Genomic DNA, 57,671 nt, shown 5'->3' with positions numbered 1-57,671 from the left:
CCGTGGCCCGTCGACGAGCGCTGGTGGGACGCCGACCGCGCGCGCCGCCGCGCCCGCTTCCAGGTCACCACCGACGACGGCGCCGCCTACCTGCTCGCCGTCGAGGGCGGGCGCTGGCACGTCGAGGCCGTCTATGACTAGGGCCGTCCATGACTAGGGGGCGTCCATGACCGGCTGGCACAACCCGCCGATCCCGTGGCGGGAGTTCGAGGAGCGGCTGTCGTGGCGGCCGTCCGGCCGGGCGCCGGACGAGCCGGAGCCGCCCGACGCCCGGCCCCGCCCCGAGCCGCCCGACGAGGACGTTCCGTGGGCGGAGCTGCACGTCCACTCCTCGTTCAGCTTCCTGGACGGCGCCAGCGACCCGGCCTCGCTCGTCGCGGAGGCCGCGCGGCTCGGCGTCCGGACGATGGCGATCACCGACCACGACGGCATGTACGGCGCGGTCCAGTTCGCGCAGGCGGCGGGCGACGCGGGCATCGGGACGGTCTTCGGCTCGGAGCTGAGCCTCGGCCTGCCCGGACCGCAGACCGGCGAGCCCGACCCGGCCGGGCGCCACCTGCTCGTCCTCGCGCGCGGCGCGCCCGGCTACGCGCGGCTCTGCTCGGCGATCACGGCGGCGCAGCTCGCGGGCGGGCGCAAGGGCCGCCCCGTCTACGACCTCGACGCGCTGGCGGGCGCGCACGGCGGGCACTGGGCGGTGCTGACCGGCTGCCGGAAGGGCCCCGTCCCCGCCGCGCTGGAGGCGGACGGCCCCGGCGCCGCCGAACGCGAGCTGCGGAACCTGATCGCCATGTTCGGCCGCGGCAACGTGTTCGTCGAGCTGGTCGACCACGACCAGCCGGACGACGACCACCGCAACGACGTCCTGTTCGAGCTGGCGCGCCGGGTCGGCGTGGACGCGGTGGCGTCCAACAACGTCCACTTCGCCGCCCCCGGCCCGGACGCGCGGCTGGCGCAGGCGCTGGCGGCCGTCCGCGCCCGCCGGGGCCTCGACGACATGGTCGGCTGGCTCCCGGCGGGCGGCACCGCGCACGTCCGCAGCGGCGCGGAGATGGCGCGGCGCCTCGCCCGGTTCCCCGGCGTCCTGGAGCGGACGGTGGCGCTGGCGCGCGAGTGCCTGTTCGACTTCGACGTCGTCGCGCCCCGCCTGCCCGACTGGCCCGTCCCGGACGGGCACACCGAGGCGACCTGGCTGCGCCACCTGGTCGCGGAGGGCGCGCTGAAGCGGTACGGGCCGCCGGAGCGGGAGCGGGTGTCCGGGGCGTACGAGCAGATCGCCAAGGAGCTGGACGTCATCGAGCAGCTCCGCTTCCCCGGGTACTTCCTGATCGTCCACGACATCGTCGAGTTCTGCCGGAGCAAGGGCATCCTGTGCCAGGGGCGCGGCTCGGCGGCCAACTCGGCGGTCTGCTACGCGCTCGGCATCACCGGCGTGGACGCCGTCCGGCACGGCCTGCTGTTCGAGCGGTTCCTGTCCCCCGGCCGCGACGGCCCGCCCGACATCGACCTCGACATCGAGCACCGCCGCCGCGAGGAGGCCATCCAGTACGTCTACGACAAGTACGGCCGCGAGTGCACCGCGCAGGTCGCGAACGTGATCAGCTACCGGCCGCGGATGGCCGTCCGGGACGCGGCCCGCGCGCTCGGTTTCTCCCCCGGCCAGCAGGACGCCTGGTCCAAGGGCATCGACCCGCGCGACCCGGTCGGCTCGGAGGCCGACGTCCCCGGCCCGGTCATGGAGCTGGCGGACCGGATGCTGCGGCTCCCCCGGCACCTCGGCATCCACTCCGGCGGCATGGTCATCGCGGACCGCCCGGTCGGCGAGATCTGCCCGATCGAGTGGGCGACGATGCCGAACCGCAGCGTCCTGCAGTGGGACAAGGACGACTGCGCGGCGGCCGGGCTCGTGAAGTTCGACCTGCTCGGCCTCGGCATGCTCGCCGCCCTGCACGACTGCTTCGACCTGGTGGCCGGGCACCACGGCCGCCGCCACGACCTCCAGTCGATCCCGCCGGACGACCCGCTCGTCTACGACATGCTGTGCGACGCCGACACGGTCGGGGTGTTCCAGGTCGAGTCGCGGGCGCAGATGGCGACGCTGCCCCGGCTGCGCCCCCGCGAGTTCTACGACCTGGTGGTGGAGGTGGCGCTGATCCGGCCGGGCCCGATCCAGGGCGGGTCGGTGCACCCGTACCTGCGGCGCCGCAAGGGGCTCGAACCGGCCGACTGCCCGCACCCGCTGATGGAGCCCGCGCTGTCGCGGACGCTCGGCGTCCCGCTGTTCCAGGAGCAGATGATGCAGCTCGCCGTCGACTGCGCCGGGTTCACGCCCGCCGAGTCCGACGCGCTCCGGCAGGCGATGGGCGCGAAGCGGGCGCCCGAGCGGGTGGAGCGGCTCCGCCGCCGCCTGCTGGACGGGATGGCCGAGCGCGGCATCCCCCCGGACGTCGCCGAGAGCGTGTACGAGAAGATCCTCGGCTTCACCGGGTTCGGGTTCCCCGAGTCGCACGCGCAGAGCTTCGCGCACCTGGTGTACGCGAGCGCCTGGCTGAAGCGGCACTTCCCGGCCGCGTTCACGGCCGCGCTGGTGCGCAACCAGCCGATGGGCTTCTACAGCCCGCAGAGCCTCCTCAACGACGCGCGGCGGCACGGCGTCGTCGTCCGGGGCGTGGACGTCAACGCCAGCGGCGTCCACCCGACGCTGGAGGAGGCGGTCGAGGTCGTCTCCGACCATCCGCACGCGCCCGCCGAGCCGCAGCCCGCGATCCGGCTCGGGCTGTCCGGCATCCGCAACCTGGGCGACGACACGGCGGAGGCGATCGCCGCCGGACGCCCCTACGCGAGCATGGAGGACCTGGCCCGGCGCGTCCCGCTGTCGGCGGGCGCGCTGGAGGCGCTCGCCACGGCGGGCGCGTTCGACGCGTTCGGGCTCACCCGGCGGGAGGCGCTGTGGGCGGCGGGCGCGCTGGCCGGTTCCGGCCCGGGACGGCTGGAGGGCGTGACGCCCGGCGCCGCCGCGCCCGCGCTGCCCGCGATGACGCCGATCGAGGAGACGCTCGCCGACCTGTGGGCGACCGGGGTGTCGAGCACGCATCCGGTCGCGCACGTCCGGGACGCGCTGGACGAACTCGGCGCGCTGTCGTCCACCCGGCTGGCCGCGACGCCCGGCGAGACGAACGTCGTCGTCGCGGGCCTGGTCACGCACCGGCAGCGGCCGCCGACCGCGGGCGGCATCGTGTTCATGACGCTGGAGGACGAGACCGGCATCGTCAACGTGGTGTGCCCGCCGCAGGTGTTCGAGCGGCACCGCGGCCTCGCCGTCGACGCGCAGGCGCTGCTGGTCAGCGGGCGGCTGGAGCGCGCCGACGGGGTCGCGAACGTCCGCGCGACCCGGCTGCGGCGGCTGCCCGTCCCCGGCCGGGTGCGGGCCCGCAACTTCCATTGATCGCGGGACGTCCCGCGTCCGCTAGAACCTCGTGGCCTCCTCTGCCATCGTATGGAGGACGGTTGGGGCCGCGTGCCGCTCGCGTGGGCGGCCGCCAAGACGCGGCTCGCGGGCGGAGAGGTGAACTCCATGGACGGGCCGCGAGCCTCGCTGAGCGAACTGCGCCCGGACGAGCCCACGCGGATCGGCCGGTACCGGATCGAGGCCAAGGTCGGCGAGGGCGGGATGGGCGCGGTCTACCTCGGCCGCGGCCCGGACGGCCGGGCCGTCGCGGTGAAGGTCGTGCGGTCCGCGCTCGCGGGCGACCAGACGTTCCTCGCCCGGTTCCACGACGAGGCGGCCAACGCCCAGCGCGTCGCGTCGTTCTGCACGGCGCAGGTGCTGGAGCACGGCGAGGACCAGGGCCTCGCCTACATGGTCACCGAGTACATCGACGGGCCGTCCCTGCTCGACCACGTCAGCGAGAACGGCGCGCTGTCGCCGGGGATGCTGCACGGCGTGGCGGTCGGGGTGGCCGCCGCGCTCGTCGCCATCCACAGCGCGGGACTCGTGCACCGCGACCTGAAGCCGAGCAACGTGCTGCTGTCCATCTCCGGCCCCCGCGTGATCGACTTCGGCATCGCCCGCGCGCTGGACATGGCGTCCGCGCACACCCGGACCGGCGTGGTCGTCGGCACCCCCGGCTGGATCGCGCCCGAGCAGATCATGACGCAGCAGGTCACCCCGGCCGTGGACGTGTTCGCCTGGGGCTGCCTCGTGGCGTACGCGGCGAGCGGCCGCAACCCGTTCGGGCAGGGCTCGTTCCAGGTGATGGCGGCGCGGGCGGTGCACGCCGAGCCCGAGATCGGGGACCTGCCGTCCCCGCTCGCGGGGATCGTCCGGGCGGCGCTGCGCAAGGACCCGCTGCAGCGGCCGAGCGCCCGCGACCTGCTGCTCTCCCTGGTCGGCGGCGCCGGGGAGGCGGCCGTCACCTCCGAGCTCGGCGAGATGTGGACGGCCCCGCCCGCCGAGACCCGCGTCGCCGATCCCGTTGTCGCCGCCCCGGTCGCGCCGCCCGTCGAGACGCCCACGGCGCCGCCCGCCGGGACGCCGAGCACCCCGCCGGGCGGGGATCCGACCGTCACCCACCGGGACGTGACCGCGCCCGCCCCCATGCCGATGCCCGCGCCCGCCCCGCCCGGCCCGCCCGCGCCGGGCCCCGTCACCCAGATGGCGGCGGACTGGCAGCGCGAGCAGGTCGGCCAGGCCCCGACCATGGCGCCGGGCGGACCGTCCCGCCGCAGGACGTTCGTCCTGTCGTCGGTCGCGGGCGTCGTCGTCGCCGCGCTCGTGGCCGCGGGCGTCTACTACTACCTCGACCACGCGTCCGAACCGCGGAGCGGGGGCAGCGCCACCGGCGACGGCGCGGTGGCGGGGTTCCCGGCGGGGTCGATGCTCGTCCGGATCGACACCGCGTCCGGCTGGCCGAAGTCGTGCCACGCCGACATCGGCCGGTACGACCTGGCGGAGCGGAAGCTGACGACGCTCTACCGCGGGCGGCCGTGCGCCATCCTGCCCGAGCCGTCCCCCGACCACCGCCGCATCGCGTTCACGCGGCGGCTGGACGGCGGCGGGAACGAGGCGTGGGTGATGAACGCCGACGGGTCCGGCGCCCGGAAGGTCACCGACATCGCGGGCGGGCGCGTCGCCTGGTCGCCGAACGGCACGCGCCTCGCCTACATGGGCCGCAAGAACGGCGTCCGGCAGATCTTCACGGTCACCCTCGACGGGAGCGGGGTCGAGCAGCTCACCGACGACGCCTCGGACAAGGACGACCCGATGTGGGCGCCCTCGGACAGGATCGTCTTCTGGAGCAAGCGGGACGGCCCCGAGCAGATCTACAGCCTCGACCCGACCGACCCCGGCACCTGGCGGAGGCTGACCAGGGACGGCGTCCGCTCGGTCGACCCGGAATGGTCGCCCGGCGGGGCCAGGGTCGCCTACACGCGGGGCGGCCCGGACGGCAGCGAGATCTGGATGGTGGACTCCACCGGAGGGCAGGTGCCCCTGCGCTTGACCACGGGCGGGGACGACATGGACCCGGCGTGGTCCGCCGACGGCCGCTGGATCTGCTACGTGCGCGGCGCGGTCGGGTCGCCGGTGGTCCGCGCCGTCCGCGCGGACGGCACCGGCGACCAGGTCGTCACCCCGGCCGGCCGCACGTTCGGCCACCCGAGCTGGAGCTAGTCCCCCCGCCCCGCCGGTCCCCGCCCCGCTAGTCGCGGCTGCCCGCCGGTTCGGGCTCCTCCGGCGCGGCGGCGGCGGGCGCGGGCTCGGCGCGGCTCAGCGCGCTCGGCCACCACATGCGCCGTCCGACGTCCAGGTTCAGGGCGGTGACCAGCACCGACCGGACGACGAACGTGTCCAGCAGCACCCCGAACGCGACCGTGAAGCCGAGCTCGGCGACGAACACGAGCGGCAGCGAGCCGAGCGCGGCGAACGTCCCGGCGAGCACCGCGCCCGCCGAGGTGATCACGCCGCCGGTCGCGGCGAGCCCGACCAGCGCGCCGCGCCGCATCCCGACGCGCTTCGACTCCTCGTGCACGCGGGTCATGAGGAAGATGTTGTAGTCGGTGCCGAGCGCCACGAGGAACACGAACGACCACAGCGGGAACGACGGGTCGGCCGCCGCGAACCCGAACACGTGGTGGAACATCAGCGCGCTGACGCCGAGCGCCGCCGCGTACGACAGCACGACGGTCGCGACGAGGACCACCGGGGCGACGACGGCGCGCAGCAGCAGCGCGAGGATGATCAGCACGACGACCAGCACGATCGGGATCACGACGTTCTGGTCCCGGTGGGAGGCGTGGTTGATGTCGAGCGTGACCGCCGTCCCGCCGCCGACCTCCGCGTCCGCGCCGGGGACGGCGTGCACGGCGTCGCGGGCCCGCTGGACGGCGGTGAACCCGCGGTCGCTGTCGGGCGGCGCGGTGAGCGTCCCCTCCAGGTAGACGAGCCCGCCGGACGGCTGCCCCGGGTTCCTGCCCGCGAGCTTGACGTCGGAGATGTCCGGGACGCGGGCGAGCGCGGCGGCGACGGCGTCCTGCGTCCCCGCCTTCGCGACGACCTGGACGGGCGACCCGCTGCCCGCCGGGAAGTGCTTGCCGAGCACCTCCTCGCCGGTGACCGAGTCGGGCTTGCCGGTGCTGAAGGCGTCCTTGTTGGGCAGCGAGCCGGTCTTCAGCCCGAACAGCCCGGCGGCGAGCGCGCCGAGGACGACGGCCGTGACCAGCCAGGTCACCCGCGGGCGCACGGCGACGACCCCGCCGACCCGCGCCCACACGCCGCGCTCGGTCGGCTCGTCCGTCCCGAATTTCGGACGGCGCGGCCAGAACATCCAGCGGCCGCAGATCACGAGCAGCGCGGGCAGCAGGGTCACCATCGCGAGCAGCGCGACGGCGACGCCGATCGCCATGACCGGGCCCATGCTCTTGGTCGAGTTGAGGGTGGCGACGAGCAGGCACAGCATGCTGAGCGCGACCGTCGAGCCGCTGGCGACGATCGCGGGGCCCGCGCGGTGCAGCGCGACCGCCATCGCCTCGTGCCGGTCCTCGTGGCGCCGCAGTTCCTCCCGATATCGGGCGATGAGCAGCAGCGCGTAGTCGGTGCCCGCGCCGAACACGAGCACCGTGAGGATGAACGCGGCCTGCCCGTTCACGGTCAGCCCGGCGTGCTCGGCCAGCAGGTAGATCACCGCCTCGGCCGCCATCAGCGCGAACCCGACGCAGAGCAGCGGCGCGAGCCACAGGATCGGGCTGCGGTAGGTGAGCAGCAGGATCCCGATGACGATGGCGGCGGTGACGTACAGCAGCGTCGCGTCGAAGCCGGAGAACACGTTGCTGAAGTCGCCGCCGTACCCGGCGGGGCCGGTGACGTGCGCGTCCAGGCCGGGGGCGCCCTTCTGGACGATGTCGCGGTAGTCGTCGACGGCGGGTCCGAGCAGGTCCCAGCCGTCGTTGCCGACGCGGATGTTGACGATCGTCTCCAGGGCGGTGCCGTCCTTCGCGGGGATCGGCCCCTGCACGCTGACGGCGAGCCGCCGGGGCGGCGCCGAGCCCTTCGGGTCGCCCGTGACGGCCTGCAGGCGCGGCACGTCGGCGGCGGCCTTGGCCCGGTCGGCGGCGGTGAGCGGGCCCCCGTCGCGGTGGTAGACGACGACGGCGGGGAACGTGTCGGACGGCACGAACCGCTCGGACGCGTCCACCACCCGGGTCGACTCGGCGTCCTTCGGCAGCCACGCCGACGCCTCGTTGGTCTGCGCGCCGGTGAGCTTCCCGGCGAGCGGCACGGAGATGCCGAGGACGACGATCCACAGCACCAGCACGACCCATTTGCCCCAGCGTCCGCAGGGCAGGGACGCGAATCTGTACGCGCGCGACATCAGGACCCCCAGTGATGAGACCGCCCGATGTTCGCTTCTACGCCGCCGAATCCGGCTCGGCAAGACATATCGCGTCTTGCAGGCCAGATCCGGTCACTCCATGACAGTTGTCATCGAGCGAAGTCCGGCGCCCGCCGGTCGGTGATCATGTCGAGGCGGCGCAGGATGACGCCCTCGCGCAGCGCCCAGGGGCACACTTCCAGCTCGGTCAGCTCGAACAGGTCCATGGCGGCGTCCGCGACGATCGCGCCCGCGAGCAGCTGCGGGGCGCGCCGCTCGGACACGCCGGGCAGCTCGGCCCGCCCGGCCGACGGCATGGCGGCGAGCTTGTCGGCCCACTCGGTCAGCGCGGCGCTCGCCAGGATCCGCCGTTGGTACGGTCCATCCGTCGAGGGCGCCGCGCCGCCGATGCGGGCGAGCTGTTTGAACGTCTTGGACGTGGCGACCGCGTGGTCGGGCGGCCCGTAGCGGGCGACGTCCCCGACCCGGCGGGCGATCTCCGCCCGGACGTGCCGGCGCAGCCTGCGGACCTCGTCCGGGGGCGGCGGGTCGGCGCTGAACCAGTCGCGGGTGAGGCGGCCCGCGCCGAGCGGCAGCGAGAACGCCACGTCCGGCTCCTCGTCCAGGCCGGAGGCGATCTCCAGCGAGCCGCCGCCGATGTCCACCACGAGCAGCCGCCCGGACGACCAGCCGAACCAGCGCCGCACCGCGAGGAACGTCAGCCGCGCCTCCTCCTCGCCGGACAGCGCGCGGATGTCGATCGCCTTGTCGCTCCGGATCCGGGCGAGGATCGCCTCGCCGTTGGAGGCGTCCCGGACGGCGGACGTGGCGAACGCGACGAGGTCCTCGACGCCCTTGTCCTCGGCGATCTGGAGCGCGTCGTCGACGAAGTCGCGCAGCAGCGCCTCGCCCTCCTCCGACAGCCGGTCGCCCTCCTCCAGGTGGGCGGCGAGCCGCATGTCTGCCTTGTGGGAGTACGCCGGAAGCGGCCTCGCCCCCTCGTGGGCGTCCACCACCAGAAGGTGAACGGTGTTCGATCCCACGTCCAGCACGCCGAGTCGCATATCGACGACGCTATCGGACGTATCACCGGCCCGGGCAGTCACCGCTGCGGCTACGGTGTCGGCATGAGGGGGGAGACGGACATGGACGGGCAGCGGGGACGGCGCTGGCGGGTGCCGCCCGGCCACGTGGCGGTGAAGTGCGCCGGGGCGGCGGCCGTGACGGCGCTGATCGTCCTGTACAGCCACGACCCGCAGTTCCTCTTCCTGGCGGTCGCCGCCGCGGTCGGGCTGAACGCGCTCGCCCTGCGCGACCTGGTCGCACCGGTGCGGCTCGCCGCCGACCCCGCGGGCGTCACGGTCGTGACCGGCTACGCGGGGCGCCGCCGCGTCCCGTGGGACGAGGTGTCGGCCATCCGGGTGGACGAGCGCCGCCGCCTCCTGCTGCACACCCGGATGCTGGAGATCGAGACGACCGACGACCTGCACCTGCTCAGCGCGTTCGACCTGGGCGAGGACGTCCACGACGTGGCCGACGAGCTGTACCGGATCCGCTCCCGCACCCGGGGCTAGGGGCCGGGGAGCTCGTCCGGCGTGGGGAAGGAGCCCTGCGCGCCCGGCGCGCGGACGGCGGCGGCGCCCGCGCGGGCCGCGTAGCGGGCGGCGTCCGGGAGATCGTCGCCGCGGGCGAGGCGCAGGCAGAGCGCGGCGGTGAACGCGTCGCCCGCGCCCGTGGTGTCGACGGCCGCCACCTCCGGGGACGGCACGCGCACCCGCTCCGTCCCGGCGGAGACGAGGGCCCCGTCCGCGCCGAGCGTGACGACGACCGAGCGGGGGCCGCGCCGCCGGAGGGCCTCGGCCATGCCCGCCGGGTCGCCGGGGCCGTCCCGGCCCAGCAGGAACGCGGCCTCGTGCTCGTTGACGACGAGCGGGTCGCAGTGGGCGAGGAGGCCGGCCGGGACGGGCGCGGGCGGCGACAGGTTCAGCACGAACCGCGCCCCCGCCGCCGCGCAGGCCCGGGCGGCGGCCTCCACGGCGGGCAGCGGCACCTCGAGCTGGCACGACACGACGGCCGCGGCGGCGATCGCGGCGCGGGCGGCGGCGACGTCGGCCGGGCCGACCCGGGCGTTCGCGCCGGGCGAGACGATGATGCTGTTGTCGCCGTCCGGCCCGACGGTGATCAGCGCGACGCCGGTCGGCGCGCCGGGCGCGGTGGCGAGGTGGGCGAGGTCGACGCCGGCGGCGGCGAGGGCGGCGCGGAGCAGCCCGCCGTGGCCGTCGTCGCCGACGCGTCCGACGAGCGCGGCGCGGGCGCCGAGCCGGGCCGCCGCGACCGCCTGGTTCGCGCCCTTCCCGCCGGGGTGCGTGGCGAGGTCGGAGCCGAGCACGGTCTCCCCCGGCCCGGGCCGCCGCTCGACGCCGACCACGAGGTCGGCGTTGACCGATCCGACGACGACCACGTCGTGGCCGCGCGGGCGTCCGCTGCCGCTGGTCCGCACGGTTCAACCGACTACACGCGGCGGGCCGTCCGCGCAACCCCCGTCACCGGGCGCGCAGCTCGGCCAGGTCGACCACGTCGGACAGGTCGGCCACGGACAGGTAGTACCCGCGGCCGACGAACGCCCCGTGCCGCGTCACGAGGAAGGCGCTCTCGCCGCGCACTCCGGCGAACTCGGCCCACACCCGGTGCGCCCCGCTGAGGCGTACGGCCGTCACGCGCAGGCCGTCCGGCCCGCTCCAGCTCTCTTGATCGTCCCCCATGCACGGAACGTTATGCTTCGTGACTCTCCGCGCATGCGGGCGGGGTCGCCGGTCAGGCCGTCTCGAAGACGGCCGGGTCGGGGCCGAAGCGGGTGCCCTGGTCGAGCTCCCCGATCGCCTTCATGTCGTCCGGGGACAGCTCGAAGCCGAACACGTCGATGTTCTCGGCGATCCTGGACGGCGTCACCGACTTCGGGATGACCACGTTCCCGATCTGGAGGTGCCACCGCAGGACGACCTGCGCCGGGGTGCGGCCGTGGCTCCGGCCGATGCGGTCGAGTGCCGGGTCGTCCAGCAGCCCGTGGCCCTGGCCGAGCGGCGCCCACGCCTCGGTACGGATCCCGTGGTCCCGGTGGAAGGCGCGCAGGCCGTCCTGCTGGAAGTAGGGGTGCAGCTCGATCTGGTTGACGGCCGGGACGACGTCCGCCTCCTCGATGATCCGGCTCAGCGTCTCCACGGTGAAGTTGGAGACGCCGATCGCGCGGACGCGGCCGTCCCGCTTGAGGTCTTCGAGCGCCCGCCAGGTGTCGAGATAGGCGCCGCGGCTCGGCATCGGCCAGTGGATCAGGTAGAGGTCCAGGTAGTCGAGGCCGAGCCGGGACAGGCTCGCGTCGCACGCCCGCAGCGCGTTGTCGTACCCCTGTTCGTCGTTCCAGAGCTTGGTGGTGACGAACACCTCCTCGCGCGGGACGCCGGAGGCGCGCAGGGCGCGCCCGACGCCCTCCTCGTTGCCGTAGGCGGACGCGGTGTCGACGCTGCGGTACCCCTGCTCAAGCGCGGTCCGCACCGCCCGCTCCGCCTCCTCGTCCGACGCCTGGAAGACCCCGAAGCCGAGCTGCGGCATCGCGGTCCCGTCGATGAGATCAACGTCCGGTACGCTCACGTGTCCCCCTTCCGCTCGCTCCATCCGGGCGATCGTGCCCGGGAAACCAGCACCGGAACATCGCGGGCCGCCGCGGGCCGCCGCGCGGGCGCCGTTGATCATAGGCTCGTCTTCGAACCCGACCCCCGTTGGAGGAGCGATGCACATCCGCCGCACCAGCGTGCACAACACCTGGGACAACGCGATCCCGCCCATCGCGACCATCGCCCCCGGCGACGAGCTCACCGTGGAGACCGCCGACGCGAGCGGCGGGCAGCTCGGCCCGGACGCGGGCACGGCCGCGGTCGCCGCCCTCGACTTCGGCCGCGTCAACCCGGTGACCGGCCCCTTCCGGGTGGACGGCGCGGAGCCCGGCGACGCGCTCGTCGTCGACGTCCTCGGCATGGAGACCGGCGAGTGGGGGTGGACGGCCGCCATCCCCGGCTTCGGGCTGCTCGCCGACGACTTCCCCGACCCGCACCTGCGGATCTCGAAGATCTCCGGCGGGACGGCCGAGCTGCTGCCCGGGCTCGCCGTGCCGGTGCTGCCGATGATCGGGACGATCGGGGTCGCGCCCCCCGAGCCGGGCGAGCACTCGATCGTCCCGCCGCGCCGCTGGGGCGGGAACATGGACGTCCGGCACATCGGGCCCGGCGCGCGGCTCGTCCTGCCGGTCGGCGTGGACGGCGCGCTCCTGTCCCTCGGCGACGCGCACGCCGCGATGGGCGACGGCGAGGTGTGCGGCACCGGCATCGAGACCGAGGCGACCGTCCGGCTCCGGGTGGACGTCCGGCGCGGCGGCGCCCCGGTCACGCCGATCATCGAGACGGCCCCGGCCGCGCAGCGCACCGGCGCGGCGCTCGCCACCACCGGCATCGGCCCGGACCTCATGGAGGCGGCGAAGGACGCGACGCGCGCCCTCGTCACCGAGGTCGCCGTGCGGACCGGGATCGCGCCCGCCGACGCCTACCTGCTCGCCAGCGTCGCCGCCGACCTGAAGATCTCCGAGGTCGTGGACGTCCCCAACTGGATCGTCTCCGCCCACCTCTCCCTCGACCTCCTCTCGTGACGCCCGCCGAGCCGCGCGGCGACCTCGGCCCGCCCGGCCTGAACGCGGGCGAGCGCGCGACGCTGCTGACGTTCCTCGGCTACCTGCGGGACGCGGTGGTCGCCAAGGCGTCCGGCGTCCCCGAGGAGGCCGCCCGCGCGCCGGGCGTCGCGTCGGGGACGAGCCTGCTCGGCCTGGTCAAGCACCTCACGCGCACCGAGCTGAACTGGTTCGTGTGGGCGTACGAGGGCGCCGACGTGCCGCGCTTGGACGACGCGGAGCCGCCCCTCGGCCACGAGACCGCGGCCGGCCTGGTCGCCGCCTACCGGGAGGCGTGCGCCCGCAGCGACGCGGTCGTCGCGGCCTGCCCCGACCTGGACCGGACGGGCGTCCGGTCGCTGCGGGACGCGCCGCCGCCGTCGATGCGCTGGCTGCTGGTCCACATGGTCGAGGAGACGGCCCGGCACGCCGGGCACGCCGACATCCTGCGCGAGCGGATCGACGGAGCGGTGGGCCGCTGAGGGGTCCTCGCGCGGCCCACCGGGACCGCCGCCGTCAGGACGCGGTGTTCTCGAACGTCCAGTCGCCGGAGCCGATCTCGAAGAGGGCGCGTCCGTCCTTCACGCCCAGCCGCCGGGCGTCGGAGGGGGCGTTCGGCCCCGAGTTCCCGCCGAGGAGCGGGAACTCCACGCGGGCCTTCGCGCCGGGCGGGACGGTCACGTCCAGCCGCAGCCTCCGGCCGGTGCGCCGCCACGCGGACGCGGCGCGGCCGCGCGGCGTCTCGTAGGTCGCGGCGGCGCGGGTGACGTCGCCGACGACGGCCGGGCGGACGAGCAGCGTCTCGAACCCGACCGAGTCGTCGGTCTGCCCGAGGCCCGCGAGCCCGGCGTGGAACCACTCGTCGATCGCGCCGAGCATGAAGTGGTTCTGCGACAGGCCGGAGGTGGGCCCGTCCCAGTTCTCGGTCAGCGACGTCGCGCCGTGGACGACCTGGTACCCGTAGCTGGGGTTGCCGGTCTGCGTGGCGAAGGCGTGGACGACGTCGTCGCGTCCCGCCGCCGACAGCACGTGGAACACCGACGGCAGCGCGATCTCGCCGACGGTGAGGTGGTAGCCCTTCGCCTTGATCGAGTCGACGAGGTGGGCGAGGACGGCGTCCCGCTTCGCCGCCGGGACGACGCCCATGTCCAGCGCGAACGCGTCGCACGCCTGGCTGCCCGACCCGTAGGTGTCGCCGGTGGCGTACTTCGCGTTGAACGCGTCGCCGATGTCCGCGGCGAGCGCCTCGTACTTCGCGGCGTCCGCGTCCCGGCCGATGACCTCCGCGATGCGGGCGAGGGCGGAGACGGCCCGGTGGTAGCCGAAGGTCGCGGTGACGCCGGTCGGGGTGCTCGTGTCGAACGCGATCCAGTCGCCGAGGCCGTAGTCGAGCAGGTGCCCGCTCGCCTTGCGGGTCAGGTGGTCCACGTAGCGGACCATGTTGGGGTAGTAGGCGCGCAGCGTCGCGGTGTCGCCGTAGGCGCGGTACATCTGCCAGGGCGCGAACACGATGACGTTGCCCCAGTTGGGGTCGTCCCTGAAACCGCCGGAGAAGACGGTGAACTCGGGCGCGATGTCGGGGACGAGCCCGTCCTCGGTCTGGGCTTCGGCGATGTTCCGGACGATGTCGCCGTAGTAGGCGGCCACGTCGTAGTTGCGCGCGACGGCCGGGAACACGAGGTTGGCCTGCTCCAGCCAGCCGAGCTTCTCCCGGTGCGGGCAGTCGGTCAGGACGGAGTACATGTTGCTCTGCACGGCCCGGTCGATGATCTTGTGGATGTCGTTGAGCAGGCCGTGCGAGCTGGTGAACGTGCCCGCCGCCTCGTTCGCGGCGCGCAGCACGATCCCGGTGACCGTGCCGTCGTCCGGCGCGGCCGGCAGCCCTTCGAGCTGCAGGTAGCGGAAGCCGTGGTAGACGAACCGGGGATGCCACGTCTCCGTGCCGCGCCCGGACAGGGTGTAGGTGTCCCAGATCGGCGAGCCGGTGGTGTGCTGGCTGACGGTGCCGTCCGCGGCGAGCAGCTCGCCGGGGCGCATCGTGACCGTCGTCCCGGCGGGGCCGCTGACGCGCAGCTTCGGCCATCCGGCGAAGTTCACGCCGAGGTCGACGACGTACACGCCGTCCTTCGGCTGCGTGATCTTCCGGGTGCGCAGCACGGCGACCGGCTCGATCGGCGGGGACGTGCGGGCGGCGAGGCTCGCGGTCGGCGACGCGACCTCGATCGCATCCGTCCAGTCGCCGTCCCCGATGACGCGGCGGGCGTCGTGGTCCTCGCCGCCGTACCAGTTGGCGAAGGTCGTCGCGCCGAGCGCGGCGCGCCAGGACGGGTCCGACGCCACGGTCTCGCGCGTGCCGTCGGTGTAGGTGATGTCGAGCTGGGCGAGGAAGGCGGGCTTGCCGTCCGAGCGGGTCAGCTTCTCGTAGCGCCCGGGGGTCGGCGGGACGTGCGCCATCCCCGGGCCCAGCTCGACCCGCACCGTGTTGCCGCCCCGGTGCAGCAGCTTGGTGACGTCGTAGGTGGAGTAGACGAGCCGCTTCTTGTACGTGCTGTACGGCGGTTCCAGGACGGCGTCGCTGACCGGCCGCCCGTTCACGGTGACGTCCAGGACGCCGAGCGCGGTCGCGTAGAGGCGGGCCGTCCGCACCCGCTTGCCCAGCCTGAAGCCGCGCTCGAAGACCGGCAGCGCCGCGGGCCCGCGGTGCAGCGGCGGCGGCGCCTCCTGCCCCTTGACCGTGGCCGCCGTGTCGAAGGCCGTGCCGTCGTCGGACGTCTCGACCGTGAAGTCCTCGGGGAAGTTCGGGGTCTTCTCGTCGTCGGTCATGGCGTCGGTGCGCGGGTACAGCACCACGCGGTCGAACCGCCGCTCCTCCCCGAGGTCGATCCGGAGCCAGACGGGGCTCGCGAGATCCTGGTCCCGGCGCTCCAGGCTCGTGTAGCCGAACGGGGCGTCGTCGCTGGTCAGCGAGCCGTCCGTGACGGCCTTCGGCTCCCACTGGCCGCCGACGGTGTAGCTCTCGGACGCGGTCACCCGGGCCCTCAGCGCCACGTTCGGGCCGGACGCGCCGTCCCGGACCTCCACCTCGGCGAGCTGGAGCCGCGACACCTTGTACGGCCAGCCCTCCTTGATCGGCAGGCCGAGCCGGGTCACGTTCAGCCGGACGTACCGCGCCGTCCGCGCCGGGAACGCGACCGTCGCGGGCCGCGGCCGCGGCTCGCCCGACCACGCCGGGTGGCCGATCCAGCGGGCCGTCCAGTCGGCGGCGGCGAGCAGGCCCGTCTCGAAGTGGGACGGCTCGCTCCACGCGGACGCGCGGCCCTGCCCGTCCCACACCCTGACCTGCCACGACGCCCGTTCGCGCGACCGGAGCGCGCGTCCGGCGTAGACGGCGGACACGGCGCCGCCCGCGACCTTGCCGGAGTCCCACAGGTCGGGGCGGGCGAGCCGGTCGTCCGCGCTCGCCACCCGCACCTGGAAGGCCGTCTGCACCGCGTCGCGCGGCCCGGCGGCGAAGCGCCAGCTCAGCGTCGGCCGCGCCGCGTCGATGCCGAGCGGCGACCGCAGGTGGTCGACGCGCGGGTCGACGGGGCGCGGCGTCCGCGCCGCCGGTCCGCCGGGGGCGGCCGAGGCGGGCGCGGCGAGCGCGCCGCCCGCCGTGACCGCCGCCGCGGCGACCCCGCCCGCCTGGACGAACCTTCTCCTGGACAACTCGCTCATGGACGTGCTCCTCAGCGCTGGTTGGAACGAAGGTCGGGAGGTGGGAGCGGGAACGGAGCGGGATGTCCGTCAGGGGTTCACGTGGACGAGGTCGATCTCCAGGAGGTCGGCGACGGCCTTGAGGTCGGCGACCATGTGCCCGGTGCCGAGGGCCCAGTGGTGCGAGATCCCGGTGGCGCTCCAGGCGTCGGTCCATTCGCCGGGGTCGCAGCCGAAGTCGACGCGGGACGTGGTGTTGCCGATCCGCAGCAGCGGGCCGTCCACGGTCTCGCCCTCGGACGCGGCGAACGCGAACGTCCCGTCCCGGCGCTGGATGATCCCGAACGCGGTGACCGGGCCGTGCCGCACGTCGAACTCGACGGACACGCCGTAGCCGCGCTTGCCGTGGTAGACGCCGAGCCCGCGGAGCAGCGGCCGCCTCGCGCTGATCGCCAGGTGGGCGGGCCCGTCGTGCCCCATCTCGACGTGGCCGCGGGTGAAGTCGAGGGCCTGCAGCTCGGTGAACGAGCCGCCCGCGCCGAGCCGGTCGGCGACCAGCATGGCGAGGGACGTGCGCAGCTCGTACTCCCCCGCCGCCGGGACGCCGCGCGCGGTGAGCAGCGACGCGCCGAGGATCATCCCGGCGCCGAGCCGCTCGTGGACCTCGCCGTCCAGGCCGCGGTGGTAGTAGGCGAGGCTGTCGAGCCCGAAGTCGGCGACGAGCCGGTCGAGGCCGACGGACACGCGGGCCGCCCAGGCCAGGTCGTCGTCGTTCACGGACGCGTCCAGCTCGAAGATCGACTCCGCCTCCGCCTTCTTCGCGGCGGCCTCCGCGTCCGTGACCTTCTCCACCCGGACGCGCAGGTCGTCGAACTCCAGCACCTCGACGTGGCCGCCGAAGTTGGCGCTGACCAGGGTGAGGTCGGTGGAGACGTCGAGCATGCCGGGGTAGAGGTGGCCCATCAGGCCGTGCCGTCCGCGGCGGAGCGCGGCCCGCACCCCGGCGGCGCGGACCCAGCGGGCGATCCGCGTCCAGGCGCGCTCGTCCTCCAGGTGGCCGGAGACGGAGCGGAACGGGACGCCGCAGCGCGCGAACGCGTTCGCCATCTCCGGCAGCGGGCACGCGCCGCAGTAGGCGAGCCACTGGCCGGTGTCGAACGTCGCGTGGTCCATCGACTCGGTCGGCTGGAGGTTGATCAGCAGGACCGGCGCGTCCGCGCGCTGCGCGACGGGGACGAGCATCGTCGCGGTCATGTAGGTGGTGAGGAAGCCGACGATGAGGTCGCAGCCCGCCGCGCGGAGCCGTTCGGCGGCCTCCGCGCCCTCCCGCGCGTCGGAGACGAACCCGGCGTCCACCACCTCGGCGCCGAGCCCCCGCATCCGCTCCGCGACGCGCTCGGCCGACCGTTTCAGTTGCGGCAGCAGTTCCGGGAACTGCGGCCAGTACGCGCCGAGGCCCCCTGCCACCAGGCCGACCTTCACCGGCGGCCGGGTCGTGTTGTCCGGCATGTCCTCTCCTCGTCGTCATTCGCGGACAGGTCGTCGAAATGGGGGAAACTTCTGGACCCGGCCCTTCGTTCTCGTGTCGGGTTCCTTTTGGTCGAGCGGGCCCTTCAGGGACGGCCGGCGGCCCGGGTGGGGACGGCGCGGACGCGGCGATGTGAGCGCCGCGGCCTCGCGGTCCGGGCCGCCGACCGGTCTCCCTCCGCCGACCGGTCCGCGTCCCGCGCGGTCAGCGCAGGAACGCGGCGGCGACGCCCGCGTCCACGGGCACGTGCAGGCCGGTCGTGTGCGTCAGGTCCCCGCAGGTGAGCGCGGCGACGGCGGCCGCGACATGCTCGGGCAGCACCTCGCGTTTCAGCAGCGTCCGCTGCGCGTAGAACTCGCCGAGCCGCTCCTCCGCCACCCCGTACACGGCGGCGCGCTCGGCGCCCCAGCCGCCCGCGAAGATCCCGGAGCCGCGGACGACGCCGTCCGGGTTGACGCCGTTGACGCGGATCCCGTGCTCGCCGAGCTCGGCGGCGAGCAGCCGCACCTGGTGCGCCTGGTCGGCCTTGGCCGCGCCGTAGGCGATGTTGTTCGGCCCGGCGAACACGCCGTTCTTCGACGCGATGTAGACGATGTCGCCGCCCGCCGCCTGCTCGACCATGACGCGGGCGGTCTCGCGGGAGACGAGGAACGAGCCGCGCGCCATGACGTCGTGCTGGACGTCCCAGTCGCGCGCGCTCGTCTCCAGCAGCGGCCGGGAGATCGACAGCCCGGCGTTGTTGACGACGAGGTCGACCCCGCCGAACGCGAGGACGGCGGCCCGGACGGCGGCGGCGACCTCGTCCTCGGACGTCACGTCGGCGGCGACCGCCACGGCCGCGTCGGCGGGCCGCGGCGCGGACGCGCCGATCTCCGCCGCGACCTTCTCCGCGGCGGCGGCGTCCCGGTCGGCGACGACGACGCAGGCGCCCTCGGCGGCGAGGCGGCGGGCGGTGGCCGCGCCGATCCCGGACCCGCCGCCGGTGACCAGCGCGACCCGCGCCGCCAGCGGCCGCGGCGCCGGCCGGCGGCGGAGCTTGGCCTCCTCCAGCTCCCAGTACTCGATGCGGAACCGCTCCGCCTCCGGGATCGGCGCGTACGACGACAGCGCCTCCGCGCCGCGCATCACGTTGATCGCGTTGACGTAGAACTCGCCCGCGACGCGCGCGGTCTGCTTGTCGGCGCCGAAGGAGAACATGCCGACGCCGGGGACGAGCACGATCGCCGGGTCCGCGCCCCGCATCGGCGGCGAGTCCGCGGTGGCGTGCCGCGCGTAGTACGCGGCGTACTCCGCGCGGTAGGCGGCGTGCAGGTCGCGGAGGCGGGCCTTGGCGTCGTCGAGCGGGGCGTCCGGCGGCAGGTCGAGGACCATCGGCGCGACCTTGGTGCGCAGGAAGTGGTCCGGGCAGGACGTGCCGAGCGCGGCGAGCCGCGGATGCTCGGCGCGGGAGACGAAGTCGAGCACGGCGGCCGAGTCGGTGAAGTGCCCGACCTGCCGCCGGTCGGTGGAGGCCAGCCCGCGCAGCAGCGGGAACAGCGCCGCCGCCCGCGCCCGCCGCTCGTCGTCCGGGAGCGCCGGGTGGACCACCTCGCCGAACGGGTCGGCCCGGCCGTGCTCGGCGATGTAGGCCTCGGCGGTGCGGATGATGTCGAGCGAGTTCGCCTCGCACTCCTCGCTCGTGGCGCCCCACGCGGTGATGCCGTGCCCGCCGAGGATCACGCCGATCGCGTCCGGGTTCGCCGCCTTGATCGCGGCGATGTCCAGGCCGAGCTGGAAACCGGGGCGCCGCCACGGCACCCACGCCACCCGGCCGCCGAAGACGCGCCGGGTCAGCTCCTCGCCGTCCGCCGCCGTCGCGATCGCGATGCCGGAGTCGGGGTGCAGGTGGTCGACGTGCGCGGCGTCCACGAGGCCGTGCATGGCGGTGTCGATGGACGGCGCCGCCCCGCCCTTCCCGTGCAGGCAGTAGTCGAACGCGGCGACCATCTCGTCCTCGCGCTCGACGCCCGGGTAGACGTCGGCGAGGGCGCGCAGCCGGTCGAGCCGCAGCACGGCGAGGCCGCCCTCGGTCAGCGTACCGAGGTCGCCGCCGGAGCCCTTCACCCACATCAGCTCGACCGGCGACGCGGTCACCGGGTCCTCCACCACCGCCTTGGCCGACGCGTTCCCCCCGGCGTAGTTGGTGTTGCGCGGGTCGGAGCCGAGCGCGTGCGCGCGTTCGATCAGCTTCCCGACCTCGGGCGGACTGCCCGTCATCGTCCTCTCCTCACCTGGAACCGATGGGTGCCCGGACCGGCCTCGAAGCGGCCGGGGCCGAGCGGCCGCGCGCCGTCCAGCGCGACGGCGGCGGCGGGCAGGCGCACCTCGGCCACGGCGCCGACCGGCACCTCGGCGCGCAGCGCCAGCCGCCCGTCCTCCCGCCGCCAGCTCACGGCGGCGCGGCCGCGGACCGTGTCGATCGACGCCTCCGCGCGGGCGAGCCCGGCGGGCAGGCAGGGGCGCATCAGGATCCGCCGGTAGCCGGGCGCGGACGGCTCGATCCCCGCCACGTACCGGTAGAACCACTCGTCGACCGTGCCGAGGAAGCCGTGGCCGCGCGAGCGCGAGCCGAGGTGCCACATCTCCCACAGCGACGTCGCGCCGTTGGCGAACCAGAAGCCCCAGCTCGGCTCGGTCGTCTGCGTCGCGACCCGGTAGGCGAGGTCGGCGTGGCCGTGGTCGCACAGCACCGGCAGCAGGTACTTGGTGCCGAGCACGCCGGTGTCGAGGTGGCCGTCGTGCGTGTCCTCCACGTCCCGGACGAGGTTCGCCGCCACCGCCTCGACGTGCTCGGACGGCACCAGCCCGAACGCCAGCGCCAGCACGTTCGGCGTCTGCCGGTACGCGTCGTCGGCCCGGTACAGGCCGCGCCCGGCGTCCAGGTACGCGGCGTTGAACGCGCGGGCCACCTCGTCGGCCTTGCCGCGCAGGCGCCGAGCGTCGGCGTCCTTGCCCAGCTCGGCGGCGATCTCGGCGAGCTGGACGTGCGTCCGGTGCACGTACGCGGTGCCCATCAGCGCGTTCACGGCGGCGCTCTGCGCGGACGGCGCGTTGTAGTCGCCCCACTCGTCGGTGCTGAGGCCCCTGCCGTCCAGCCGTCCCGCCTCGTAGGCGGCGTACCGGTTGAGCGAGTCGTAGTACTCGGCGAGCGCCCAGGGCGCGTCGTAGTACCGGTGCAGGTTCCACACCGTCGCGACGTACTGGTTGGCCCAGGACGGCGACGGCGGGCGGAACCCCGGGCGCGGCTGCGGCGCCCACGAGGCGATGTTGCCGTCCTCGCCCTGCGTGTCGCGGATGTCGGTGAGCCACTTGGCGTAGAAGCGGCGCATGTCGTAGTTGGCGAAGGCGGAGTCCTCCATGAGGCCCGCGTCGCCGGTCCACGGCAGCTTCTCCTCCATCGAGCCGTCGGTCGGCACCGAGACGTGGTTGTTGAGGAGGGTGGAGCGCGCGGCCTCGTGGATCCGGTTCAGCAGGCCGTTCGCGCAGGTGAAGCGGCCCGTGCTGGCGACGGTGGTGTGCAGGCGCAGGGCGCGGAGCGCGTCGCGTCCGGGCGTGCCGGGGTACCCGCGCACCTCGACGAACTGGAACCCCTTGTAGCTGAACGACGGCTGCCACACCTCGGTGCCCTTGCCGCTCAGCACGTAGGTGTCGGTCTGGTCGCGTCCGCCGGGGTGGACGGTGCCGTCCGCGTCGAGCCGCTCGCCGTGCCGCAGCCGCACCTCGGTCCCCGCCGGGCCCCGGACCTTCAGCCGGACGACCCCCGCGATGTTGACGCCGAAGTCGTACACGTACACCCCGGCCGCCGGATTGGTGATCGCGACCGGGCGGAGCGAGTCGGTGATCTTGATGGGCTCGATCGCCTGCGCCCGCACCTCGACGCCGGCGGTCCGGATCGGCTTCGCGGCCGTCCAGGCCGTGTCGTCGAAGCCCGGCGCGGACCAGCCGGGGACGGCGAGCCGGGCGTCGTAGTGCTCGGTGTCCGGGGTGACCGCGCCCGCGTACGACGGGCCGGGGGCGGTCTTCCAGGTGCCGTCGCCGACGATCGCGGCGCCGTCCGCGACGAGGCGGAACAGGAGGCGCTGGCGGCCGTCCCAGCCCGTGCCGGGCTCCGGCACCGGATCGCCGGGCCCCATCTTCCCGGCGCCCATCCCGCCGAACCAGCCGCGCCCGAGCGCCACCCCGACCGCGTTGCGCCCCTTGGCCAGATGGCGAGTGACGTCGTGGACGACGTACCCGGCGCGGCGCGCGTAGTCGGTCCACGCCGGATCGAGGACGTGGTCGCCGACGCGCTCGCCGTTGACGAACAGCTCGTGGTAGCCGAGCCCGCAGATGTAGGCGCGGGCCCGCGACGGCCGCGCCCGCAGCGTGAACTCCTTGCGCAGCAGCGGGTTGAACGGGTGCGGGAAGGCGACCGCGCCGGTGATCCGCAGCTCGCCGTCCGCGACCGTGCCCGCGCTCCACCGGTAGGGCGCGCCGCCGGTGAGGTCGTCGTCGAACGGCGGGCCGCCGCCGGTGACGGTGATCCGCCGCAGCACGCCCGCCTCGCGGCCGTCGGTGCGCAGCCCGACGGTGCCGGACGCGAACGTGCCGTCGGACAGGGTGTCCACGAGCGCGCCGTCCACGTACGTGCGGATGGTGGCGCCGCGCGCGTCGATCGCGACCTTCAGCGGGGTGCCGACCACCCGGTCGACGGGGATCGGCACGCTCTTCAGCACCGTCCAGCCGCCGTTCACCAGCTTGTGCGGCCGCAGCAGCGAGCCCTCGGAGAGCTGCCACATGTAGCCGTTGGAATCGCCGTCCGCGCGGAAGAACAGGCCGAACGCCAGCTCGGTGACGGTGAGGTCGGCCTCCAGGCGGAAGTCGTCCCAGACCGGGACGGTGGAGCCCGGCCAGATCCAGCCGGTCCCCCAGTCGCCGACGCCCGTCTCCCACCAGCCTGGATCGCTCCACCCGGACGTGCCGCCCGCCGCGTCCCAGGCGCGCACCTTCCACTCGTACCGGCGGCCGGGCAGCAGCTCCGGTCCGCCGTACACGATGTTGCGCGTCTGCGCGGAGGCGACCCGGCCGCTGTCCCAGACGACGTCCCGCCCGGAGGTGACCACGACCTGGTACGCGGTCTGCGCGTCGCCGCGGCGCGGCGAGGCCAGCCGCCAGCCGAGCCGGGGCGCGGGCTCGTCCATGCCGAGCGGGTTCGGGGCGTCCTGGACGTCGAGCGCGGTCACCCGCATCCCGCCGCCGGACGCCGCCCGCGCCGTCCCCGGCACGCCGAGCGCCACGCCGGTCGCGGCCGTGGCCCCGAGGAAGCCTCGCCGAGAGATCATCACGCGCCCCATCCCGCCGCCTGGCCGACCGTCCGCTCGGCGCGGACCTTCTCGAAGTAGCCGGACGCCTTGTACGCCGCGACCGGGTCCGGGTGCAGGCCCATCTCCTCGCGCAGCTCCGCCAGCAGCGGACGGACGTCGGTGTTGTAGGCGTCCATGAACACCGCGTTCGCTTCGAGGACGTCCCCGGCGTCCTGCGCGGCGCGCAGCGCGTCGCCGTCCACGAGCAGCGCCTTCGCCGTCGCCTCCTGGACGTTCATCACCGAGCGGATCTGGCCCTGGATCTTCGGCTCGATGTTGTGGCACTGGTCGAGCATGAACGCGACCCCCGCGTCCGGGTCGTAGCCGCCGCCCCGCACCACCTCGTACATGATCCGGAAGAGCTGGAACGGGTCCGCGGCGCCGACCATCAGGTCGTCGTCGGCGTAGAAGCGGGAGTTGAAGTCGAACCCGCCGAGCTTCCCCTCGCGCAGCAGGAACGCGACGATGAACTCGATGTTCGTGCCCGGCGCGTGGTGCCCGGTGTCGACGACGACCTGCGCCTTCGGGCCGAGCTTCACGCAGTGCGCGTAGGACGCCCCCCAGTCCGGCAGGTCGGTCATGTAGAACGCGGGCTCGAACAGCTTGTACTCCAGCAGGAACCGCTGGCCGTCGCCGAGCCGCTCGTAGACGGCCGCGAGCGCCTCGGCCATCCGGTCCTGCCGGGTCCGGACGTCGTCCTGCCCCGGGTAGTTCGTGCCGTCGGAGAACCACAGCTTGAGGTCGCGGGAACCCGTGGCGTCCATGATGTCGACGGCTTCCAGCAGGTGGCCGAGCGCCTTGCGGCGGACGGCCGGATCCGGGTTGGTGACGCTGCCGAGCCTGTAGTCGTCGTCCTGGAAGACGTTGGTGTTGACCGCGCCTATCCGCACCCCCCTCTCCTCGGCGTGCGCGGCCAGCGCGGCGTAGTCGTCCACCCGGTCCCAGGGGATGTGGACGGCGACGCTCGGCGCGACGCCGGTGAACCGGTGCACCTGCGCGGCGTCGTCGATCTTCTCCCACGGGGTGCGCGGGACGCCCTCCTGCGCGAAGACCTTGAACCGCGTCCCCGAGTTCCCGTACGCCCACGAGGGGGTCTCGATCTGCTGGCGGCGCAGGGCGTCCTTCACCGCGCTGGTGTCAACCACGGGCACGTGACCTCTCAATCCAGGTGGAAGACCTCGGCGAGCGGCGACATCCCCTGGTCGGGACGGCCGTCGAGGTCCTCGAAGAACGGCGCCATCTCCGCCTGCCAGCGGGCGTTGACCTCGGTGCGGGCCATCGCCGCCCGGGCGGCCTCGAAGTCGTCGGTCTCCAGGTAGCCGACGAGGAGGCCGTCCTCGCGCAGGAAGAGGGAGTAGTTGTGCCAGCCGCTGTCGCGCAGGGCGTCCCGCATGCCGGGCCAGACCGCCTGGTGGCGCCGCTTGTACTCCTCCAGGCGGTCCTGCCTGACCTTCAGCAGGAAGCAGACGCGCTTCCGGCCGCGTGCTCCATGCGGGGGGCCGTCCCCCCACACCCCCCGGTTCGCTCCGCTCATTCTCAGAAGTGGTACTGGTCGATGTTCTTGGCGTCGAAGACGGTCGGCGGGCCGAGGATCACCTCACCGTTGGCGCCGATCGTCCGCTCGCCGAGCTTGCCCGCCTTGAACCTCTCGCCCTGCGCCCCGGTGATCTGCCCGGACGACAGCGCCGCCGCCGCGTACGAGGCGAGGTAGCCGAGGTTCTTCGGGTCCCACAGCTCGAACTGCTCGACGGTGCCGTCCTTGACGAACTTGCGCATCTGGTCGGGCGTGCCGAGCCCGGTCAGGACGACCTTGCCCTTGTACTTGGACGCGGAGATGTAGCGGGCCGCGGCCGCGATGCCGACCGTGGTCGGCGAGATGATGCCCTTGAGGTTCGGGTACGCCTGGAGCAGCCCCTGCGTCTGCTGGAACGACTTCTGGTCGTCGTCGTCCCCGTAGGCGACCTTGACGAGCTTCATCTTCGAGTACTCGGGCTTCGCCAGCTCGTCCTTCATGAACTTGATCCAGGTGTTCTGGTTCGTGGCGTTCGCCGTCGCCGACAGGATCGCGATCTCGCCCTCGTGCCCGATCCGCTCCGCGAGGAGCTTGACCTCGCTGCGCCCGATCTCCTCCGAGCTGGCCTGGTTGATGAACAGGTCGCGGCACTGCGGGTTCGTGTCGGAGTCGTAGGCGACGATCTTGATGTTCTTGGCCCGCGCCTGCTTCAGCGGCCCGCACACCGCGTTCTCGTCGTTCGCGGCGATGAGGATCGCGTCGTGCCGCTGCTGGATCAGCGTGTTGATGTAGGAGACCTGCGAGGACGCCGACGCGTCGGACGGCCCGACCTCCTTGGCCTCGCCGCCGAACTCCTTCGCCGCCGCGATGCCCGCGTCGTCGACGATCGTCTCGTAGGGGTTGTTGACCTGCTTCGGCAGGAACGCCAGCTTGAGGCCCTTCTTCAGCGGCGCGTTCGGGTCGGCCGACGCCGTCCCGCCGGACGTTCCCTTGCCGGACGCCGACGAGGAGTCCTTCGTGGTCCCGCCGCAGGCGGCCAGGCCCAGGGCGAGGACTCCGGCCGTGGCGACCGCGGCCAGCCGGCGCGGGGCGCGCAGACGAATGGTCATCAGGGTGCCTCTCAAGGTTCTTTCTTCCGGGGGTGGGTCGCGGCGGGGGGCTCTGGGTGACGGGTCAGGGCACGGCGGGGGCCGCGGTTCGCGCGCCCCGCCGCCTGCCCCGCGCCCCGCGCGCCACGGCGATCAGCCGCGGCGTGAGGACGCTGACGATGAGCAGCAGCCCGGTGACGATCGACTGGACCTCGGTGGAGACGTCGTTGAGCATCAGCAGGTTGCGGAGCAGGCCGATCAGCAGGACGGCGGCGATGACGCCGCCGAGGGTGCCCCTGCCGCCGTCGAAGTCGACGCCGCCGAGCAGCACCGCCGCGATGACGGTGAGCTCCAGGCCGAGGCCGTTGTCGGCGCGGGCGCTGCCGTAGCGGAGCGTGTAGACGACGCCCGCGAACCCGGCCACCAGCCCGGACACGACGAACAGGACCAGCTTGGCGCGCTTCACGCGGATGCCCGCGAAGTAGGCGGCGTCCTCCTGCGCGCCGATCGCGAACAGCGCCCGTCCGGCGCCGGTGGCGTGCAGGACGATCCCCGTCGCGGCGGCGAGCACCGCGAACAGCGCGATCGGGTACGGGATCGGCGTGCCCGGGACGGACGACGTCGCGAGGTCGGTGTAGGCGGCCGGGAACTCGGAGATCGCGCCCGTCCCGAGCGTCACGTAGGCGAGGCCCCGGTAGAGGGTCATCGTGCCGATCGTGACGGCGAGGGACGGCAGCCCGAGCCGGGTGACGAGGAGCCCGTTGACGAGGCCGCAGCCGACGCCGACGAGCAGCACCAGCGGGATGATCGTCTCGATGGCGAGGCCCGCGTCCCACAGCCTGCCGGTGAGGGCGCTGCACAGGCCGAGGATCGAGGCGACCGACAGGTCCACCTGGCCGCAGACGACGAGCAGCGTCATCGGCAGCGCGATCAGCGCGATCTCGCTGAGGTCGTCCAGGGCGAACGCCAGGTTGTCGCCGTTCGCGAAGTCGGGCGAGAACCCGGCGCCGCCCGCGAACACCGCGACCAGCAGGGCGGTGACGGCGGTCTCCCAGCGCAGCATGCCCGCGAGGCGGCTCATGACCGTCCCTCCCTGTGCGCGGTGGACTCCAGCGAGCGCTGCTTGAGCGCCCGGGTGACGCGCAGCGCCAGCAGCCGGTCGACGCTGATGGCGAGCAGCAGCAGGACGCCGGTGATCGCGTCCTGCCAGAACGAGTTGACCTTGAGCACGACCAGCACGCTGCCGATGGTGGTGAGCAGCAGCGCGCCGAGCGCCGCCCCGTACACGGTGCCGACGCCGCCGGTGATGGCGATGCCGCCGACGACGACCGCGCTGACGACCTTCAGCTCCCAGCCGTGCGCGGCGTCCGCGACGACGGTGCCGAACCGGGCGAGCCACAGCACCCCGGCGAGGCCCGCGAGCGCGCCGCTGACCAGGTAGGCGGTGAGGACGCGGCGGCGGATCGGGACGCCCGCGAGCAGCGCCGCCTCCGGGCTGGACCCGATCGCGTAGAAGTCCCGTCCGGACGAGTAGGACCGCAGGTAGTACCCGACCGCGAGCATCACGGCCACGGTGATGATCGGCAGGTACGGGACGCCGAGCACGCCGTCGCTGCCGAGCTTCAGCAGCGCGGCCGGAAGCTCCGCCGCACCGATCTGGTCGCCGTGCGCGATCCGGTAGTCGAGCCCCTGGATCACGTACAGGGTGCCGAGGGTGACGACGAGGGCGGGCACCCGGCAGAAGCTGACCAGCAGCCCGTTCACCAGCCCGCACGCCAGCCCGATCGCGACGCCGACGAGCAGCACGAGCACGACGCTCCGGTCCCCGCCGGAGGCGAACCTCCCGGCGCTGAACGCGACGAGCCCGACGACGGACCCGACCGACAGGTCGATGTTGCGTGTGACGACCACCATGCTCTGCCCGACGGCGAGCAGCACGAGGATCGAGGCGTTGAGGAAGATGTCCTTCACGCCCTGCCCGGACAGGAAGCGCGGGTTCGCGATCGTCGTGCCGACGACGAGGACGGCGAGCGCACCGAGGATGCTCAGCTCCCGGGCGCGCAGCACCATCTCGACCAGCCGCCGCCCGCCCCCCGGCGGCCCGCCCGCCCCCGGCCGCGCCGGGGACTCCGCAAGTACGGTCATGAGGGTCAGGCCGCCTTTCCAGCGCCGGTGCGGCCGGTCGCGGCGGCCATCACGGTCTCCTCGGTCGCGTCCGCGCGCGGGATCTCGGCGGTGAGCCGTCCCTCGTGCATGACGAGGACGCGGTCGGCCATGCCGAGCACCTCCGGCAGGTCGGACGAGATCATCAGCACCGCCAGGTCGCGGGCGGCCAGATCGGACAGCAGCCGGTGCACCTCGGCCTTGGTGCCGACGTCGATGCCGCGGGTCGGCTCGTCCACGATCAGGACGGCGGGCTCGGTCGCGAGCCACTTGGCGAGCACGACCTTCTGCTGGTTGCCGCCGGACAGGACGCCGACGGCGTCGGTCAGGCGGGAGTACTTGAGCCGAAGCCGCAGGCCCCAGTCGGCGGCGCGGTCCCGCTCGACCCGGCGGGAGATCAGGCCGCCGCGCCCGGTCTCGCGGCGCAGCGCCTTCAGCCGGGTGAGCCCCATGTTGCGCTCGATGGACATGTCCATGACGAGCCCCTGCTGGCGGCGGTCCTCGGGGACGAGCGCGAGCCCCGCCGCCATCGCGGCCGTGGGGCTGCCGGGCGGGAGGGCGCGGCCGTCGACCTCGACGGTCCCGGCGTCCCAGCGGTCCACGCCGAAGAGCGCGCGGGCGACCTCGCTGCGTCCGGCGCCGACCAGCCCGGCCAGCGCGACGATCTCGCCGCGCCGGACGTCGAAGGACACGTCGGTGAACGCGCCCTCGCGGGTCAGCCTGCGCACCTTCAGCGCGACCTCGCCGGGCGTCACGTCCTGCTTGGGGTAGAGGGCGTCGAGGTCGCGGCCGACCATCCGGCGGACGAGGTCGTCCGGGGTGAGGTCGGCGACGAGGTCGGTGCCGACGAGGCCGCCGTCGCGCAGCGTCGTGACCCGCCGGCACAGCTCGAAGATCTCCTCCAGCCGGTGCGAGATGAACAGCACCGCGCAGCCCTGGTCGCGCAGCGTCCGGGTCACCGCGAACAGCCGGGCGACCTCCTGGCCGGTGAGCGCGGCGGTCGGCTCGTCCATGATCAGCACCCGGGCGTCCCGGGAGATGGCCTTGGCGATCTCGACGACCTGCTGGTCGGCGATGGACAGGCCGCGGGCGGGCCGGCGCGGGTCGAGCGGGACCCCGAGCCGCTCGAACAGCCGCGCCGTCTCGGCGTGCATGGCGCGGCGGTCGATCCGGCCCCGCCCTGCGAACAGCCGCCCGGTGCGGGGCTGGCGGCCCATGAAGATGTTCTCGGCGACCGACAGGTCGGGGAACAGCGTGGGCTCCTGGTAGATGACCGCCACCCCGGCGGCCTGCGCGTCGGCGGGGCCGCCGAAGGCCACGGCGGCGCCGTCCACCCGGACCTCGCCCGCGTCCGGACGGTGCACGCCTGCGAACGTTTTTACGACCGTCGACTTGCCCGCGCCGTTCTCCCCGGCCAGGGCGTGCACCTCGCCCGCGTGCAGCTCCAGCGTCACGTCCTGGAGGGCGCGCACGGCGCCAAACGATTTACTCACGTTGACCAGCGCCAATGTCGGTGGCGCCGACCGCGCGGGTGCTGTCATCAGGGCCCTCCTCGGGAGGCAGGTCCAGGACGGTGGGATGAAAAACGTTTTAACAAGATCTTGCGGAGGACGCTAGATGTGAGCCGGACCACCCGTCAAGGGCCGATCTTCCGGAGGGACCTTCTAAGATCGCTGGAAACCCCGGCGGAGCAAGGGCCTGAGAGGTCCTCGAAGTCGTCCGCGACCGGCACCGGCCACCCGTGTTTCGGCCTCCGATGCACGGCCTGCGGGTTGACACGTTTTAATGCATGACCCAGAGTGAGCCGACATCGGCGGACGGACCGGGGGCGCGGCAGAGTGAGCACAGACGGCACCGACCGTCCCGGCGCGGCGCGCGGGACGGTCGGGATCAAGCAGGTCGCGGCGCACGCCGGCGTCTCGCCGGGCACCGTGTCCAACGTGCTCAACCGGCCGGAGCGGGTCGCCGCGGCGACCCGGATCCGGGTCGAGGACGCGATCCGGGAGCTCGGGTTCGTCCGCAACGGGTCGGCGTCCACGCTGCGCGCCGGGCACAGCAGCACGATCGGGCTGATGGTCCTCGACCTCGCCAACCCGTTCTTCACCGACGTGGCACGCGGCGTCGAGGACACCGCGAGCGAACGGGGCTACGCGGTGATCCTGTCCTCGTCCGGCGAGTCGGACGAGCGGGAGCTGCGCAACCTGCGGGTGCTCGCCGAGCAGCGGGTCCGCGGCGTGCTGCTGACCCCGGTCGGCGACGACGGCGCGGCGGCCGGGCGGCTGCGCGAGCGGAACGTCCCGGTGGTGCTGCTCGACCATCCGACGCCGCGCGCGAACCAGTGCTCGGTCGCCGTCGACGACGTCGCCGGCGGCGAGCTCGCCGCCGGGGAGCTGCTGGCCGCGGGCGCCCGCACGATCGGCTTCGTCACCGGGCCGACGGCGCTGCGCCAGTGCGCCGACCGGCGCAAGGGCGCGCTGCGGGCGCTGCGCGCCGCCGGGCTCGGCCGCGAGGCGCTGCGCGAGATCCCGGTCGGGGCGATGAACGCGCGGGCCGGGCAGGAGGCGGCGCGGCGGCTGCTGGAGGCCGGGCCGCCGCTGCCGGACGCGATCTTCTGCGCCAACGACCTGCTCGCGCTCGGCGTCCTTCGGGTGCTGCTGCAGGTCGGGGTCCGGGTCCCGGCTGACATCGCGCTGATCGGGTACGACGACATCGAGTTCTCGGCGGCGGCCGCCGTCCCGCTGAGCTCGGTGCGGCAGCCCACCTACCAGCTCGGCCGGATCGCGACCGAACTCCTGCTGGAGGAGTGCGACGACCCGGCGGGGCACGCCCACCAGCAGGTGATGTTCCAGCCGGAGCTGGTCGTCCGCGAGTCGAGCCGGTCCGAGGCGGGAGGCGCGTCGTGAGGGTGGCGCTGTGAAGGTGGCGCTGTGAAGGTGGCGTTGTGAAGGTGGCGCTGTGAGAGTCGCGTTGTTCCTGACGTGCGTCAACGACACGCTCTACCCGGGGACGGGGAAGGCGGTCGTCCGGCTGCTGCGGCGGCTCGGCCACGACGTGGAGTTCCCGTCCGGGCAGACGTGCTGCGGGCAGATGCACCTCAACACCGGCTACCGGCGGCAGGCGCTGCCGCTGGTGAAGGGGTTCGCGGAGACGTTCGAGCCCTACGACGCGGTCGTGACGCCGTCCGCGTCGTGCGGGGCGATGGTCCGCGACTGGCATCCGCGGCTCGCGCCGCGCTCCGCCGGGGTCGCCTCGCGCGTGTACGAGCTGTCGGAGTTCCTCGTGGACGTGCTCGGCGTCACCGACGTCGGCGCGTACTTCCCGCACCGCGTCGCCTACCACCCGACGTGCCACTCGCTGCGGATGCTGCGGGTCGGCGACCGCCCGCTGCGGCTGCTGCGCGAGGTCCGCGGCATCGACCTCGCCGAGCTGCCGGACGCGGCCGAGTGCTGCGGGTTCGGCGGGACGTTCGCGCTGAAGAACCCCGAGGTGTCGGCGGCGATGTGCGCGGACAAGGTCACCGCCGTGCGGGGGACGCGGGCCGAGGCGCTGTGCGCGGCCGACAACTCGTGCCTCATGCACATCGGCGGCGCGCTCACCCGCACCCGCGCGGGGGTCCGCACCGTCCACCTCGCCGAGATCCTCGCGGCGACGGAGGAGGACCCGCTATGACGATGCCCACGTACGTGGGGATGCCGTCGTTCCCGGACGCGGCGCGCCGCGCTGTGGGCGACGCGCGGCTGCGCGCCAACCTGGCGCACGCGACCACCACGATCCGGGCGCGGCGCGCCGACGCCGTCGCCGAACTGGACGACTGGACCGCGCTCCGCGAGGCGGGCAAGCAGATCAAGGACCACGTCCTGGAGAACCTCGGCCACTACCTGCGCGTCCTGGAGGAGAAGGTCACGGACGCCGGCGGGACGGTGCACTGGGCGCGCGACGCCGCCGAGGCGAACCGGATCGTCGCCGGCCTCGTGAAGGCGACCGGCGAGACCGAGGTCGTCAAGGTCAAGTCGATGGCGACGCAGGAGATCGGGCTGAACGAGTTCCTGGCCGGGGAGGGGATCGCCGCCTACGAGACCGACCTCGCGGAGCTGATCGTCCAGCTCGGGGACGACCGCCCGTCGCACATCCTCGTCCCGGCGATCCACCGCAACCGGTCCGACATCCGCGACATCTTCCTGCGCGCGATGGACGACGCGCCCGCCGGGCTGACCGACTCCCCCGCCGCGCTCGCGGAGGCGGCGCGGCGGCATCTGCGCGCCAAGTTCCTGTCGGCGAAGGTCGCGGTGTCGGGGGTGAACTTCGCGGTCGCCGACACCGGGACGCTCGTCGTCCTGGAGTCGGAGGGCAACGGCCGGATGTGCCTCACGCTCCCGGAGACGCTGATCTCGGTGATGGGCGTGGAGAAGATCGTCCCGTCGTGGCGCGACCTTGAGGTGTTCCTGCAACTGCTGCCGCGCTCGTCCACGGCGGAGCGGATGAACCCCTACACCTCGACCTGGACGGGCGTGCACCCCGGCGACGGGCCCCGCGACTTCCATCTCGTCCTGCTGGACAACGGCAGGACCGCCACCCTGGCCGACGAGGTGGGCCGGCAGGCGCTGCGCTGCATCCGCTGCTCCGCGTGCCTGAACGTGTGCCCGGTCTACCGGCGGGCGGGCGGCCACGCCTACGGGTCGCCGTATCCGGGGCCGATCGGCGCGATCCTGTCCCCGCAGATCAGGGGCATCGGGTCGGACGTGGACGCCTCGCTGCCGTACGCGTCGTCGCTGTGCGGGGCGTGCTTCGACGCGTGCCCGGTCGCGATCGACATCCCGGAGGTGCTCGTCCACCTGCGGGCGCGGGCGGTGGAGCGGGGGCCGCGCCATCCCCTCGAACGGGTCGCGATGGCGGCGGCGGGGTGGACGCTGCGCTCCCCCACCCGGCTCGGGCTCGCGCAGCGCGGCGCGTCGGCGTCCCGCCGGATCGTGGCGCGCGGCGGGCGGATCCGGCGGCTGCCCGGCCCGCTGTCGGCGTGGACCAAGACGCGGGACGCGCCCGCCCCACCACCCGAGTCGTTCCGAGCCTGGTGGGCCCGGACGGACGGCGGCCGCGAGGAGACCCGGTGACCGCAGCGGGGTCTGGGGGTCGCCCCCAGAAAGGCAGGGTCCGGTGAACGCGCGCGAGGAGATACTCCGCCGGATCGAGCGGGTGGCGCCGACGCGCCCGGCCGCCGAGGTCGCCGCGTCCTACGGCCGGATCGACCGCGGATACCGGCGGCGGCACCACGAGGGCGACGTCCTGGAGCTGTTCGCGGAGCGGGTCGCCGACTACCGCGCGACGGTGCTGCGCGTCGCGCCGTCCGGCGTGCCGGGGACGGTCGCGCGGCGGCTCGCCGCCCGGCCCGGCTCGTACGGGGTGCCGTCCGACCTGCCGCCGGAGTGGGTGTCGGAGGTGGGCGCGCCGCTCGTCCGCGACCCCTCGGTCGCCGCGCTGGACGGCCTCGCGGGCGCGGTCACCGGCTGCGCCGCCGCGATCGCCGAGACGGGGACGATCGTCCTCGACCACGGCGCCGCGCAGGGCCCGCGCGCGCTGTCGCTCGTCCCCGACTACCACCTGATCGTCGTGCGCGCGGAGCAGGTCGCCCCGGACGTGCCGGACGCGCTGGCGCGGCTCGACCCGCTCCGGCCGCTGACGTTCGTGTCGGGGCCGTCCGCGACGAGCGACATCGAGCTGTCCCGGGTGGAGGGCGTGCACGGCCCGCGCACGCTCGACGTGGTGGTCGTCGCGTGAGCGAGGCGGGTTTCGCGGCCGTCGACCTCGGCGCGTCCAGCGGGCGGGTGATGGCGGCGCGCGTCGGGCCCGGCACGCTGGAGCTGGACGAGGTCCGCCGCTTCCCCAACCGCCCGGTGCGGGTGAACGGCACCCTGTACTGGGACGTCCTCGGCCTGTACGGGAATGTCCTGGACGGGCTGCGCTCCGCCCCGTCCGGCCTCGCCTCGGTCGGCATCGACTCGTGGGCCGTCGACTACGGGCTGCTGGACGGGAACGGCACGCTGCTCGGCAACCCCGTCCACTACCGCGACTCGCGAACCGACGGCGTCATGGAGCGGGTCCGCGCCGACGTGGGCGACGACCTCCTCTACCAGGCGTCGGGCCTCCAGTTCCTCCCGTTCAACACGATCTACCAGCTCGCCGCCGACGACCTGTCGCGGGCGCGCACGCTGCTCCTCATCCCCGACCTGCTCGCGTACTGGCTCACCGGGGAGATCGGCGCCGAGCGGACGAACGCGTCCACGACCGGGCTCCTCGACGTCCGCACCGGCACGTGGTCGGGCGAGCTCCTCTCCCGCCTCGGCCTGCCCGCCGCGATCCTGCCGCCGCTGCGCGACCCGGGCTCGCCGATCGGCGTCCTGCGCCCGGACGCCGCCGCCGAGACCGGCCACCCCGGCCTCCCGGTCGTGGCCGTCGGGTCGCACGACACGGCGTCGGCGGTCGCCGCCGTCCCCGCCGCGACCGACCGGTTCGCCTACATCTCCTGCGGCACGTGGTCCCTGGTCGGCGTCGAGCTGGACGCGCCCGTCCTCACCGAGGCGAGCCGCAAGGCCAACTTCACCAACGAGGGCGGCGTCGACGGGACGGTCCGCTACCTGCGCAACGTGATGGGCCTGTGGCTCCTCCAGGAGTGCCTGCGCGCGTGGGACGGCCCCGACCTGACCGCGCTGCTCGCCGAGGCCGCGCGCGTCCCCGGCCTGCGCTCGCTGATCGACGCGGGCGACCCCGAGTTCCTGCCGCCGGGCGGCATGCCCGCCCGGGTCGCCGCGCACTGCCGCCGCCGCGGCCTGCCCGCGCCGGAGGGGCGCGCCGCGACCGTCCGGTGCGTGCTGGACAGCCTCGCCCTCGCGCACCGCGCCGCGATCCGGCAGGCGGCGGCGCTGTCCGGACGGGACGTCGACGTCGTCCACCTCGTGGGCGGCGGCAGCCGCAACGAGCTGCTCTGCCAGCTCACCGCCGACGCGAGCGGGCTGCCCGTCGTGGCCGGGCCGGTCGAGGCGACCGCGCTCGGCAACGTGCTCGCCCAGGCCCGCGCGCACGGCGCGGCGGGCGGCCTCGCGGAGTCGCGGGCCCTCGTCGCCGCGACGCAGCCGCTGCGCCGCTTCGTCCCGTCCGGCGACGCGGCGCGCTGGGACGCGGCCGCCGCCCTCCTCGCCGTCCCGGCGCCCTGACCGAGGGCGCGGAGCGACCACGCGGTCATGTGTCCACCTGTGGCCGTGTCGGCGCGTTCCGAGGTCGGCGGCGGGGCCCGGCGGCCCCGCCGCTGGCGAGGGAGAAGGCCCGTCCGCAGGTCAGCGGACGCATGTCACGGCTCGGGGACGGTTTACCTTCTTGAGGTTGACATGGGGCGTGCGACGACGCTTGATAACAGGGAACAACACGGTGAGTCAGCACGGTGCCGGAGAGACCGCCCGTCGGAGTGGCGCACGGCGCGGGGCGTGTTGCCCCCGCCCTATTGACGTTCGACCCGATAGGGTGAATTTCGCCAAAAGTCTCATGAACAGCTACACAGAAGCATGATCACGGCGTATCGGCCGCCTGTCACTGTTGGGGTGTGGACATGGAGGGTCGTGCGGCACGCGACGCCGGGACCCGTCCCGGCAACGCTCCGCTCGTCGGGCGACGGGACGCGCTGGAGGAGATCGGCCGCGTCCTGGACGCCGCCCAGGACGGCTACGGCTTCCTCGCCGTGGTCGGCGAGCCGGGCGCGGGCAAGACGCGGCTGCTGAACGAGCTGGCCGACGCCGCGACCGCGCGCAAGCTGACCTACGTCGCGGGCCGCGCCGCCGAGTTCGAGCAGGAGATGCCGTTCGGCGCCGTGGTCGATGCCCTCGACGACCACCTCGAAGAGCACACGCCCGACCTGTCGCCCGCCGCGCTGCGCCTGCTCGGCACCGTGTTCCCGGCGCTGGCCGACCTCACCGACCATCCCCCGGCCGCCGCGTCGCCCGACTCGGGCGTGGCCCGCTACCAGTTGCACCGGACCGTCCGGCACGCGCTGGAGGAGCTCGCCGACCCGCACGGGCTCGTGTTGATCCTGGACGACCTGCACTGGGCCGACGACGCGACGATCGAGCTGCTGGACCACCTGGTCCGGCATCCGCCGCGCGCCCGCGTGCTGATCTCGGTGGCCTACCGGCCCGCGCAGGCGTCGCCGCGGCTGGCGGCGCTGGTGGACGCGGCCGGGCCGCAGGGCGTGCGGGTGACGGTCGACCCGCTCACCCAGAGCGAGGTGGAGGAGTTCCTCGGCCCGGAGGTGAGCCGGGCCCGCTGCGAGGCGCTGTTCAAGGCCAGCGGCGGGAACCCGTTCTACCTTGAGGCCCTGTCGAAGATGGGCGAGGGGGGCATGCCCGCCGGGGCGGGCCCCGACCGGCAGGGCTGGGGCCGGGGCGTGGCGAACCTGACCGAGCTGCCGCCCGCCGTCCGCGCCGCGCTGCAGGTGGAGTTGAGCGCGCTGCCGCCCGAGGCGCTGCGGATGGCGCGCGGCGCCGCCGTCGCCGCCGACGTGTTCGAGCCCGCGCTGGCGGCCGTCGCCGCCGAGATGGAGCAGGGCGCCGCGCTCACCGCGCTGGACGTGCTGACCGGTCACGACGTGGTACGTCCGGCGCCGGGCGGGCGGTTCAGGTTCCGGCATCCGCTCGTGCGGCACGTGGCCTACGCCTCCACGGCGGCGGGCTGGCGGATCGCCGCGCACTCGCGGGTGTCGTCGCGGCTGGCCGAGCTGGGCGCGCCCGCCGCCGTCCGCGCGCACCACGTGGTGCGGTCGGCGCGGTTCGGCGACCGGGAGGCGATCCGCACGCTGGTGGAGGCGGCGCGGGTCGTGGCCTATCAGGCGCCGGGCACCGCCGCGTACTGGCTGGAGGCCGCGCTCGAACTCATGCCGGACGGCACCGACCCCGCCGCGGACGGCGCGTATCCCGACCGGGTCGAGCTGCTCCTAGAGCTGGCGCACGTGCAGACCGTGTCCGGGCACGCCGAGGCGGGCCGCGAGACCGCCCGCACGCTGCTGGGGCTGCTGCCGCTGGACGACACCGTCCGCCGCGCCCGCGCCGTCGTGCTCTGCGCCATCGTCGAACGGCAGGTCGGCCGCATCCACGAGGCCCGCGCCCTCGTCCTGGACGAGCTGCGCCGCATCACCGACCGGCAGACCCCCGAGGCCGTGCTCCTGCGCATCCGGCTGGTCAACGACCGGATGCAGCGGATCGACACCCGGGGCTCGCAGGCCGTCCTCGACACCATCCCCGACAGCGGCCCCGGCTGGGGCCCCGGGCTGACGGCGGCGGTCGTGGCGATGCGCCCGATGGTGTCCTATGGGCGCGGCGCGGTGGAGGAGGCGATCGGCTACGCGACCAAGGCCGACCAGCTGTTCTCCGCCGCCGCCGACACCGACTTCGCCGACTGCCTGGACAGCTTCGCCTGGCTGATCTTCGCCGAGTCCTTCCTCGGCATGTACGACAGCGCGCTGCGGCACGCCGAGCGGCTGGTGTCGATCACCCGCAAGACCGGCCAGACCTACACCCTCGGCTACATGCTCGCCGGGCAGTCCCGGATCCTGGCCTCGGTCGGGCGGATGGCCGAGGCCGCCGCCGTCGCCGACGAGGCCGCCGCGGTCGGCCGCGAGCTGCGCTCGCAGGAGGTCCTGGCCTACGGGCTGATCCAGCAGTGCCTGACCGCGAGCTGGATGGGCGACCACGACCGCGCGCTGCGCGCGGGCGAGGAGGCCGTCGCCAACGACACCGGCTCGGGCGAGTGGTGGACCCACATGACCCACGTCGCCCGCGCCCTCGCGATGGTCAACGCCGGCCGCACCGCCGAGGGCGCCGAGGCGCTGATCGCCGCCTGCGGCGACGGCACCCTCGGGCTCGACTTCGACACGCTGGTCATCTGCGCCGAGACGCTCGCGTCGGTCCGCGCGGCCGAGGACGCCCCGCCGCCCGACGGCCGCGACGCCGCCTACTGGGCCGACATCGCCGACGCCATCGCCAACCCCGCGCTGCCCGGCGACGTCGGCCTGGCCCGGCTCGCCCGCGCGCACGCGCTGCGCGCCGCCGACCCGGCCGCGTCCGCCGCCTGCGCCGCCGAGGCCGCCGAACTGCTGGCCAAGACCGGCCGCCGCCCCGACGCCGGACGCGCCGAACTCGCCGCCGGGCTCGCGCACGCCGCCGCCGGCGACCGCGCCGCCGCCCGCGAACGCGTCCGCGCCGCCGCCGAGATCTTCGAGGCCTGCGGGATGCGCGGACTGCTCGCCCAGACCGTCCGGGAGCAGCGCCGGCTCGGCGTCCGCGTCCCGCCGCCGGGCGGCTCACGTGCGAAGACGGTCCGGCAGGAGATGCCCTTCGGGCTCTCCCCGCGCGAGTACGAGATCGCCCAGCTCGTCGCCGAGGGATGCAGCAACCAGCAGATCGCCGAGCGGCTCTACCTCAGCGTCCGCACCGTCGAGACCCACCTCTCACGGGTCTTCGCCAAGATCGGCGTCCCCTCCCGGGTCGGCGTCGCGACGGCGATGAACCGGACACCGTGAACCACCTGGGCTGATTCCGACTCTCATCTCACGTAGGTCCCGTACGTACGTGCCGTCCTGATGTTCTCGTAAGTACGGGTTCTCCACGATGCCGCGCTGATATCCGCGTTTGGCAAGGTTAGGGCGTCAGAGAGGGCCGGAGGGGATGACCATGGGACAGCAACGGGGGATCGCGCGCTTCACCCATACGGGCGTCACCGACGCCGCCATGTCCATGCACCCCTTCGCGACCGAGGACGGGCTGGGCCTCAACCTGACCCGCTACCGCCGCGCCGACTGCGACGACGTGGTCCTGCTCGTGCACGGCCTGACGACGTCCAGCGACATGTACATCATGCCGGAGCACGCCAACCTGGTGAACGTCCTGCACGACGCCGGGTTCGGCGACGTGTGGGCGCTGGACTACCGGATGAGCGGCCGGTACCCCTACAACGCCGAGACGCAGCGCCACACCCTCGACGACATCGCGCTCTACGACCATCCGGCGGCGCTCACGGAGCTGCGCCGCCACGTCGGCGACCGGCGGATCCACGTGATCACGCACTGCCTCGGCGCGATCTCGTTCTCGATGGCGGTGTTCGCCGGGACGGTCACCGGCGTCGCCAGCCTGACGTGCAACAGCGTCTCGCTGGTGCCGCGCACGCCGCTCTGGTCGAAGATGAAGCTCGGCTACGGGCCGCCGCTGATGGAGTACCTCGTCGGACCGTGCCACCTCGACCCGCGCTACGGGATGGCGCCGCTGCTGACCCGCGGCTGGCTGCTCGCCAAGTCGGTCGCGCCGTTCCACCGAACGTGCGACGAGCCCGCGTGCCACATGCTCAGCTTCATGTGGGGCGGCGGGAAACCGATCTTCTCCCACGAGAAGATGTCGCCGGTCACCCACGGCCGGCTCCCCGACCTGTTCGGGGCCTGCAACGTCAACTACTACCGGCACATCCTCAAGATGGTGCGGGCCGGACGCGCGGTGAAGTACGACCGCCGCGACCCGCGGCACAAGGACCTGCCGGACGACTACCTCGCGAACGCCGCGGACGTCACGACACCGATCCTGTTCCTCACCGGAGACCGCAACCACGTGTTCACCGACTCCAACATCGTCTGCTACCGACGGCTTGAAAGGGTCACGCCGGGCCTGCACGAGCTGGCGGTCCTGCCCGGGTACGGCCACCAGGACGCCTTCATGGGCGCGTACGTCGACACCGAAGTGTTCCCGCAGGTACTCGACTTCTTGAAGAGGAAGGCGGGCTAGCGCCATGGAGCACGTCGACGCAGTCGTGATCGGGTCCGGGTTCGGCGGGTCCGTCGCCGCCTACCGGCTGGCGGAGGCCGGCAGGTCGGTCGTCCTGCTGGAGCGCGGGCAGCCGTACCCGCCGGGGAGCTTCCCGCGGACGCCGGCGGAGATGGGGCGCGCCTTCTGGGACCCGGACGCCGGCCTGTACGGGATGTTCGACGTCTGGAGCTTCAAGGGCTGCGACTCGGTCGTGTCGTCCGGGCTCGGCGGCGGTTCGCTGATCTACGCGAACGTGCTGCTGCGCAAGGACGAGCACTGGTTCGTCGACGACGGCCCGGACGGGACGAAGCGGCGCTGGCCGGTGTCGCGCGCCGACCTCGACCCGCACTACGACGCGGTCGAGAAGATGATCGGCGTGGCGCCGTACCCGCTGGACCACGTCCCGTTCGACGACACCCCGAAGACGCACGCGATGCAGGACGCGGCGGCCGAGCTCGGGCTGGACTGCACGCTGCCGCCGCTCGCGGTCAGCTTCGCGGCCCGGCCGGGCGGCGCGCCCGGGCTGAGCCTGCCGATCGTGGACGCCGGGTACGGCAACGTCCACGGCGCCCCGCGGCGGACGTGCCGGCTGTGCGGCGAGTGCGACATCGGCTGCAACGAGGGGTCGAAGAACAGCCTCGACCACACCTACCTGTCGGCGGCGGCGCACCACGGCGCGGACCTCCGCACGTCCCACGAGGTGAAGGCGCTGCGGCCGCGGCCGGGCGGCGGGTACGAGGTCGACTACATCCAGCACGAGCCGCCGCCCGCGCTGTCGCTGCGCAAGCGGCGCCGGCTGCCCGTCCGGACGATCTCCTGCGACCGGCTGGTCCTCGGCGCGGGCACGTTCGGCACGACGTTCCTGCTGCTGAAGTCGGCGAAGGCGTTCCCGGGGCTGAGCGAGGCGCTCGGCACGCGGTTCAGCGGCAACGGCGACCTGCTGACGTTCCTGCTGCGGGCCACCGACCGCAACCGGGTCCGGCCGCTGAACGCGAGCCGCGGGCCGGTGATCACGACGGCGATCCGGCTGCCGGACGAGCTGGACGGCGTCCCCGGCGCGGGCCGCGGCGCCTACATCGAGGACGGCGGCTACCCCGGGTTCACCGACTGGATCGTCGACGGGTTCGACATCCGCAACGACTTCGAGCGCGCGGTGAAGTTCCTCTGGGACCGGTTCACCGACCTGTTCCGCGAGGCGCCGGACACGAACCTGTCCAAGGAGATCTCCGAGCTGATCGGGGACGGCGCGCTCACCGTCAGCTCGCTGCCGCTGCTCGGCATGGGCCGCGACACCCCGGACGGGCGGCTGCGGCTGCGCGACGGGCGGCTCGCCGCCGACTGGACGAGCGAGACCAGCGAGGAGCTGTTCTCCCGCGTCCGCAAGACGATGCAGGGCATCGCGGACGTGCTCGGCGCCGACTACGCCGACAACCCGATGTGGTTCCGCAAGCGGATCGTCACCGTCCATCCGCTGGGCGGGGCTCCGATGGGCGCGCACCGGGGCGAGGGCGTCTGCGACGCCTTCGGCGAGGTGTTCGGGTTCCCGGGCCTCTACATCGCCGACGGGGCGGCGATGCCGGGGCCGGTGGGCCCCAACCCCTCGCTCACCATCGCCGCGCACGCCGACCGGCTGGCGACGCGGCTGCTGGAGGGGGCGTCCGCGTCGGGGGGCGCGGGCGGGTCCGCCACCGCCCCGTCCGCCACGGGGGCCGGGCCGGTCGGGGGAACCGGCCCGCTGGTAGGGGTGAATGGCGAGGCGTACGGCCCGGCGGCCGGGGGGCGTGGGGGGGCGGCCCCCCACAAGGAGCCCGTCCCGGCGGCCGGGGGGCGTGGGGGGTCGACCCCCCACAAGGAGCCCGTCCCGGCAGCAGGGGGTCGCGAGGGGTCGCGGGGGCTCGTCGCGGCGCCGGGCCGTACGTCGCTGTCCTTCACCGAGGAGATGAAGGGGTACGTCACCTACGGCGAGTCCGACCCGCGGGTCGGGGAGCTGGCCGACGGGCGGCTGCCGCTGTCGTTCCGGCTGACGATCACGACGGACGACACCGACCGGTTCGTCGCCGACCCGGCCCACGAGGCGCGGGCCGAGGGGTGGGTCGACGCGACCGGCCACGGGGGGCGCCGCACGGTCGAGGACGGGACGTTCAACCTGTTCGTCGACCCGACCGGCGGCGCGGAGGACCGGCGGCTGATGAAGTACCGCCTGTTCTACACCGACGGCGACGGGAACGCGCGGACGCTCAGCGGGGTGAAGAACGTCCTGCACGGGCCGCCGACGCGGATCTGGCCGGACACGTCCACGCTGTACGTGCGGGTCCTGGACGGGCACGTCGGCGCGGACGAGGAGGACGGCGCGCGAGTGGTCGCGGCGGGGGTGCTGCAGATCAAGCTGACGGACTTCGCGCGCCAGCTCACCACGTTCCGGACGTCCGGTCCGGACGGGGCGCAGAAGCTGCTCGGCTTCGGGAGGTTCTTCGCCGGGGAGCTGTGGGAGGTGTACGGGCCCGGCTCCGGGTGATCCGGGGCCGCGGCGTCGCGGGGGGCCGCGAACGTGCAGGCCGAGGGAACTGCGGGGTGCTCTCGGCCTGCACCCTTTTTCGCCGGGGGTCGCGCGGGGGGTCGCGCGGCCTCCGGCCTTCTTCTCCGGGGGTCAGATGTCGCCGGCGCGGCGGGCGGGGCAGTCGGGCGGGCAGTGCTCGGCGTGCGCGGGCAGCCAGCGGGTGAGCGACGACACCACCAGCCGGAACCAGACCCGCAGCAGCGGCCCGGTGCCGGGGACGAGCGGCTCGAACTCGGCCTTCCAGCGCAGGTTCGTGCCGGTGTCGCGGGCCTCCAGGTACACGTCGCACCGGTAGCGGCGGACGGGCAGCCCGGACAGGGCGATGTAGGCGTAGTGCCCGTACGGCTCGTAGACGACGGTCTGCTCGACGGCGGGCCAGAGCTTCCTGACCGTGCCGACGCCGTAGGCACTGGTGTCGCCCTTGCGGGTCTGCTTCGCCGGGATGGGGAGCCTGCACCACGCGCCCCACGCCTCGGGGACGACGAGGTGCCGGAACAGCTCTTCGGGCGTGGCGGTGGTCGTGGCGGTGGCCTGGAGCATCCCCGAACGCTAGCCAGCCGCGGGCGGCGGGCACAAGCGCCCTGACGGCGCGTGCCGGGTGCGGTCAGGCCCCGGCGGGGCGGTCCGCGAGGCGGCCGGTGTAGACGGCGCGGGCCGCGTCCAGCAGGTCGAGGTGCGCGGCGAGCTGCTCGGGCGTCTCCAGGCGGGCGGCGCGGCGGAGCAGGTCGCCGAGGCGGTCGAGGTAGTCCAGGCACCAGCGCAGGTCCGCCTCGCGGGCGACGTGCCGTCCGGCCACGCGCAGGTGGACGGGGCTCGTGTGCGCGAACGCGCCGGAGTGGTGCATGGAGCGTTCGTGCGGCGGCCCGGTCGCGACGGCGACGACGTAGGTCGGCCCGGTGACGGTGAGTTCCGCGCCGACCTCCCCCGGCGGGCCCGCGGCGAGGACGCCGTCGGCGGTGCGCAGCTCGACGCGGCGGACCTCGGGGCCGACCGTCCGGGCGGTGACGGTGACGCGGTCGCCGGGGGCCGCGTCGAGGACGTCCCCGGGGCCGTGGCCGTCGACGTCCAGGTCGAGCCAGGGGCCGGTGGTGGCGAACGTCCGGCCGCGGCGGATCGCGGCGGCGAACGACGCGGCGGTGAGCGGGCCGTCGACCCGGGCGTAGACGCGGGCCCAGCCGGGCGGGCCGGACTGGCTGCCGCGCCGCTGGAACGACAGCATCGCGTCCGTCCCGGCGGTGGCGGCGAGGGCGTTGCCCGCGCCGAGCAGCCGCCGGTACATGACCGCGGTGGCGCGGATCGAGGAGTGGTTCAGGACGTCGAGCGAGTCGATGAGGCCGAGCGCGGCGTCCACGACGATCTCGCGGGACGAGCAGTTCCGGCCGCCCGCGAGCAGCGCGGCGGGCGGTGCGTCCTCGTCGGCGGGCAGGTGGAACGGGTGGCTGTACCCGAGGACGGCGCCGAGCCCGCGCAGCTCGCGGCACCCGGCGGCGTTCGGCGGCCAGTCCGGGTCCCCGGCGAAGCCGGTGTGGAACCGTTCGGGCGGCGCGGTCACGCCGAACGCGTACAGGTGCCCGAGCAGGTCGTTGCGGTACTCGACGCCGAGGCGCGCGACGTGGGTGGCGTCCGACCAGGGCAGGTCGCGCCCGGCCCAGTGTTCGAGGGCCTCCCGGTCGTAGACGCGCCGGGACGCGACGTTGCCCGCGACGAGGTTGAGGACGTGCAGGTCCTCGCCGTGCTGCGCGGCGGCGGCGTGCGCGGGCGTGCCGACGGTGTCGCCCGCCCAGTTCATGTGGACGTGCATGTCGCCGCCGTACCAGCCCTTCGCGGCGGCGTCGTAGAGGCGCGGCGGGGCCAACTCGACGAGCGTCTCCTCCCCCGCGCACGGCACGGCGCGGGTCTCGGCGGCGCCGTACTCCATCCCGCGCGTGACGCGGACGGTGAGCGGCTCGGCGGGCACGTCCAGGACGACGTCGTCGCCGTGGAAGTAGGGGACGCGGTGCGCGTCGAGCCGGTGCGGGACGCCCGCCGGGTACCAGCCCCGGCCGTCGGCGCCGACGACCGTCCAGCGGCAGGGCAGGCCCGCGCGCAGCCGGAGCCGCGCGGGGACGGCCCGCCGGGTGAGCGAGCCGAGCGGGACGAGGATCTGGTCGACGAAGACGCTGCTCCACGACGTGACCGGGATGAGCCGCGCGCCCCCGGCCGGGACCTCGTGCGCGGCGCCGTCCACGCGGACGACGACCGGGGCGTCCCGGGACGAGTCGACCAGCAGAGTGGTGGGGACGGGCCGCCCGTCCAGCACGGCGCGCGGCACGGCCTCCAGCGTCGCGCCGTCCGGCAGGACGCGCAGCGCGGCGAGGTTGTCCAGGACGCGGCCCCTGAGCGCGTCCCGGACGACCTCGTGGAGGTCGAGGGCCGGGATCAGGGCGTCGATCTCCTCGTCCGTCGCCCCGGGGTGCTCCGCGACGACGAGGCGCAGGCACGCGGCCCGGTAGTCGCGCTCGTCCGCCAGGAACGCACTGGCCTCGATCTGCCGCACGTAGCCGACCGGCTCCTCGCCCCAGGTGGGGCCGTGCGCGCGGAGCAGCTCCCCGTACTCCTCCAGCGCCCGCGCCACGGCGGGCGGGAGCGGCTCGCCGGACTCGCGCATGCGTCCCTCCCGGGGCCGGGTCGGCACGGACCGCCGTCAGGGTGCCACGGAACCCGCACGCCGCCCAGCGGACACCGGACCGGCGGGTGCGGCGCGTTCTCCCGGGAAGGACGAACGTCCGCCCCGGGAGGCGGAACGTTCGACGCGGTACAAGAATCGTGTACGACCGGTCCCGGCGGCGGCGCGGGCGCGGGCCTAGGCGCGGACCATGCCGTAGAGGCGTTCGACGTGGAGGCGGACGACGAGCCGCCCGTCCTCGACCATGACGCGGCGGTACTCGTCCCAGTCGGGGTGGTCGCCGCGGATGTCCCGGTACACCTCGACGAGCTCCTCGACCGCCGCGTCGGCGGGGTCGGCGGCGACGGCCGACAGCTCGGCGGTGCCCTCGGCGACCGCGTAGGAGCCGCCGTCCGGGGTGCTGACGTGCAGCGACGCGCGCGGGTCGCGGGCGAGGTTGCGGGCCTTGGCGCGGTTCGCCGTGATGGAGATCCGGATGAGCCGGCGTCCCTCGTCGAAGTGGTAGTTGACGTTGGAGAGCTGGGGCCGCCCGTCCCGTTTGAGGGTGGCGAGCACCCCGAGGTCCTGCCCGGCCACCAGTTTCGCGAGCGCTGCGTCGTCCGCCATGTTCCGCCTCCCTTGAAACGCTGTGATGCAGGCGACAACCGCGCGGCGGGCCGATCGCTTCCCGGTGGGCGCGCGTCGCCGCCGACCGGCGGGAGACGCGCCGCCGTCCGGTGGCGGGGCGTGCACCGGACGGCGGGCGCCGGACGGTCAGCGGGCGGCGAGCGCCGGGAAGTCGAGGACGCGGGCGCCCGGGGCGGGCCGGTCGCCCGGCCCGCCGGAGTCCCCGGCCGTGCCGCCGGTGCGGCGGCCCCGGCGGGCCGCGCGGCCGGTGAGGATGTGGCCGCGGAACGCCGCGCCCTTCGCGGTGACCTTGACCGGCTGGAACGCCTCGGGCGGCAGCGCGCAGAAGCCGGTGCGCACGACGTCCTCGAACAGGGAGTCCGAGACGGCGTAGGCGAGGTCGCGGTCCGGGTCGTCGGCCAGGAGGCGGCGCAGCGGCGCGGCGTCCAGCAGCCGCTGGACGACGATCGGCGCGTCGCCCGCGGGCCCGAACGGCCCGGCGGTCAGCGTGCCGTGGTGCAGCGAGAGCCGCACCCGCAGCCGCCGCCCGCCCGCGCCCCCGGCATCCGTGCCCCCGGCATCCGCGCCCCCCGCATCCGCGCCGCCGACGTCCGCGCTCTCGCGGTCCGCGGCGGCGTTGAGGTCGCGCAGCTCCGCGGCGAGGCCGATGACGAAGTCGCCGGCCACGGTCGCGGGGTCGGTGCCGTCCGGCAGCGTGGCGAGCTCGCCGTCGCCGCCGACCTGCTTGTCCCAGCGGGCGCGGTCGAGGCCGGCGCCGGCGGCGGCGCGGTCGAGCGCGTCCGACAGGGACCGCTGCGCGGCGAGCTGCTCGCGCGTGTCGCGCTTGCTGTACCCCTGGATGTCCACCGCCAGCAGCAGGCGGTACCTGAGTTGTGTTTCGCCGTTCCCTTTCACTGTGCCGATCCCGCCCCTCGGTCCTCTTCTGGGCGAATGGGCCCGGTGCCCGCATTCGCTCCAATGCGTGGAGTGAGCGTGCCCGGCTGAGGATCGTGTCGGCGGGTCCCCCGGGGCCGTGCGCCGCGGCGTCGCGGCCGGTCCGGGGCGTGTCCGGCAACTACGACGCGGCGGGGCCGGGCCCCGCGCCCACGGTAAGGAAAAGGTGTCGAACTAGTAAGGAGCGGGGCGGAAAACCGTCCGGGGCGGGTTGAACCCCGGGGTCGGCGGCGCCCGTACTGCCTCCCGACGTGACACCAGGCTCACGGCCACCGCGTCGCCCTTCCCCCGCACCAGCCGGAGACCCCCGATGGCCCATCGATCGTCGACCGCAGTGCCCGTCCCGCGAGAACGCCCCGCGGGCCCGTGGAGCTGGTTCCGCGGCCCCCGGCCCGCGGGCGGCGTGGACGACCAGGTGATCGTGACCGAGCTGTACCGCGTGTACGGCCGTCCGCTGCTGTCGTTCGTGCTGCGGCTCACCGGCGGCGACCGGCACTGGGCGGAGGACGTCGTCCAGGAGACGATGATCCGCGCGTGGCGCAGCGCCCACCAGCTGGACGAGAACGCGGCGTCGCTGCTGCCGTGGCTCGCGACCGTCGCCCGCCGGATCGTCATCGACGACCAGCGCCGCAAGAACGCCAGGCCGCAGGAGGCGGGCGAGGGCCCGCTGGAGAACATGCGCGTCCCCGACGGGTTGGAGGATCTGCTGCGCTCCGTCGTCGTGTCCGAAGCCCTCCTCGCGCTGTCCCCCGCCCACCGCGAGATCCTCAACGAGACCTTCTTCCGGGACCGCTCGGTGAACGAGGCGGCGCGGCGGCTCGGCATCCCCGTGGGCACCGTGAAGTCCCGGGTCTACTACGCGCTCAGGGCGCTTCGCGTCGCCCTGGAGGAGAGGGGCGTGACGCCATGAGCGCGGACATGCTGCACGTGGACGTCGGCGCCTACGCCCTCGGCCTGCTGGAGGACCCCGACCGGCGGGCGTTCGAGGCGCACCTCGCGACCTGTGTCGCCTGCCGCGCCGAGCTCGACGAGCTGCGCGGCATCGCCGAGCAGCTCGACGGCATCGGCCCGATCGCCGAGCCGGCCGGCGCCCCGCCCGCGCCGCCCGAGCCCGCGGTGGTCTCCGACCTGCTGCGCAGGCGGATCCGCCGGGAGCGGCGGCGGCGCGCGGCCCGGGCCGCCGCCGCGGCCGCCGCCGGGGTCGTGCTGATCGGCGGGGCGCTCGGCACCGGCTTCACGCTCGGCGCCGACCGCGGCGGGACGGCGTCCCGGCAGGACGACGGCACGGCCGCGCTGATGCGGGACGGCAGGGCGGTCTCGGCCGTCGACCCCGCCACCGGCGTCTCCGGGACGGTCGCCACCCAGCGCAAGCCGTGGGGCAGCCGGGTCGGCCTGCGGCTCACCAAGGTCGGCGGGCCCGAGGAGTGCGAGCTGGTCGCGGTGGACCGGGCGGGACGCCGGCACACCGTCATCGGCTGGACGGTGCCCGCCGCCGGGTACGGGCTGCCGGGGTCGGCGCAGCCGCGGCTCACGCTGCAGGGCGGGACCGCGCTGCGGCCGGAGGAGATCACCCGCTTCGAGGTCCGCACGATCCGCGAGGGGCGCACACTGCTCACCGTCCCCGCGTAGGGGCGCGCGGCGCGTCCCGCCGTCCGGCCGCACCGGCGGCGGGACGCGCCGCCCGCCCCGTCTCCCCGGTCTGCCCGTCTCCTAGGCTGAGGGTGTGAACGCGCCCCGATCGTCCGCCGGACCCGCGCTGATGCTGCCGGGTCTGCGGGAGGTGTACGCGGCCTACGTCCGGGAGGCGGAGGCCCTGCCCGCGCTGCCCGGCCCGCTGGAGGCGGAGGCGTGGACGTCCGCGCGGCTCGGGGCGCTGGAGGCCGCGGCGCCGGACGCGCGGGCCCGGCGCGCCGCGCTCGCCGACCTGATCACCTGCCTGCGGGCCGCCGCGACGCCCGGCGCGCGGGCGTTCCTGCGCGCGCTCGCCGCGATCGGCCCGGCCGAGGCGCGCAAGGGCGCGGGCCGGGCCGCCGACGACCTGGACGCCGTCCCGGCCCCGTCCTGGGAGGGGTCGCTCGGACGGGTCGTCCCCGGCCAGGCGTGGCTGATCCAGGAGGGCCCGCTCGACGGCGACCGCCTCGTCTGCGAGTTCCGCTACTCCGGCGAGGGCACGCGGGGCCTGCACGCGCTGGCCGTCCGGCTCTCGCACGGCGACGTGCCGTCCGAGGTGGTGCTGGTCGGGGACGTCCCGGCGCTGATGGCCGCCGCGCGGCAGGCGATGCGGGCGGAGCTGTGCGTCGTCCAGCCCTACGACGCGGCGACGGCGGGGCGGCGGCTCCGCGCCGCTCTCAACCCCGCGGTCTCCGGGGGGCGTGGGGGGTCGTCCCCCCTCGCGGGAGGCGGTACGGAGCCGCTGCCCGAGGAGTGCTACCCGATGGCGGCGCTGGCCAGGCACCGCGCCGGGCTCCTCCCCTAGCCGCCGAGCGAGCGGTACCGGCGGACCGACAGCGGCGCGAACACCGCCGCGATCAGCAGCGGCCACGCCACCGCCATGAGGACGCTGTGCTCGGCCGCCCACGACCCGCTCGTCACCGGCGCGCCGAACAGCTCGCGGCACGCGGTCACGGTCGCCGACATCGGGTTCCACTCGGCGATCGCGCCGAGCCAGCCGGGCATCGTGTCCGGCGCGACGAGCGCGCTGGACAGGAACCCGATCGGCCACACCAGGATCTGGACGACCGCCACCGACTCCGGTCCCTTCGCGAGCAGCCCGAGGTAGACGCCGAGCCAGACCAGCGCGAACCGCAGGAGCAGCAGGAGCCCGAGCCCGGCGAGCGCCCGCGCCGCCCCGTCGTGGACGCGCCACCCGATCAGCACGCCGCACACCGCCATCACGGCGAGCCCGGCGGCGGAGTGGAGCATGTCGGCGGCGGCGCGTCCGGTGACGACGGCGGACGGCGACATCGGCATGGCGCGGAACCGGTCCGTCACCCCCTTGGCGGCGTCGCTGGCGACGGCGGCGAACGTCGTCTCGACGCCGAACGCCATCGTCAGCGCGAACATGCCGGGGACGATGAACTCCCGGTAGCTCCCGCCGCCGGGGACGTCCATCTGGCCGCCGAACAGGTAGCCCATCATCAGCACGACCATGACCGGGAACAGCAGCGCGACGGCGACGTCGCCGGGCCGCCGCGCCCAGTGCGCGAGGGCCCGCGCGGTCAGGGTCCGGCCGTCGGCGACGGCCCAGCGCAGATCCTGGACGCTCACGGCGCCACCTCCTCCTTCTTGTCGGTGAGGTACAGGAACACCTCGTCGAGGGTGGGGCGGCGCAGCCCGATGTCGGCGACCCGGACGCCCGCGTCGTCCAGGGCCCGGACGGCCTCGGTGAGCGCGGCGGCCCGTCCGGTCACCGCGGCCCCGACGCGCAGGGCCTCGGCGTCGACGTCGACCTCGCCGGACGCGACCCGCCCGACGATCTCCGCGGCGGCGGTGAGGCGGCCCGGGTCGTCGAGGACGACCTCGATCCGGTCGCCGCCGAGCCGCGACTTCAGCTCCTCCGGGGTCCCCCCGGCGATGACGCGGCCGTGGTCGATCACCGAGATCCCGGTCGCGAGCCGGTCCGCCTCCTCCAGGTACTGGGTGGTCAGCAGGACGGTCGTGCCGCCGTCCACCAGGGCGCGGATCGCGTCCCACATCTCGCTGCGGCCGCGCGGGTCGAGGCCGGTGGTCGGCTCGTCCAGGAACAGCACCGGCGGCGCGAGGATCATGGACGCGGCCAGGTCGAGGCGGCGCCGCATGCCGCCGGAGTACGTCGCGGCGGGCCGGTCGGCCGCGTCCGCGAGCCGGAACCGGTCGAGCAGTTCGTCGGCCCGGCGGCGCGCCTCCTTCGCGCCGAGGTGGTAGAGGCGGCCGAACATGACGAGGTTCTGGCGCCCGCCGAGCACCTCGTCGACGGCGGCGTGCTGACCGACGAGGCCGATCCGCCGCCGCACCCGCGCCGCGTCCCGGACGACGTCGAGCCCGGCGACCCGGGCCGTCCCGCCGTCCGGCGCGGTGAGGGTCGCCAGCACGCGGACGGCGGTGGTCTTGCCCGCGCCGTTCGGGCCGAGCAGCCCGTGCACGGTCCCGGCGGGGACGCGCAGGTCGAGCCCGTCGAGCGCGGCGGTGCCGCCGTAGCGCTTGCGCAGGCCCTCGGCGAGGACCGCGAACCGTGGTTCCGTCACCCGTCCTCCAAACTATGTACGCAGTACGGAATTTTCGTCCGGCCAATATAACGTACGACGTACAGAGTTTCATCCCTGAGAGGATCGGCGGTGTGACGACCGAGTACAGCGGGGGCGGCGACCCGAGGCGCAGCCTGGAGCTGCTCTGGGGGGTGCGGGGGCGGCCGAAGCGCGGGCCGAAGCCGCGGCTGACGCCCGAGCAGATCGTCCGGACCGCGATCGAGCTGGCCGACGCGTCCGGCCTGGACGCCCTGTCCATGCGCCGGATCGCCGACGAGCTGGGCGTCTCCCCCATGTCGATCTACACCTACGTCCCCGGCAAGGCCGAGCTGATCGACGTCATGGTGGACCGCGCCGTCGCCGAGCTGACCCCGCCCGACCAGGACTCCTGGCGCGGACGGCTGGAGCACATCGCGCGCGGCAACTGGGACCTGTTCCACCGCCACCCGTGGCTGCTGCAGGTCACGCTCGCGCGCCCGCCGATGGGCCCGAACATGCTCGGCAAGTACGAGTACGAGCTGCGCGCCGTGGACGGCCTCGGCCTCACCGACCTGGAGATGGACCAGGTCGTCGCGCTCGTCACCGGCTTCGCCGAGAGCGCCGCCCGCGTCTCGGTCAACGCCGCCGAGGCCGAGCGGCGCAGCGGGATCAGCGACGAGCAGTGGTGGGAGGCGACCGCGCCGCTCCTCGAAACGCTCGTGGACGAGGCCGACTACCCGCTCGGCACCCGCGTCGGCACCGCCGCCGGGCAGGAGTACAACGCGGCGGTCGCCCCGGCGCGGGCGTTCGAGTTCGGCCTCGCCCGCATCCTGGACGGCGTCGCCGTCCTCATCGCCTCCCGCTAGCCCTCTTCGCGCGGCGCGTCGGGACGGCGGTCGCCGGGTCCTCCGGCCAGGGGTGCCTGGGGTAGCGCCCGCGCAGCTCCGCCCGCACGGCCCGGTACCCCTCGCGCCAGAACGAGGCGAGGTCGGCGGTGACCGCGGCGGGACGCCCGGCCGGCGACAGCAGGTGCACGACCAGCGGCACCCGCCCGCCCGCGAGCCGGGGCGCCGCGTCCCAGCCGAACAGCTCCTGCAGCTTCACCGCGAGGACGGGCCGCTCCTGCCCGTAGTCGACCCGGATCCGGGACCCGGACGGCACCTCCACCCGCTCGGGCGCGTACTCGTCCAGCAGCGCGGCCTGCTCCCACGGCAGCAAGCCGCGCAGCAGGGACGCGACGTCGATCCGGGCCAGGTCGGCGCGGCGCCGCGCGCCCGCCAGCCGGTCGGGCAGGTGCTCCAGCAGCGCCGCGTCGTCCACGGCGGGCCACGGGTCGCCGAGCGCGGCGCGCAGGAACGCGAGCCGCTCGCGGAGGGCGACGGCTCCGGGCGTCCAGGTCAGCAGGCCGAGACCTTCGGCGCGGACGCCGTCGAGCAGCGCCGCGCGCACCGCGCCGGGGTCGGGGTCGCGCAGCGGCCGCTCGCCCAGCTCGATCGCGCCGAGGCGCTCGACGCGGCGGGCCACGACGTCGCCGTCCCGCCAGGCGACCTCGTCGGCCGTGGCGAGCAGCGGGGCGGCGGCGAGCCGCGCGACGTCCTCGCCGATCACCACGGCCTGCCGGATCCGCGCCGACGCCGACCCGGCGGGACGGTCCGCCGCCGCGACGGCCAGCCACTCCGCCGAGGCGGCGGCGAGGGGCGAGCCTTCCGCGAGGACCGCGCCCGTCCCGGACGCCATCAGGTAGCCGCTCCCCCGCCGCGCCCGCGCGACCCGCTCCGGGAACGCCAGCGCCACCACGGTGCCCGCCGCGAGGTCGTCCGCCGGGTTCGCGCCGCCGTCACCGGCCGGGAGGGCGCGGTGGAGGCGGGCTGCCTCGTCGCGCCAGCGCGCCGCGTGCGCGTCGGCGGGACGGCCGGGCCGCCGCACCGCGCGCCAGGCGGCGGTCAGGTCGTCCCCGGCCGAGCGCGGCGGCGGCTCGGACAGCAGCGCGACGATCTCGGCGGCGCGCCGCCCGCCGACCCGGGGCGCGCCGTCGAGCAGGGCGCGGGCGAGCCGCGGATGCAGCCCGACCCGCGCGAGCGCCCGGCCCCGCTCGGTGACCCGCCCGCCGTCCCCTTCGCCGCCGACGGCGCCGAGGGCGCGGAGGGCGGCGCGGGCGGCGTCCAGCGCGGCGGGCGGGGGCGGGTCGGGCAGGGCGAGGCCGGACGCGTCCGGGTCGCCCCAGCACGCGGCCTGCAGCGCGAAGCCGGTCAGGTCGGCCAGCTCGATCTCCGGGCGGGGACGCGCGGGCAGCCGGGCGTGCTCGGCCTCGGTCCAGCAGCGGTAGACGGCGCCGGGGGCCTCGCGCCCGGCGCGGCCGGCGCGCTGGTCGGCGGTGGCGCGGGACGCGCGGACGGTCGCCAGCGCGCCCAGCCCGCGCGCGTGGTCGGTGCGCGGCTCGCGGGCGAGCCCCGAGTCGACGACGACGCGGACGCCGGGGACGGTCAGGCTCGACTCGGCGACCGACGTGGCGAGCACGACCCGGCGGCCGGACGCGGGGGCGAGCACCGCGTCCTGCACGGCCTGCGGCGCCTGCCCGTGCACCTGGAGGACGTCGGCGGCCACGTCGCCGAGCAGCCCCGCGACCCGCGCGATCTCCCCGACGCCCGGCAGGAAGCACAGGACGTCCCCGGCGCGCTCGGCCAGCGCGCGGCGGGCGGTGGCGGCCACGTGCGCGAGGAACGCCGGGTCGACGCGCGTCCCGTGCGGCGGCGCGACCGGGCGCGGCGGCGGGCACCACACCGTCTCCACCGGATGCAGCGCGGCCTCGGTCTCCACGACGGGGGCGGGCCCGGCGGCGCCGCCGAGGAGCCGCGCCCAGGGCCCGGTGTCGGCGGTCGCGGACGCGGCGACGATCCGCAGGTCGGGGCGCAGCGTGTCCCGGACGTCGAGGAGGAACGCCAGCGCGGTGTCGGCGTCGAGGTGGCGCTCGTGGCACTCGTCCAGGATCACGGTGCCGACGCCGGAGAGCTCCGGGTCGTCCTGGAGGCGTCGCAGGACCACGCCCGTGGTGACGACCTCGACGCGCTCCCCCGGCCGCGACTCGCCGCGCACCGTGACGCCGACCCGGCCGCCGACGCGTCCGCCGAGCGTGCGCGCCATCCGGCGGGCGGCGGCGCGGGCGGCGAGCCGCCGCGGCTCCAGCACCAGCACCTTCCCGGCGGCGGGCGGCCCGCCGAGGGCGAGCCCGGCGAGCGCGAGCGGGACGAGGGTCGTCTTCCCCGTGCCGGGCGGCGCCGCGAGGACGGCCGCGCCCCGGTCGGCCAGGGCGGCGCGCAGCGCGGGCACGACGTGCCGGACGGGCAGGCTCTCCACGGCGCTCGGGTCCATCCGCCCAGTCTGCCGGGTGCCGCCACCCGGCCGGGCGGCCGCCACCGCCCGCTCCGCCGCCCGCCGGTTCCGACAAGGAATGTGACCCGAAATGAAAAAGGCCGTGAGGGTTGCGGTGATAGTTGCACCGCGCCTTTCATTAACACTGCCGCCCGCATCGTGAGTTGTTCCCGGGAATCGGCGTTCCAACCACCGAAAGACCAGGTCGGCGACGCTTTTCAGGTCGGAGAGTTGCCGTTCAGTTTGATTTACGTCACCTTGCGAACCGTAGCTTTGAAATCCCTTGTTTCAGCATAATATAAGCGTCGTAGCAGGCTGTTGGGAGGTTCGTTGTGATCGGCAGCTCCATCTACCTGAGAGATCGCGCCGCGTTCACCGGCGGTTCACCGCAGGCGGTATACGCGGAGCTGTGGCAGCGCGGCCGAAAAGCCAGATTGCGGACCCGCGCAATTCTGGCCGGCGCGACGCTGATCCTGTGCGGCCTGCTGGTCAACGCCATATTCGGTTTCGTGATGGCCGTGCTGGTGGCGGCGGCGGACGCGCTGGTCCATTGGCGCGTCTACCACGCCTCCAGCGTGTGGCGGCGCGGGCTGCGGGGCGAAGAGCGGATGAACCGGGTGCTGCGCCACACGCTGGAGAGGCGCGGGCACCGGGTGCTGTACGAGCGGACGGTCCCCGGTCACGGGACGGCCGACGAGCTCGTGGTGGGACCGGGCGGGATTTGGCTCGTGCACAACGAGGCATGGCATCCCGACTCGGAGATCTCCCGCCACGGCGACCGGCTGTTCATCGACGGGCGGACCCAGACCAAGCTCGTGCGCGGCCTGACCGCGCGGGCGGACGCCGCCGCCGAGCTGATCTCACGGGTCGCGGAGGTGCCCGTGAAGGTCACGCCGGTGCTGGCCGTGCACGGCGGCAGGATCGTCCGCCCGCCCTTCCGGGCGGACGGGATCGTGTTCGCCCCGCCGATCAGGCTCGTCCGCTGGATGCGCCGCAACCCGTCCGCCGACTGGTCGGCCGAGGAGGTCGAGGCGGTCGCCAGGGCCGCGGTCCACGCGCTGCCGATCGGCGGCCGCCTCACCCCGCACGCCGGCTGACCGCCTCGTGATCGACCGGCGGATGATCACCCGACACCTGTGGCCGGAGGGCTCACACGCCGCCGCCCACAGGGCGCCCACCGCCCGCTTCGGGCCCGCCACCCTGGCGGGCGGTGCGGCGCAACCACAGCAGGCCCACGACCGGGAGCACCAGCGGGACGAACCCGTACCCGCGCCCGTACCCGGACCAGACGGTCTCGTCGGGGAACGCCGCGGAGTCGGCGACGCTGAGCGTCCCCACCACCAGCACCCCGGCGAGCTCGGTGCCGCACGCGGCGACGGCGACCCGCAGCGACGTCCGCCCGCCCCGGGCGAGCGCGACCGTCGCGAGGACGTAGACGGCCGCCGCGAACGCCGACAGCGCGTAGGCGACGGGCGCGTCGGAGAACTTGGTGGCGATCTGCACGCCCGCCCGCGCGCCGGCCGCCAGCGCGAAGATCGCGTAGACGGCGACGAGCAGCCGTCCCGGACCGCTGCCGGTCCCGGGACGGGACGTGCCGCCCGCGCGGGCGTCCACGGCGCCGGCGCGGGCGTCGCCGCCCGCGCGGGCCTCGCCGCCGGTGCCGGTGCCGGTGCCGGTCCGGATTCCCTCGGGTTCAGGCAACGGTGCCGCTCCACAACTGGTCGAGCCGGACGATCATGACCGCGACGGCGAGGGCGGCGACGACGATCACGCCGGGCCCCCACCGGGTGCGCTCCAGCAGCCCCCACCCCGCGCCCGCGGCCGGGATGAGCAGCACGCCGAGCAGGTAGCCGACGAACGTCGCCGGGCTGTCCGGCCCGCCGTCGCCGGACAGCTTCACGAACCCGACGACCGCCTGCGCCACGAGCAGCGCCTCCAGCACGCCGAGCGCGACCAGGTGCCCGGTCCCCATCGGACGGTCGCGCAGCGCCGTCACCAGGGCGTACGCGGCGGCCAGCAGCGCCACCACGATGATCACTGTGGCCAGGACGTTCGACACGCGCCCCAGGCTACTACTACGCCGTGTAGAGGACGCCGCCGCGCCGGTCATGGCAGCATGGCGGGCGTGGACGCGCTGCAGTGGCTGATCCTGACCCGGCACGGCGAGAGCACCGGCAACGTCGCCTACGAGGCGGTGCTCGGCACCGACGCGGAGGAGGCGGGCATCCCCGAGCGGGACGCCGACGTCCCGCTGTCGGACACCGGCCGCGCCCAGGCGGCGGCGCTCGGCCGCAGGCTCGCCGCGCTGCCGCCGGACGAGCGTCCGACGCTGGTCGTCGCGTCCCCGTACCTGCGCGCCCTGGACACCGCGAAGATCGCCCTCTCGGCGGCCTACGGCGACCGGCCGGACGACCCGGACGTCCCGCCGCTGCGCGTCGACGAGCGGCTCCGCGACCGCGAGCAGGGCGTCCTGCAGGGGCTGACCGCGCTCGGCGTCCGCCGCCGCTTCCCCGCCGAGGCCGCGCAGCTCGCCCGCCTCGGCAAGTTCTACTACCGGCCGCCGGGCGGGGAGTCGTGGGCCGACCTCGCGCTGCGGCTCCGCAGCTTCTACCGCGACCTTGAGGCCGACGCCCCCGGCGGGCGGGTCCTCGTCGTCACGCACGACGCGATCGTGGTGGTGACCCGCTACCTGATCGAGAGCCTGTCGGAGAAGGAGATCCTGGAGATCGAGAAGGAGCCGGTCGCCAACGCGTCCCTCACCCGCTGGCGGCGGGACGGCTCCGGCCTGCGCGCCGTCTGCTACAACGACTGCGCGCACCTGATCGAGGCGGGCGTCGCGCCGTGGCGGCCCGAACCCCAGGGCCCGCGCCCCTAGGACCCGCCGCTTCTGGAGTCGGCCGCTTCTACAGTCGGCCGTGCAGCAGGCGGTCGCTGCGGGACGCGACGGCGGGCAGCCGCGGATCGTCCGGCGGCAGGACGGCCCGCAGCCGCTCCAGCGCCTCCAGGTCGTCGCGGCCCGGCTCGGTCTGCGCGTAGGTCCACAGCGCGTCCGCGCCGCCCCGGTCGAGCGCCTGCCGCCGGACCCGCACGGCCAGCTCGTCGCGCTCGTCGCGGATCGCGGGCGCGTCGGAGCACGGCAGCAGCTCGCCGGTGTACAGCCGGACGACGCCCGCGACGTCGCCGTCGTCCAGCAGCCGCCGGACGGTGAGGAAGTCGGCCTCCACCGCGCAGCCGAGCCGGTAGGGCCGGGCGCGGACGACGCCGTCCAGCCGCTCCCGCAGCCGGTGGATCTCCGGCCGGACGGTCGCCGGGCTGCCGTCGTCGCCGTACAGGTACAGCGCGAGGCGGTCGCCGCTCAGCCCGCGCGGGTGCAGCGCGAGCAGCGCGAGGATCTCGGCGTGCCGCAGCGTCAGCGGGACGGGCCGCCCGTCGAGCCGGGCCTCCGGGCGGCCGTCGCCGAGGAACGACAGCGTCAGCAGCCGCCGCGCGGGCGCCGCCGCGCCCCGCCGCCCGCCGGGCCGCAGTGCCGAGCGGAGCGGCTCCCC

The 57,671-nt window shown here is 74.9% G+C and carries 44 protein-coding genes and 1 pseudogene (1 of these 45 running past the window's edge); 20 read left to right on the top strand and 25 right to left on the bottom strand.

From position 1 onward, the window contains the following. The 3 genes in view from ACH01S_RS13705 to ACH01S_RS13695 are tightly spaced (at most 51 nt apart) and all read left to right on the top strand, a layout consistent with a single transcriptional unit that may run on beyond the window. Positions 1-141 carry the 3' portion of a DNA polymerase Y family protein gene (locus ACH01S_RS13705; protein ID WP_067890379.1) on the top strand. It extends 1,371 nt beyond the left edge of the window, so 141 of the gene's 1,512 nt are visible here — the last part of the coding sequence; its start codon lies off the left edge, out of view; its stop codon occupies positions 139-141. 25 nt (positions 142-166) lie between these two features. Next, positions 167-3,445, top strand: coding sequence for an error-prone DNA polymerase (locus ACH01S_RS13700; protein WP_067890377.1), 3,279 nt, complete (start codon positions 167-169; stop codon positions 3,443-3,445). 51 nt (positions 3,446-3,496) lie between these two features. Then, complete coding sequence (locus ACH01S_RS13695; protein ID WP_246237242.1) at positions 3,497-5,671, top strand: protein kinase domain-containing protein; 2,175 nt, start codon at positions 3,497-3,499, stop codon at positions 5,669-5,671. Between the two features lie 28 nt (positions 5,672-5,699). Here ACH01S_RS13695 and ACH01S_RS13690 read toward each other — a convergent pair whose 3' ends face one another. Together ACH01S_RS13690 and ACH01S_RS13685 are read right to left on the bottom strand one after the other, a co-directional pair. Further along, positions 5,700-7,868, bottom strand: coding sequence for an MMPL family transporter (locus ACH01S_RS13690; protein WP_067890374.1), 2,169 nt, complete (start codon positions 7,866-7,868; stop codon positions 5,700-5,702). Between the two features lie 110 nt (positions 7,869-7,978). Next, positions 7,979-8,932 (bottom strand): Ppx/GppA family phosphatase, encoded by a 954-nt coding sequence (locus tag ACH01S_RS13685; RefSeq protein ID WP_067890372.1) that lies wholly within the window; start codon positions 8,930-8,932, stop codon positions 7,979-7,981. Between the two features lie 63 nt (positions 8,933-8,995). Between ACH01S_RS13685 and ACH01S_RS13680 the strand changes: the two genes are divergently transcribed. Further along, complete coding sequence (locus tag ACH01S_RS13680) at positions 8,996-9,442, top strand: PH domain-containing protein (RefSeq protein WP_067890369.1); 447 nt, start codon at positions 8,996-8,998, stop codon at positions 9,440-9,442. On the opposite strand, the gene ACH01S_RS13675 is transcribed toward ACH01S_RS13680, so the two are convergent. From ACH01S_RS13675 to ACH01S_RS13670, 3 genes are read right to left on the bottom strand one after another with little or no spacing between them, the layout of a single operon-like run. Continuing rightward, positions 9,439-10,368, bottom strand: a complete 930-nt coding sequence (locus ACH01S_RS13675; protein ID WP_067890366.1) for a ribokinase — start codon at positions 10,366-10,368, stop codon at positions 9,439-9,441. The genes ACH01S_RS13680 and ACH01S_RS13675 overlap by 4 nt on opposite strands. 43 nt (positions 10,369-10,411) lie before the next feature. Then, positions 10,412-10,630, bottom strand: a complete 219-nt coding sequence (locus tag ACH01S_RS43475) for a hypothetical protein (protein WP_148344839.1) — start codon at positions 10,628-10,630, stop codon at positions 10,412-10,414. 52 nt (positions 10,631-10,682) lie between these two features. Then, the gene (locus tag ACH01S_RS13670; RefSeq protein ID WP_246237244.1) at positions 10,683-11,474 is read right to left on the bottom strand and encodes an aldo/keto reductase; all 792 of its coding nucleotides are present in this window, start codon (positions 11,472-11,474) and stop codon (positions 10,683-10,685) included. Positions 11,475-11,652: 178 nt separating this feature from the next. Here ACH01S_RS13670 and ACH01S_RS13665 point away from each other — a divergent pair, with 178 nt between their 5' ends. Both ACH01S_RS13665 and ACH01S_RS13660 read left to right on the top strand, forming a co-directional pair. Then, complete coding sequence (locus ACH01S_RS13665; protein ID WP_067890361.1) at positions 11,653-12,561, top strand: acetamidase/formamidase family protein; 909 nt, start codon at positions 11,653-11,655, stop codon at positions 12,559-12,561. Further along, positions 12,558-13,061, top strand: coding sequence for a DinB family protein (locus tag ACH01S_RS13660; protein WP_067890358.1), 504 nt, complete (start codon positions 12,558-12,560; stop codon positions 13,059-13,061). The genes ACH01S_RS13665 and ACH01S_RS13660 overlap by 4 nt, the downstream gene beginning before the upstream one ends. A 34-nt stretch (positions 13,062-13,095) precedes the next feature. Here the strand turns inward: ACH01S_RS13660 and ACH01S_RS13655 are convergent, their stop codons facing one another. The 10 genes from ACH01S_RS13655 to ACH01S_RS13610 all read right to left on the bottom strand — a co-directional run bounded on the left by ACH01S_RS13655 (position 13,096) and on the right by ACH01S_RS13610 (position 29,489). Further along, the gene (locus ACH01S_RS13655) at positions 13,096-16,296 is read right to left on the bottom strand and encodes a family 78 glycoside hydrolase catalytic domain (protein ID WP_067890355.1); all 3,201 of its coding nucleotides are present in this window, start codon (positions 16,294-16,296) and stop codon (positions 13,096-13,098) included. 69 nt (positions 16,297-16,365) lie between these two features. Beyond that, positions 16,366-17,784: an L-fucose/L-arabinose isomerase family protein gene (locus tag ACH01S_RS13650; protein WP_067890352.1), complete on the bottom strand. Its 1,419-nt coding sequence runs from the start codon at positions 17,782-17,784 to the stop codon at positions 16,366-16,368. Positions 17,785-18,007: 223 nt separating this feature from the next. Next, entirely contained in the window at positions 18,008-20,059 is a 2,052-nt protein-coding gene (locus tag ACH01S_RS13645; protein WP_067890350.1) for a bifunctional rhamnulose-1-phosphate aldolase/short-chain dehydrogenase, read from the bottom strand. Continuing rightward, positions 20,056-23,163: an alpha-L-rhamnosidase gene (locus ACH01S_RS13640; protein ID WP_169809259.1), complete on the bottom strand. Its 3,108-nt coding sequence runs from the start codon at positions 23,161-23,163 to the stop codon at positions 20,056-20,058. The genes ACH01S_RS13645 and ACH01S_RS13640 overlap by 4 nt, the downstream gene beginning before the upstream one ends. Further along, positions 23,163-24,329 (bottom strand): L-rhamnose isomerase, encoded by a 1,167-nt coding sequence (gene rhaI, locus ACH01S_RS13635; RefSeq protein WP_067890346.1) that lies wholly within the window; start codon positions 24,327-24,329, stop codon positions 23,163-23,165. The genes ACH01S_RS13640 and rhaI overlap by 1 nt, the downstream gene beginning before the upstream one ends. A gap of 14 nt (positions 24,330-24,343) precedes the next feature. Further along, on the bottom strand, positions 24,344-24,718 hold the full coding sequence (locus ACH01S_RS13630; protein WP_067890344.1) for an L-rhamnose mutarotase: 375 nt from the start codon (positions 24,716-24,718) through the stop codon (positions 24,344-24,346). 2 nt (positions 24,719-24,720) lie between these two features. After that, the gene (gene rhaS / locus ACH01S_RS13625; protein ID WP_067890343.1) at positions 24,721-25,806 is read right to left on the bottom strand and encodes a rhamnose ABC transporter substrate-binding protein; all 1,086 of its coding nucleotides are present in this window, start codon (positions 25,804-25,806) and stop codon (positions 24,721-24,723) included. Positions 25,807-25,870: 64 nt separating this feature from the next. Continuing rightward, positions 25,871-26,866, bottom strand: a complete 996-nt coding sequence (locus tag ACH01S_RS13620; protein ID WP_067890341.1) for an ABC transporter permease — start codon at positions 26,864-26,866, stop codon at positions 25,871-25,873. Next, positions 26,863-27,930 (bottom strand): ABC transporter permease, encoded by a 1,068-nt coding sequence (locus tag ACH01S_RS13615; RefSeq protein WP_067890339.1) that lies wholly within the window; start codon positions 27,928-27,930, stop codon positions 26,863-26,865. The genes ACH01S_RS13620 and ACH01S_RS13615 overlap by 4 nt, the downstream gene beginning before the upstream one ends. A 5-nt stretch (positions 27,931-27,935) precedes the next feature. After that, on the bottom strand, positions 27,936-29,489 hold the full coding sequence (locus ACH01S_RS13610; RefSeq protein WP_067890336.1) for a sugar ABC transporter ATP-binding protein: 1,554 nt from the start codon (positions 29,487-29,489) through the stop codon (positions 27,936-27,938). Positions 29,490-29,786: 297 nt separating this feature from the next. Here ACH01S_RS13610 and ACH01S_RS13605 point away from each other — a divergent pair, with 297 nt between their 5' ends. From ACH01S_RS13605 to ACH01S_RS13570, 8 genes are all read left to right on the top strand, one after another. Continuing rightward, complete coding sequence (locus ACH01S_RS13605; protein ID WP_067890333.1) at positions 29,787-30,851, top strand: LacI family DNA-binding transcriptional regulator; 1,065 nt, start codon at positions 29,787-29,789, stop codon at positions 30,849-30,851. Between the two features lie 52 nt (positions 30,852-30,903). After that, positions 30,904-31,617: a (Fe-S)-binding protein gene (locus ACH01S_RS13600; RefSeq protein WP_067890330.1), complete on the top strand. Its 714-nt coding sequence runs from the start codon at positions 30,904-30,906 to the stop codon at positions 31,615-31,617. After that, positions 31,614-33,056: a LutB/LldF family L-lactate oxidation iron-sulfur protein gene (locus tag ACH01S_RS13595; RefSeq protein WP_067890327.1), complete on the top strand. Its 1,443-nt coding sequence runs from the start codon at positions 31,614-31,616 to the stop codon at positions 33,054-33,056. The genes ACH01S_RS13600 and ACH01S_RS13595 overlap by 4 nt, the downstream gene beginning before the upstream one ends. A 43-nt stretch (positions 33,057-33,099) precedes the next feature. Beyond that, positions 33,100-33,720 carry a LutC/YkgG family protein gene (locus ACH01S_RS13590; protein ID WP_067890323.1) on the top strand — a complete coding sequence of 207 codons (621 nt, stop codon included), beginning with the start codon at positions 33,100-33,102 and terminating at the stop codon, positions 33,718-33,720. Continuing rightward, entirely contained in the window at positions 33,717-35,153 is a 1,437-nt protein-coding gene (locus tag ACH01S_RS13585) for a rhamnulokinase (protein ID WP_370671567.1), read from the top strand. The genes ACH01S_RS13590 and ACH01S_RS13585 overlap by 4 nt, the downstream gene beginning before the upstream one ends. Positions 35,154-35,542: 389 nt before the next feature. Then, entirely contained in the window at positions 35,543-38,503 is a 2,961-nt protein-coding gene (locus tag ACH01S_RS46530; protein ID WP_067890320.1) for a helix-turn-helix transcriptional regulator, read from the top strand. 151 nt (positions 38,504-38,654) lie between these two features. After that, complete coding sequence (locus tag ACH01S_RS13575) at positions 38,655-39,752, top strand: alpha/beta hydrolase (protein WP_067890317.1); 1,098 nt, start codon at positions 38,655-38,657, stop codon at positions 39,750-39,752. Positions 39,753-39,756: 4 nt separating this feature from the next. Further along, the gene (locus ACH01S_RS13570) at positions 39,757-42,288 is read left to right on the top strand and encodes a GMC oxidoreductase (RefSeq protein ID WP_067890314.1); all 2,532 of its coding nucleotides are present in this window, start codon (positions 39,757-39,759) and stop codon (positions 42,286-42,288) included. A gap of 132 nt (positions 42,289-42,420) precedes the next feature. Here the strand turns inward: ACH01S_RS13570 and ACH01S_RS13565 are convergent, their stop codons facing one another. The 4 genes from ACH01S_RS13565 to ACH01S_RS13550 all read right to left on the bottom strand — a co-directional run bounded on the left by ACH01S_RS13565 (position 42,421) and on the right by ACH01S_RS13550 (position 46,516). Then, entirely contained in the window at positions 42,421-42,870 is a 450-nt protein-coding gene (locus tag ACH01S_RS13565) for an SRPBCC family protein (protein ID WP_067890311.1), read from the bottom strand. A gap of 64 nt (positions 42,871-42,934) precedes the next feature. After that, complete coding sequence (locus ACH01S_RS13560; RefSeq protein WP_067890308.1) at positions 42,935-44,977, bottom strand: CehA/McbA family metallohydrolase; 2,043 nt, start codon at positions 44,975-44,977, stop codon at positions 42,935-42,937. Between the two features lie 195 nt (positions 44,978-45,172). Further along, positions 45,173-45,601, bottom strand: a complete 429-nt coding sequence (locus ACH01S_RS13555) for a PPOX class F420-dependent oxidoreductase (protein ID WP_067890305.1) — start codon at positions 45,599-45,601, stop codon at positions 45,173-45,175. A 147-nt stretch (positions 45,602-45,748) separates the two neighbouring features. Then, positions 45,749-46,516, bottom strand: a complete 768-nt coding sequence (locus tag ACH01S_RS13550) for a hypothetical protein (RefSeq protein ID WP_246237243.1) — start codon at positions 46,514-46,516, stop codon at positions 45,749-45,751. Between the two features lie 373 nt (positions 46,517-46,889). Between ACH01S_RS13550 and ACH01S_RS13545 the strand changes: the two genes are divergently transcribed. From ACH01S_RS13545 to ACH01S_RS13535, 3 genes are all read left to right on the top strand, one after another. Next, positions 46,890-47,465, top strand: coding sequence for a sigma-70 family RNA polymerase sigma factor (locus ACH01S_RS13545; protein WP_067890300.1), 576 nt, complete (start codon positions 46,890-46,892; stop codon positions 47,463-47,465). Then, positions 47,462-48,184 carry a zf-HC2 domain-containing protein gene (locus tag ACH01S_RS13540; protein ID WP_083980650.1) on the top strand — a complete coding sequence of 241 codons (723 nt, stop codon included), beginning with the start codon at positions 47,462-47,464 and terminating at the stop codon, positions 48,182-48,184. Before ACH01S_RS13545 ends, ACH01S_RS13540 begins: the two co-directional genes overlap by 4 nt. Before the next feature lie 94 nt (positions 48,185-48,278). Beyond that, entirely contained in the window at positions 48,279-49,031 is a 753-nt protein-coding gene (locus ACH01S_RS13535; RefSeq protein ID WP_246236959.1) for a hypothetical protein, read from the top strand. On the opposite strand, the gene ACH01S_RS13530 is transcribed toward ACH01S_RS13535, so the two are convergent. Both ACH01S_RS13530 and ACH01S_RS13525 read right to left on the bottom strand, forming a co-directional pair. Further along, positions 49,028-49,822 (bottom strand): ABC transporter permease, encoded by a 795-nt coding sequence (locus tag ACH01S_RS13530; protein WP_067890294.1) that lies wholly within the window; start codon positions 49,820-49,822, stop codon positions 49,028-49,030. The two genes, ACH01S_RS13535 and ACH01S_RS13530, sit on opposite strands and share 4 nt — an antisense overlap. Then, positions 49,819-50,778 (bottom strand): ATP-binding cassette domain-containing protein, encoded by a 960-nt coding sequence (locus ACH01S_RS13525; RefSeq protein WP_067890292.1) that lies wholly within the window; start codon positions 50,776-50,778, stop codon positions 49,819-49,821. The genes ACH01S_RS13530 and ACH01S_RS13525 overlap by 4 nt, the downstream gene beginning before the upstream one ends. A 92-nt stretch (positions 50,779-50,870) precedes the next feature. On the opposite strand from ACH01S_RS13525, the gene ACH01S_RS13520 reads away from it, so the two are divergent. Beyond that, the gene (locus ACH01S_RS13520; protein WP_067890289.1) at positions 50,871-51,623 is read left to right on the top strand and encodes a TetR/AcrR family transcriptional regulator; all 753 of its coding nucleotides are present in this window, start codon (positions 50,871-50,873) and stop codon (positions 51,621-51,623) included. Here the strand turns inward: ACH01S_RS13520 and hrpB are convergent. Then, positions 51,607-54,126 (bottom strand): ATP-dependent helicase HrpB, encoded by a 2,520-nt coding sequence (gene hrpB / locus ACH01S_RS13515; protein WP_067890287.1) that lies wholly within the window; start codon positions 54,124-54,126, stop codon positions 51,607-51,609. The two genes, ACH01S_RS13520 and hrpB, sit on opposite strands and share 17 nt — an antisense overlap. Positions 54,127-54,458: 332 nt before the next feature. On the opposite strand from hrpB, the gene ACH01S_RS13510 reads away from it, so the two are divergent. Next, entirely contained in the window at positions 54,459-55,223 is a 765-nt protein-coding gene (locus tag ACH01S_RS13510; protein ID WP_067890284.1) for an NERD domain-containing protein, read from the top strand. A 52-nt stretch (positions 55,224-55,275) separates the two neighbouring features. On the opposite strand, the gene ACH01S_RS13505 is transcribed toward ACH01S_RS13510, so the two are convergent. Together ACH01S_RS13505 and ACH01S_RS13500 are read right to left on the bottom strand one after the other, a co-directional pair. Further along, the gene (locus ACH01S_RS13505; RefSeq protein WP_067890439.1) at positions 55,276-55,740 is read right to left on the bottom strand and encodes a hypothetical protein; all 465 of its coding nucleotides are present in this window, start codon (positions 55,738-55,740) and stop codon (positions 55,276-55,278) included. A 79-nt stretch (positions 55,741-55,819) separates the two neighbouring features. Continuing rightward, positions 55,820-56,185 carry a hypothetical protein gene (locus ACH01S_RS13500; RefSeq protein WP_067890281.1) on the bottom strand — a complete coding sequence of 122 codons (366 nt, stop codon included), beginning with the start codon at positions 56,183-56,185 and terminating at the stop codon, positions 55,820-55,822. Positions 56,186-56,242: 57 nt separating this feature from the next. Here ACH01S_RS13500 and ACH01S_RS13495 point away from each other — a divergent pair, with 57 nt between their 5' ends. Next, positions 56,243-57,001, top strand: a complete 759-nt coding sequence (locus tag ACH01S_RS13495) for a histidine phosphatase family protein (protein ID WP_067890278.1) — start codon at positions 56,243-56,245, stop codon at positions 56,999-57,001. 28 nt (positions 57,002-57,029) lie between these two features. Here ACH01S_RS13495 and ACH01S_RS44405 read toward each other — a convergent pair. Beyond that, positions 57,030-57,671: pseudogene (locus tag ACH01S_RS44405) on the bottom strand (transcriptional regulator); the annotation flags it as partial.

It is taken from the genome of Actinomadura chibensis NBRC 106107, from assembly GCF_001552135.1.
GTDB lineage: Bacteria > Actinomycetota > Actinomycetes > Streptosporangiales > Streptosporangiaceae > Spirillospora > Spirillospora chibensis.
The sequence above is the reverse complement of the archived record's forward strand: the minus strand, read 5'-3'. Positions and strand labels throughout refer to the sequence as shown.

Bases quoted from the DNA above. Each gene is read 5' to 3' on its own strand.
- ACH01S_RS13700 (WP_067890377.1), top strand. From the start codon at position 167: ATGACCGGCTGGCACAACCCGCCGATCCCGTGGCGGGAGTTCGAGGAG.
- ACH01S_RS13695 (WP_246237242.1), top strand. From the start codon at position 3,497: ATGGAGGACGGTTGGGGCCGCGTGCCGCTCGCGTGGGCGGCCGCCAAG.
- ACH01S_RS13690 (WP_067890374.1), bottom strand. From the start codon at position 7,868: ATGTCGCGCGCGTACAGATTCGCGTCCCTGCCCTGCGGACGCTGGGGC.
- ACH01S_RS13685 (WP_067890372.1), bottom strand. From the start codon at position 8,932: ATGCGACTCGGCGTGCTGGACGTGGGATCGAACACCGTTCACCTTCTG.
- ACH01S_RS13680 (WP_067890369.1), top strand. From the start codon at position 8,996: ATGAGGGGGGAGACGGACATGGACGGGCAGCGGGGACGGCGCTGGCGG.
- ACH01S_RS43475 (WP_148344839.1), bottom strand. From the start codon at position 10,630: ATGGGGGACGATCAAGAGAGCTGGAGCGGGCCGGACGGCCTGCGCGTG.
- ACH01S_RS13670 (WP_246237244.1), bottom strand. From the start codon at position 11,474: ATGCCGCAGCTCGGCTTCGGGGTCTTCCAGGCGTCGGACGAGGAGGCG.
- ACH01S_RS13665 (WP_067890361.1), top strand. From the start codon at position 11,653: ATGCACATCCGCCGCACCAGCGTGCACAACACCTGGGACAACGCGATC.
- ACH01S_RS13655 (WP_067890355.1), bottom strand. From the start codon at position 16,296: ATGAGCGAGTTGTCCAGGAGAAGGTTCGTCCAGGCGGGCGGGGTCGCC.
- ACH01S_RS13650 (WP_067890352.1), bottom strand. From the start codon at position 17,784: ATGCCGGACAACACGACCCGGCCGCCGGTGAAGGTCGGCCTGGTGGCA.
- ACH01S_RS13645 (WP_067890350.1), bottom strand. From the start codon at position 20,059: ATGACGGGCAGTCCGCCCGAGGTCGGGAAGCTGATCGAACGCGCGCAC.
- ACH01S_RS13640 (WP_169809259.1), bottom strand. From the start codon at position 23,163: ATGATCTCTCGGCGAGGCTTCCTCGGGGCCACGGCCGCGACCGGCGTG.
- ACH01S_RS13630 (WP_067890344.1), bottom strand. From the start codon at position 24,718: ATGAGCGGAGCGAACCGGGGGGTGTGGGGGGACGGCCCCCCGCATGGA.
- rhaS (WP_067890343.1), bottom strand. From the start codon at position 25,806: ATGACCATTCGTCTGCGCGCCCCGCGCCGGCTGGCCGCGGTCGCCACG.
- ACH01S_RS13620 (WP_067890341.1), bottom strand. From the start codon at position 26,866: ATGAGCCGCCTCGCGGGCATGCTGCGCTGGGAGACCGCCGTCACCGCC.
- ACH01S_RS13615 (WP_067890339.1), bottom strand. From the start codon at position 27,930: ATGACCGTACTTGCGGAGTCCCCGGCGCGGCCGGGGGCGGGCGGGCCG.
- ACH01S_RS13610 (WP_067890336.1), bottom strand. From the start codon at position 29,489: ATGACAGCACCCGCGCGGTCGGCGCCACCGACATTGGCGCTGGTCAAC.
- ACH01S_RS13595 (WP_067890327.1), top strand. From the start codon at position 31,614: ATGACGATGCCCACGTACGTGGGGATGCCGTCGTTCCCGGACGCGGCG.
- ACH01S_RS46530 (WP_067890320.1), top strand. From the start codon at position 35,543: ATGGAGGGTCGTGCGGCACGCGACGCCGGGACCCGTCCCGGCAACGCT.
- ACH01S_RS13575 (WP_067890317.1), top strand. From the start codon at position 38,655: ATGGGACAGCAACGGGGGATCGCGCGCTTCACCCATACGGGCGTCACC.
- ACH01S_RS13570 (WP_067890314.1), top strand. From the start codon at position 39,757: ATGGAGCACGTCGACGCAGTCGTGATCGGGTCCGGGTTCGGCGGGTCC.
- ACH01S_RS13565 (WP_067890311.1), bottom strand. From the start codon at position 42,870: ATGCTCCAGGCCACCGCCACGACCACCGCCACGCCCGAAGAGCTGTTC.
- ACH01S_RS13560 (WP_067890308.1), bottom strand. From the start codon at position 44,977: ATGCGCGAGTCCGGCGAGCCGCTCCCGCCCGCCGTGGCGCGGGCGCTG.
- ACH01S_RS13555 (WP_067890305.1), bottom strand. From the start codon at position 45,601: ATGGCGGACGACGCAGCGCTCGCGAAACTGGTGGCCGGGCAGGACCTC.
- ACH01S_RS13540 (WP_083980650.1), top strand. From the start codon at position 47,462: ATGAGCGCGGACATGCTGCACGTGGACGTCGGCGCCTACGCCCTCGGC.
- hrpB (WP_067890287.1), bottom strand. From the start codon at position 54,126: ATGGACCCGAGCGCCGTGGAGAGCCTGCCCGTCCGGCACGTCGTGCCC.
- ACH01S_RS13495 (WP_067890278.1), top strand. From the start codon at position 56,243: ATGGCGGGCGTGGACGCGCTGCAGTGGCTGATCCTGACCCGGCACGGC.